Here is a 46499-nt window from a genome sequence, read left to right on the forward strand (position 1 = left end):
GTTCTGGGGTGGATGCTGGGGGGGCCGGAGCGATTCTCGCTCCGGCCCACGGTGGGTTCCTCGGTCAGGCGCCGATGGCGATGACCGGCTTCTTGGTGGGGTCGAGGAGGTTGAAGTACTCCTTCATCATCCAGCGCGGCACGCTGACGCAGCCGCCGGTCGCACCCGAGCCGTTGACGTGCAGGAAGATCCCGGCACCGCGGTAGCGGACGGGGTTGTCGTAGTTGTACTTGATGACGACCGCGTACTCGTACTGCGTCGGATAGGCCGCCAGCCGCTCGGAGCTGTTCACGTCGCTGGCCGGGAGCCAGTAGCGGAAGCCGCCCTGGGACTTGAGGCGGTAGCGGTTGTAGTAGGCCGAGTTGTTGTCCTGGACCCAGTAGGACTCGCTGGTGATCTTGATGTGGCTCAGCTTCTGGGTGCTCGCCTTGGCGTGGGTGCCGAAGGTGGACATCAGGCTGAAGGTGCCCATCGGGGTGGTGCTGGTGCCCTGCTTGCGCTGGTCGCGCGGAACGAGCCCGCCGGAGCCGATACGCCCCTTGGTGGTCATGAACTTCTGGGTCCACTTCCCGTCGACCTTCACCCAGAATCGGACGTTGGCGTACGTCCCGGACGAGCGGTTCACGGTGACGACCTGAGTACCGCCGTAGGGGACGGAGACCGAGACGCCGTCGAGGACCACCGTCGTCGCGGCGCCGGCGTTCGAGGGCAGAAGCGAGAACATGGCAGCGGCGGTCGCAACGACAGCGACGACACCGCCGACCAGACCTGTTCTCCGGTCGATCGAGAGTCTCACGAGACCTCTCCTTCGTGGGGGTTGTGTCCGATCCGAGCGATCGGACCGCGGAAGCCTAGTGGGGTATGAAAGGCTTTACTTGCAAGTAGCGGTAACGAGTCCGAAACAAAGGCGGCTCCGGTCGCCGTCGTGGCTCAGGCGGCCTGCTCGAGGTTGAGCACCTCGTCGGTGGTGGCGAGGATCTGCCGAAACTTCTGGATCCGCTTCTCGCCGGCCCTGGTGAGGGTTCCGCGAGCGCCGCTGGCGAGGAGCTTGACCCCTGTCGCGGACTCGAGGTTGGAGATCCGTTTGCGGAGCCCCTGCCGAGTCATGTTGTGGGCTCGCGCGGCGGCTTCGACGCTGCCGAACTCGACTGCTGCGATGAGTGCCTTGATCCAGCTGGTGTGCATGTGTGGTCCTCCCTGAGTGGACGCCGAGAACCCCGCCGAGTGTGGGGCGGAGGTATCCAAGCCGATCCCCGAAGTATTCGAAAGTTCAATTCGATTGCCCGCCGGTAGGTGGCACGAAGCGGTCGTAAATGGGTCAAAGCGCATCAGTTCGTTGTCGAAGGTGGCGGCGATGTCGCCCCGTTCGTAAAGATCTGCTCCGCGTATGTGCCGTACCCGGGCGGGCATAGGCACCCCCACTTGTTGAGCCTGCAGGAGTGCGTCATGGGCCGTCTCGGTCGCCTTGGTCGTCTGTTCTCGTCGTTCGAATTCGTACGCCACGCCGTTCGGCGAGGTGTGTTGGTCGCGGTCACGGCGGTGGCGCTGGTGCTGGGAGTGCTTGCGCCGATCTCACCGGCCGCGGCGAAGGACAACGTCTCGGAGGCGGATGCTGCGGCAGCCCGTGAAGCCGCGTCCGCGCCTGAGCAAGACGATGACGATGACGGCTGGCTCGGCGGGCTGTTCGGTGGCGATGACGACTCGTCGGGCGAGGGCGCCGACGAGGACGACCTCGATCCGGCACCGGTGGCGAAGGGATCTGCGGTCAAGGACCGCAAGCACAAGTCGACCTTTGGGCATGCGCCGAAGTACGACTCGAAGGCGAAGCGGGTCAAGGAGCTGACGTCGAAGCGCAGCGAGAGCGCTCGCTACTGGCGGTTGAGCGACGGACGCACCCAGGTGGAGTTGTCTCCGGAACCGACCTCGTACCAGTCGGGCTCTGGAAAGGACGCCGCGTGGAAACCCATCGACACGACGGTCGGCACCTCTGTGGACAAGGCTTTCGTGTTCGCGAACACGACCAACAGCGGTCGTTCGTGGTTCTCGGACCGGCCCGAAGAGCTGGTGAAGTTCGCCGCGCCTGCAGGTCAGACCGCAACCCTGGGTCTGGATGGGATCGAGGCGAAGAGCCTGAAGCCGACCGCGAAAGGCTCGAAGGTCGCCTACGCTGACGCGTTCGGCGAGGGCACTGACCTCGAGTACGTCACCGGCCCGGGTCGCGTCCAGGAGTTCATCGTCCTGGACGAGGCTCCGGCGAAGGGCACCGAGCAGCTGGTCTACACCTTCACCCTGGACGTTTCGAAGGACCTCTACCCGGTCGAGCACACCGATGGGTCGATCGGCATCTACGGCGAGCTCGCGCATACCCCGGTGATGGTCATCCCGGCCGCCTACATGACCGATGAGAAGAAGGACGCCTCCTCGCCGTACGGCACCTCCTACTCGGGCAAGGTGAAGCAGCGCCTCCTCGACGAAGACGGCACGTGGAAAGTCGAGCTCAGGCCCGACATGGAGTGGCTGACCTCGGCCGAGCGTGAGGGCGAGATCCGGATCGACCCGACGATCACGATCACCCCGAACGCGTCGGCGTCACAGGACGCGATGGTGATCTCGACGACGCCGGACACGAACTACAACATCACGTGGAAGCTTTCGGTCGGTGTCGGGTCGGGCGGGTTGAAGGCGCGGTCGCTGATCAAGTTCCCGCTGACGGAGATCCCGGCGAACACGCCGATCACGTCGGCGACGATGGAGCTCTACTTCGACCAGGCTCACGAGACGAACAGCAACGCGGTCGACGTCCAGGTGCGTCGGGCGCTGAGCGCCTGGACCGAGTCGACGGCGACCTGGAACAACACCACGGGTCTGGTCTCGACCTTTGTGAACGACACGGTGACCAAGCCGGTCAACCAGTTCAACACCTGGCACAAGTTCAATCTCAAGCAGCCGGTCCAGAACATGCTGAACGGGAGCGTCGAGAATCACGGATTCGTGCTGCGGGCGGCCGATGAGTCGAGCACGGCGCCGTTGGGCGGTCCGCGGTATGAGGCGGGCGATGGCGACTACGGCGGGGAGACCTCGACGCTGCCGCGATTGACGGTGACGTACGGCAAGGTCGGCACCGCGCTCGACTCTCCACAGGTCGTTCACGGCACGGGCCCAGAGCTGACCTGGCCGGCGTATGTGAACAGCACGGGTTCGAGCAGCGACGACATCGTCGAGTACCAGCTCCACCGCTCGACGAAGCAGGCGTTCAACCCGTCCGCGGCGACACTGGTCGCGCCGATCACCGCGTCGGCGACCTCGTTCACGGACACGACCGCGACCCCGACAGCGGACTCATCGAGCAGCGAGATCGGACGCAGCTACTACTACCAGATCGTCGTCAAGACCAAGGCGAACGAGCTGATCGGATCCCCGACGCGTCTGGTCGGTGTGCCGAAGGCGGGCCGGACGATGCGTCTGATCCAAGGCCCGAGCCAGGTCACCGACACCACGTTGTCGTCGGCGAAGCCGACCACGAATCTGGACACGCTCAACATCTACGGCCCCCAAGCGTGGCTCTCGACCGGCAACTCGTCGCCGACCTACGGCGACGCGCGGTCCCTGATGAAGTTCGACACGACACCGATCCCGAGCACGGCGACGGTGTTGGAGTCGCGGCTGTTCCTGTGGGGTGCGGAGACCACCACCGGCACCGACGGTGCGACCTACGAGCTGCGTCGAATGACCGCAGGGGCGTGGACCGAGACCGGTGCGACCTGGAACACGACGAACGGCACGACGGCATGGACGACGCCAGGCGGTGACTTCGGACCGAACACGGCTGACACAGTTGGCTCGGTCTCCGAGGTCGGCCGTCACTGGTGGGACGCCACGCTCATGACCCAGAACTGGGTGACCACCCCGTCCGGCAACCGGGGCGCACTGATCAAGCTCGCCGACGAGACCAGCACCGGCCCGCAGGAACGGACCCAATGGCTCTCCGCGGAGGCCCCGGACTGGCAGCTCGGACCGCTGCTTCGGGTGATCTATGTCGACGCGACACCCGAGGACACCTACTACGCCCCGTCGACCCCCACCCGGGTCGCTGCCGGCACCACCGCCACCGTGCCGGTGACGGTCACGAACACGACCACGACCGACTGGGCCGCCTCGGGCAAGGTGCTCACCTACTCGTGGCAGCTGCCTGACGGCACCGACGCCACCGGTTCGACGAAGCTGAAGACGACCCTGCCCAGCGCACTGACGCCCGGCCAGTCCCAGACGGTCTCGGCGAAGGTCAAGGCTCCGCCGGCCTCGGACACCAACAACGTACGCACCGACTACACCCTGACCTGGAAGGTGGAGGACGCCGCGACCGGGACGGTCGCAGCGCCGGGGTTGAAGCAGGAGGTCGCGGTCGAGGAACCGACCAGCGATCAACTGGGCCTGGAGTCGTTCTACTCCTACGTCGGCAAGAACACCGGCGCGGGCGGCACCTTGATGGGCAACGTCGCCTCCGGCAACGCGGTCTGGTCCTACGACGCCTTCTCGAACCCGGGTCGCGGTCTGTCGACCTTCGGCCGGTTCGCCTACAACTCCCAGGACACCTCCGACACCGTCCTCGGCTTCGGCTGGTCCGGCCAGATCGCCGGGATCACCCGCCTGGGCGCACCGCTCGACTTCCACCCCAACCCGAACCCGACCGAGATCCGTCTCCCGGACGGTGACGGCACGACACATGTCTTCAAGAAGGACTCCACGACGGGGGCATGGATCGCGCCCAAGGGCGTCAACTACCGCCTCACGCCGAAGGCCGGCCTGGACTGCACCCCCGAGAAGGACCCGATCCCGGACGCCTGGACGCTGCTGCGGCCCGACGGGACTCGGTTCATCTTCGGATGTGACGGCTACATGACGTCCGTGGTGGACAAGAACGGGAACACCCAGACGTTCACCTACACCGAGCGGAAGTCCAACAACCAGCCGCGGAAATTCCTGACCTACATCACCGACCCGGCAGGTCGTCGCTCCCTGAACGTCGAGTATTGGGAGAAGGGTCAGTCCGGCTATACCTACGTCGACGCCGCGACCGGCAACCTCGTCACCGACGCGGGCAAACTGTCGAACTCGAAGATCTACGACCACGTCAAGGCGATCACCGACATCTCCGGTCGCCGCGTCGAGTTCTACTACACGACCCAGGGCCTGATGGGCCGGATGATCGACGGCGCCGGCGCGAAGGACGCCTCCGGAGCCTCGATCGCGAAGACGTTCAAGTTCACCTACGACGCCGACCAGGGCAACAAGAACGTCAAGCTCACCAAGGTCACCGACCCGCGTGGCAACTCCACGTCGATGGACTACTACGCCCCCTCGCAGGGCGACGACCCCAAGGACCACTGGTCCCTGCAGACGATCACCGACCGGCTGAGCCACGCCACGACCTTCGACTACGCCACCAACGCGACCACCAACACCTGGGTCGACACCACCGTCACCGACTCCGAATCTCACGCGACGAAGTACGTCTCCGACGACCTCGGCCGCCCGCGTTCGGTGACGAACGCGAAGAGCGAGAAGGTCGAGCTGACCTGGGACGGCGACAACAACACCCGCACCCTGACCGAGGCCAACGGCGCGGTCACGGCCTACTGCTACGACCCGAAGACCGGCTACCCGATCTGGCAGCGCGACCCCGAGCAGAACAAGGCGCACGGTGGTGCCCCGGCCGCGTCCGAGTGTGCGGCGGGTCAGACCGCCGCCACCGCCCCGGCCGGCTCGAGCGTCTACGAGTACGCCACCCGCGCCGACGGCTACGCCGCCGACATCTTCCGCACCACCAGCCCGGCGGGCAGGAAGAACCAGTTCTCCTACGACGCCTACGGCAACCTGCTCACCGTCACCGACGGCAAGGGCCTGGCGACCACCACCGCCGGCGACTACACCACGACCTACACGTACGACTCGTTCGGCCAGCTGCTCACCGCAACCGACGCGAACGACAACGTCACGAAGTACCGCGACTACACCCCGGTCGGCTATCCCAAGACGACCGAGGACGCGATCGGGAAGATCTCGACGACGACCTACGACGACCGCGGCCTGGTCACCAAGGTCCAGGACCCGCTCGACGGTGTTGTCACGCAGGCGTACGACGCGTTCGGTCGTCCGCTCGAGGGCACCACGAAGGTGAGTGCCGAGCGCACGATCACGACCCCGGCGCCGGTCTTCGACGCCAACGACAACGTCACCGTCTCGACTGCGCCCAACGGTGCGATCTCGACGGCGACCTACGACGCTGCCGACCAGGTGAGCGAGTCGACCGCACCCAAGGACACGTCCTCGAGCGCGGCCCGGATCTCGAAGTTCACCTACGACACGGTCGGGAACCTGCTCAAGGCCACCGAGCCGAAGGGGACCGCGACCACTGATGCCGGCGACTTCGTCACCAGCTACTTCTACGACGCCGTCTACCAGCAGACCGCTGTCGAGAACGCCAACGCCGACCGGATCGAGTACGACTACGACAACGTCGGGAACGTCGTCGAGGTCCGTGACCCATCCAAGACCAAGTCGACCGACACGACCGACTACACCTCGAGGACGACCTACGACCTCAACCATCAGCCGCTCACGGTCAAGGACGCTGAGGGGAACACCACCAGCACCGCGTACGACGCCGATGGTCTGACCCTGTCGACGACCAACGCCGCAGGTCACACCGCCTACACGTCCTATGACGAGCGCGGTGCCCAGATCGAGACCAAGACGCCGTGGACAGGGACCGGGGACAGCACGGTCTACCGCACGACCCGGTATGAGTACGACGAGGTCGGCAACACCACCCGGGTCACGACCCCGCGTGGCGCGCAGACCGCGAACGCGGATGACTTCGTGGCCCGTACGACCTATGACGAGCTCAACCGCCCGGTTCGCTCCTATCAGCCCTACGACCCCACCGACGCGCGGTACAACGACCCGAACGTCTACACCGAGACGACCTACGACGCCGCCGGGCGAGCGATCAAGACGAGCCTGCCGCCGTCGGATGGTCAGACGGTCCGTAACGACACGACGGTCGAGTACTACGCCAATGGTTGGATCAAGTCCTCGACCGATGCGTGGGGGATCAAGACTCGCTATGAGTACGACGACCTCGGTGCGCAGACCGCTAGGACGCTGACGTCGGCGGATGGCTCCGCCTCACGCACGATGACGTGGGCTTACTACCCGGACGGGAAGCTCAAGGCGAAGTCCGATGACGGTGTTCCGGTCGGGTCGCACTCGGTGGTCACCGATGACGACACCAACGGTCTGTACACCGCAACGGGCACGTGGACCAAGACGTCCGCGACGGGCCAGCAGGGCACGAGTCACCGCACCCACGCTGCAGCCACGGGGTCGACGGACAAGTTCACCTGGACGCTGGATGTGCCTGCGGACGGCGCCTACACGCTGTCGGCCGCTTGGCCGCAGGTGTCGGGTGCGGCGACGGATGCGAAGTTCACCTTGAACCACGGTGACGGCGCGGGCACGGACGTGAACTTCACGGCCAACCAGACCACGGGCGCCGCTGCTTGGAACACGCTGGGCAAGGTCACGCTCACCAAGGGTGAGAAGGTCACCGTGGCCGTCGCTCCCTCGGGAACGGGCGTCGTGGTTGCCGATGCGGTCCGGCTGGTGCGTGACAACGCCGCGGACACGGATGCTGAGGACAAGGCCTTCGCGTATGCCTATGACGTCAACGGCAACCTGACCGACATCACCGACACGTCGCGCGGCACCGCGAAGAACGCCGATGCCTATGCGATGGCCTATGACGGTTTGAACCAGATCAAGTCCGTCCGCGAAGACCTCGCGGGGTCGCCGGCCGCGACCACGTCGTACACGTACAACAACCTGGGTGCGCCGCTGACGGTCGCACATCCGGATCAGTCCTCCGAGTACGTCTACAACGACCCGCGGAACCTGCTCACGAAGGTCACGGTCGATGACCTGAATGACACCAAGGCTGGCAAGGTCACCAGTTACACCTACGACGCCCTGGGTCGTCAGAAGACGATCACCAAGGGCAACGGGAACGTCACCACCAACGCCTTCCAGTCCGACGGCGCACTGAAGTCGATGCGCGAGGAGACGTCCGCGGGCGCCCTGGTCGCGTCGCACGGCTACACCTATGACGCGAACGGCAATCAGCTCGAGGACGTGGCGTCGAAGAAGAACGCTGATGACGCCTCGGCGACCCTGGACTCGACCACCACGTATGTTTATGACCCGGTCGACCGGCTGAAGGGGAAGACCAAGACCGGTCACGCTGCTTCGAGTGAGACGTATGTTCACGACGCGAACGCGAACGTGATCCAGCAGACGGTGGGTGGTACGTCGACGTCGTTCAACTACGACCGCAACCGCCTCCTGTCGTCCACGGTCGATGGCCAGACCGCCTCGTACCGCTACGACCCCTTCGGTCGCCAGACCAGCGTTGTGGGTGGCGGGAAGACGATCTCGAGGACCACGTATGACGGGTTCGACCACATCAAGGTCGCTGAGAAGGCCAACGACGCTGGGGTTCTCGAGGCCACGACCTACACCTACGACCCGCTCGACCGGACCGCATCCAAGACCACGTCCGGTACGGACGGGAAGACGACCGACTACACCTACCTCGGCCTGTCTCAGGAGGTTCTGGGTGAGGAGGTCGCTGGTGAGCTGACCAAGTCCTACCAGTACTCGCCCTGGGGCCAGCGCCTCTCCCAGATCACCCACCAGGCCGACGCTGAGGCGGGTGTCGTAGCCGGCGAGACGGGCTACTACGGCTACAACGCCCACACCGACGTCGAGACCGTCACCGACGACACTGGCAAGACCGTTGCCACCTACGGGTACACCGCCTACGGCGAGAACGACGAGGCCGAGTTCACCGGAATCGACAAACCCGAAGCAGGCAACCCCGAGCAGCCTTCGGATGAGTCGTTCAACGCCTACCGGTTCAACGGCAAACGTTGGGACGCCGGCTCAGGCACTTACGACATGGGGTTCCGCGACTACAACCCCGGCCTGAACACCTTCACGACCCGCGACATGTACAACGGCGCCCTTGCCGACATGGGTCTCGGGATCGATCCATACTCCGGGAGCCGGTATGCGTTCACGGCTGGCAATCCGATCAGCAGGATCGAGTTGGATGGTCACCAGTTCGACGCGGCGACCGGTGGCGGTGGTAACGAGGCGACCAGTAGCAGTGCCTGTTACCCGGGCAGCGCAGGCTGTGGCGAACCGACCTCGGGGCCGCCCAAGAGGGATCCATATGCTGATGTTCCGGTGAAGTGTGATCACACCGGGGAACGGTGCGGCAACGTTGCTGGGTTTGGGGACGGCTTAACGATCGACGGGCCAACGTACGAAGAGTCGCAGCAGAACGTACTTCTCGCCTACATCCTCGCTGCAGGGGCAGCAGCCTGTGCCGTGGCACCTCAAGGCTGCGCTGCGTTGGCATTGGAATCAGTGCCAGGAGCTGAGGGTGTGGCCGCGGCCAGTGCTGGCGCGGGCGCGCTGGGACTCTGGAGGCTCTTGAGTAGGGAGAGTGGCGGTGCCGCTACTGGTGCGGCCGGCCACGCCGACCACATTGTGCTCGGCTTGGAATCCGGCGATGACCTTGAGAAGTTTGCGTCTGCAGTGGGCGGTCGAACGCTGATGAGCGATCGGAACTGGAAGGGCACGGTGTGGACTGCGTCGGAGGTGATTGCTGAGGATCCGTCCTACGTAAAGATCTCCTTTAGTCTTGACGGGATGGACGGGGTCGAAAACGGCGTAGAATCCGTCGTTGGCAATTCTCTGCTGCGCGACTCTCGCCAGATCGGAGGAGCGACCGACCTGGAAATTGCGTACCTCAAGCAGAACGACGCGCTTCAATACGTCGACTTCTACATTGGCGGCGAGCTGCAGCCAAACCCGTTCTCGTGAAAGGCTTCGGCGATGGCAAACATGCAAATGCCCTTCAACCCAGGTAGGACCTTCCAGGTTTGGTCCTACCATGTGAGTCACAGCGTTCTGTTGCTCCGCAGTAATCGGGACAGCGGCTCGCACACGCGGATGGATATGATGTTCCGCGGGGTCACGGAACTGCAGGTACGAAGCAAGATGAAGGATCTGGTCGTGGGGCTGGCGGGTCCTGAGAGCGCTGCGGATGGAGGCCGGTTCAAGTTCTCACTTGATGTGGGTGACTGGCACGGCTATGTGGTGGCGCGCGGCCTGTATTTTTCGGAGGATGACCTTGCGTACGGCGAGCCGTCAACGATTGACGACCGCGAACTATATGCCCACGTGGTGCGGGCTGGCATGTGGGAGTAGTAGCCAGGTCGGCGAAACCGGATCTTCCGAGTTCAGGTGGGGGTGACGGTGTCGAAGCCCTTCTACAACCCCTGACCTGACGACCTTCACGCGCCCGGACGAACTCGGACTCGTCGCGATCGGTCAGCGACTCGACCCGAATCAGGCGATGTTGCTGTGTCGAGTTGTCAAGCCTGACCAGTGGTGTCGCCGCTGCGGTGCCGAGGGCCCCGCGGGCACGGTGATCCGTCGGCTGGTGCACGAGCCGTTCGGCGGCGTCCTTCACAGAGGATGACGACCTCGGTGCTCAGGCTGCCCGGACCCTGACCTCGGCCGATGGTTCTGCCAGCCGGACGATGACGTGGGCGTACTTCCCCGACGGGAAGCTCAAGGCGAAGTCGGACGATGGTGTCCCGGTCGGGTCCCACTCCGTGGTCACTGACGACGACACCAACGGCCTGTACACCGCAACGGGCACGTGGACGAAGGCGTCGGCGACCGGTCAGCAGGGCACCAGCCACCGCACCCATGCCGCTGCTGCGGGATCGACGGACAAGTTCACCTGGACGCTCGATGTCCCCGCGGATGGTTCCTACACGCTGTCGGCCGCGTGGCCGCAGGTGTCGGGTGCGGCGACCGACGCCAAGTTCACCTTGAACCACGGTGACGGCGCGGGCACGGACGTGAACTTCACGGCCAACCAGACCACCGGCGCGGCCGCCTGGAACACGCTGGGCAAGGTCACCTTGTCGAAGGGTGAGAAAGTCACCGTCGCTCTCGCGCCCTCGGGCACGGGGACTGTGGTTGCTGACGCGGTCCGGCTGGTTCGTGACAACGCCGCGGACACGGATGTTGAGGACAAGGCCTTCGCGTATGCCTATGACCTCAACGGCAACCTGACCGACATCACCGACACCTCGCGCGGCACCGCGAAGAACGCCGATGCCTACGCGATGGCCTATGACGGTTTGAACCAGATCAAGTCCGTCCGCGAAGACCTCGCGGGGTCGCCGGCCGCGACCACGTCGTACACGTACAACAACCTGGGTGCGCCGCTGACGGTCGCACATCCGGATCAGTCCTCCGAGTACGTCTACAACGACCCGCGGAACCTGCTCACGAAGGTCACGGTCGATGACCTGAATGACACCAAGGCTGGCAAGGTCACCAGTTACACCTACGACGCCCTGGGTCGTCAGAAGACGATCACCAAGGGCAACGGGAACGTCACCACCAACGCCTTCCAGTCCGACGGCGCACTGAAGTCGATGCGCGAGGAGACCTCCGCGGGTGCGCTGGTCGCCTCGCACACCTATACCTATGACGCGAACGGCAATCAGCTCGAGGATGTCGCCTCGAAGCGGAACGCAGATAACGCCTCCGCGACGTTGGATTCGACCACCACGTATGTCTATGACCCGGTCGACCGACTGTCGAGGAAGACGAAGACCGGTCACGGCGCGTCAACGGAGAACTATGTTCACGACGCGAATGCGAACGTGATTCAGCAGACGGTGGGCGGCACGTCGACGTCGTTCAACTACGACCGCAACCGACTCCTGTCGTCCACGGTCGATGGTCAGACCGCGTCGTACCGCTACGACTCCTTCGGTCGCCAGACCAGCGTCGTAGGTGGCGGGAAGACGATCTCGCGGACGACGTATGACGGGTTTGACCACATCAAGGTCGCCGAACAGGCCAACGATGCTGGCGTCCTCGAGGCCACCCGATACACCTACGACCCGCTGGACCGGACGGCCTCGAAGACGACTTCAGGGAGCGGCGGGAAGACGACCGACTACACCTACCTCGGCCTGTCCCAGGAGGTCCTGGGGGATGAGGTTGCTGGTGAGCTGACCAAGTCGTACCAGTACTCCCCGTGGGGTCAGCGGCTCTCCCAGGTCTCGTACAAGGCCGATGCCGAGGCCGGCATCGAGGCCGGTGAGACGGGCTACTACGGCCACAACGCCCACTCCGACGTCGAAACCATGACCGACGACGCGGGCAAGACCGTCGCGACCTACGGGTACACCGCCTACGGCGAGAACGACGACGCGGAGTTCACCGGAATCGACAAACCCGATGCAGCGAATCCGGAGCAGCCCTCGGATGAGTCGTTCAACGCCTACAGGTTCAACGGCAAGCGCTGGGACGCCGGGTCGGCGACCTATGACATGGGATTCCGCGACTACGCCCCCGGTCTGAACACGTTCACGACCCGCGACATGTACAACGGTGCCCTGGCCGATATGGGGCTCGGTGCTGATCCGTTTACCGGATCCCGGTACGCGTTCGCGTCAGGAAACCCGATCTCGGGAATCGAACTCGACGGACATGTGGCTATCGACGGTGATGGGAACCCCATCTTCCCAAGCGAGCAGAATTCGAATCCAGGTGCAAGCCGCCCGCGTGCGCACGCTCCAGCCGTTGATAATTCTGACCTGGATAACCTCCTCAAGAAGATCTATGGGCGCGAGTTTGTAGCCGATGAGGATCTATTCGGAGACGGGAAGGTTTCCACTGCGATTATCGACGAGTACAACACTGGAAAGCCACGGGGCAGTTGGCATGTCGAAAAGGGATCGGCTCTTCTTACTGGAATTGCAAAGCTTCTAGCTAAGGACCGGAATGCTCGACAGAAGACTGGTAACGGGATTCTTTCGGACGCGGATCTGAAAATCGCGAAGGCCGAAGCAGGGGAACTCTGGAATGCGCTCAACTCGAACGATGTCACAGGGAATGTGACCGCTCACGTTCGGTCTAGCCCGGAAACGTTGAAGGCGATCACAAGCAATCGTGAATTTGTCTTAAAGTCTGAGCCCTTGTCGTCCGTGACTGGTCAGAAGTTTGCGTCAGGGCCGCACCCGAAGGCGCCAGTTCGCCCGGTAGGCGAACCAGCGAACCTGCGCGGCGGATACAAGGCGTTTGGCATTGCTGCGCCGCTCTTGACCGTAGCTTCGACTCCTGGGTACGTTCGCGACTACGGGCTTTGGGGCGGTATGCAGGAAATGTTCCTTGACTCAATTGACCCGTTCGGCTGGAGGTATGATAATCCGACAGTTCCGAAGCCGATCCCTCCGGCATGATGACTGGATGGGAAGTTCCTCGATGGTTCTGTATGTTTCGTGACTTCTCATGAACGGAAACGCATGGATAGAATCGAATTTGATGAAATCGTGCAAGTATATGCGGAAGTAATTCCGGGTGCCGATGAGGTGTTGGCGCGTATATCCGGCGATGGAACTGACTGGCTCGATGCGTGGCCCGAGGTGGAATCTGACTTGATTTTGTTCTTGCATTCGGCCCTCGCGGTCCCGGTTATGTTGCCGGAATTGCGGTCAGTGTCGGGTGACGCGGGAGTTCTTTCCGCTTGTTTTCAGTATTTGGAGGGACTCCTGAAGAGTGAAGTTGGGTACGTTCTGACGGCGGTCAAGTTCAGTGTGTTTGAGGAATTCCTCGAAAGTCGAGACACTCTTGAGCGTGCGATGCGGATGTGCCTTCCTGTGACGCGCTCGAGTTTGGTTTCATACTTGAAAGAGGATTTTCCGGCGACCTGGAGGTCGTTGGCCGCACCACCAAACGATCCCGACTCCTTTGGGTTGTGACACGGCTCTTCACAGATGGCGGTGTAGTTCGGGTCCAGTGCCGGGGCGGGTCCGGCGTGCATTACCGGCGGCTGGAAGCGATCGATGCTGGCTGGTGTGCCGGGTTGTTACAGCGTACGTCTGTCTTTGATCGCTCTTCACGAGCTACTTCTATGACGCCGTCTACCAGCAGACCGCTGTCGAGAACGCCACCGCGGACCGGATCGAGTACGACTACGACAACGTCGGCAACGTGGTCGAGGTTCGAGACCTGTTCAAGACGAAGTCTGCGGACACGACCGACTACACCTCGAGGACGACCTACGACCTCAACCATCAGCCGCTCACGGTCAAGGATGCGGAGGGGAACACCACCGGCACCGCGTACGACGCCGATGGTCTGACCCTGTCGACGACCAACGCCGCAGGTCACACCGCCTACACGTCCTATGACGAGCGTGGTGCCCAGGTCGAGACCAAGACGCCTTGGACGGGGACCGGGGACAGCACGGTCTACCGCACGACCCGGTATGAGTACGACGAGGTCGGCAACACCACCCGGGTCACGACCCCGCGTGGCGCGCAGACCGCGAACGCGGATGACTTCGTCGCTCGCACGACCTATGACGAGCTCAACCGTCCGGTTCGCTCCTACCAGCCTTACGACCCCTCCGATGCGCGGTACAACGACCCGAACGTCTACACCGAGACGACCTACGACGCTGCCGGCCGGCCGGTGAAGACCAGTCTGCCGCCCTCGGATGGTCAGACGGTCCGCAACGAGTCGACGGTCGACTACTACGCGAATGGTTGGATCAAGGCTTCGACGGATGCGTGGGGGATCAAGACTCGCTACGAGTACGACGATCTCGGAGCGCAGACCGCGCGGACGCTGACGTCGGCGGACGGGTCTGCGTCGCGGACGATGACGTGGGCCTACTACCCGGACGGGAAGCTCAAGGCGAAGTCCGATGACGGTGTTCCGGTCGGGTCGCACTCGGTGGTGACCGACGACGACACGAACGGCCTGTACGCCGCCACCGGGACCTGGACCAAGGCGTCCGCGACGGGCCAGCAGGGCACGAGTCACCGCACCCACGCTGCAGCCACGGGTTCGACGGACAAGTTCACCTGGACGCTCGATGTGCCCGCGGATGGTTCCTACACGCTGTCGGCCGCGTGGCCGCAGGTGTCGGGTGCGGCGACGGACGCCAAGTTCACCCTGAACCACGGCGATGGCGCGGGCACGGACGTGAACTTCACGGCCAACCAGACCACCGGCGCGGCAGCCTGGAACACCCTTGGCAAGGTCACCCTCACGACGGGTGAGAAGGTTACCGTCGCCCTCGCCCCCTCAGGCACAGGGACCGTGGTCGCCGACGCGGTCCGGCTGGTGCGTGACAACGGCGCCGACACCGATGCTGAGGACAAGGCCTTCGCCTACGGCTATGACCTCAACGGCAACCTGATCGACATCACCGACACCTCGCGTGGCACAGCGAAGAACGCCGACGCCTATGCGATGACGTACGACGGGCTCAACCAGATCAAGTCCGTCCGTGAGGACCTGGCCGGGTCGCCGGCCGCGACCACGAGCTACACCTACAACAACCTGGGCAAGCCGCTCACGGTCACGCACCCCGACCAGGCCTCGGACTACGTCTACAACGATCCGCGGAACCTGCTGACGAAGGTCACCGTCGACGACTTGAACGACACCAAGGCCGCAAAGGTCACCAGCTACACCTACGACGTCCTGGGCCGTCAGAAGACGATCACCAAGGGCAACGGCAACGTCACTACCAACGCCTTCCAGGCTGACGGTGCCCTGAAGTCGATGCGTGAGGAGACGTCCGCGGGCGCTCTGGTTGCCTCGCACGCCTATACCTACGACGCGAACGGCAATCAGCTCGAGGATGTGGCGTCCAAGCGGAACGCGGATGACGCGTCGGCGACGCTGGATTCGACCACGACCTATGTCTATGACCCGGTCGACCGGCTCTCGAAGAAGACCAAGACCGGTCACGGTGCCTCGACCGAGACCCATGTTCACGACGCGAACGCGAACGTGATCCAGCAGACCGTGGGCGGCACGAGCACGTCGTTCAACTACGACCGCAACCGACTGCTGTCCTCGACCGTAGATGGTCAGACGGCGTCCTATCGGTATGACCCGTTCGGTCGTCAGACCAGCGCCGTGGGCGGCGGGAAGACGATCTCGCGGACGACGTATGACGGGTTTGACCACATCAAGGTCGCCGAACAGGCCAACGATGCTGGTGTCCTCGAGGCCACCCGGTACACCTACGACCCTCTGGACCGGACCGCGTCGAAGACCACGTCCGGTACGGATGGGAAGACGACCGACTACACCTACCTCGGCCTCTCCCAGGAGGTCCTGGGTGAGGAGGTCGCTGGTGAGCTGACCAAGTCCTACCAGTACTCCCCGTGGGGCCAGCGCCTCTCCCAGGTCACCCACCAGGCGGACACCGAGGCCGGTGTCGAGGCTGGGGAGACGGGCTACTACGGCTACAACGCCCACACCGATGTCGAAACCGTCACCGACGACACTGGCAAGACTGTCGCGACCTACGGCTACACCGCCTACGGCGATAACGATGAGGCCGAGTTCACCGGCATCGACAAACCCGACCCCGTCAATCCCGAGTCTCCGGCCGATGAGTCGTTCAACGCCTACCGATTCAACTACAAGCGCTGGGACGCCGGGTCCGAGACCTACGACATGGGGTTCCGCGACTACGCACCTGGTCTAAACACGTTCACCACGCGCGACATGTACAACGGTGCCCTTGCTGACTTGGGTCTCGGAACGGATCCCTTCACGGGCAGCCGCTACGCGTTCGCATCGGGCAACCCGCTGTCTGGGTATCGAGCTCGATGGCCACATGACCATCGATGGTGGGGGAGGCGGTGGGGCGCCTACACCTGAAACCAAGTCAAGGTGGACTGGAGGAGGCAGTTGGCTTTGTACTTGACCTCGTCGGCCTGATTGCAAAAGGCGCGAATGCCCCGAGAACTGCTGGTGTCCTCGCGTGGCAGATATCGAAGCCAACAGCAACTGCTCGAATGGCTATGGGACGCTTTATGACCTACTCATTCCCGACCATGGCAAGGGTCTGTATGTTACGCCTGACTCAGTTCAGGAGTGGGCGCCCGGCGGATCTGTGTACCCGTTCTCTGAGTCTAACTGCTCGAGTCAGAACAATGGCGTCTATTATTCGCCACTTGACTCGAAGGGGCGCGCGACAGAGATTAGGGCATGTCTATCTGGCGGAAACTATGGACACGTCACCGGCAGTGGAAAGGACCGCGGAAACGCGGACTCAATGATCCAGGGCTCTCCTGTGCCGTGGCGACTCAAACCATACTCTGACCCCGAGAATCCGCCCGGACTCCACGGGGGACTTGATCGGGGACACCTTCTGGCGAATAGGCTCGGTGGGACCGGTCTTGATAGGCGAAACCTCACCCCCCTGGCCAGAGGTGAATCGTGATGAGATGGCAGGGTGGGAACGGACTGTAGCGAGCATGATCGAGTCTGAGAACAAGACGATCTACTACTCGGTAACGGCTCAATACTCCGGAAGCAGTGGGATTCCCGACTCATTGGTCTTGCGATGGATGGATGCTGGGTCAGGTTCATGGGCGGCACCGGTAACGATCTCCAACGCGCGGTAGACTCTCGCTGTGACGATGCTCGTCATGGGGTCGCGATTCTTATTGGCACAAGGCTCCGGAGGGGCGCCAGCAATGCGATATCTTCGAATGGGGGACAGGTATGATCGATGACTTGTTGAGCAAGTTGCGCCGAGAATCTGCTCATTTGGAATTCGATTGGGCGGAAATCGAGGACGGCGCGGGATTCGTGCTTCCGCAAGATTACAAGGACCTAATGCATGCGTTCGGCCCGGGGGTTTTATCAGAATACCTGGTTCTTTGGGCGCCTGAAGTCATCGTCAAGGTGGTTAGGCGTCGATCTGAGCGGACGGATGCTCTTCTTTCTCCGAATAGAGCCTTTCGTCCAGACCGGCTCGGAGGACTCGTGCCCTGGGCATCAAGCGACGCTGGGCCTATGTTCTATTGGCGCGCTGGATCATCGGATTCATCAACTTGGGACATCGCGGTCCACCTTGATGATGACGATGAGTGGATATATCGCGAACTGTCTACAATAGACTTCCTGGATCGATTGCTTTTCGACACTGAGTTTGGAATTGAATTGCAAGGATTCCCTGTCGTTCGTGGCGAGCTGCCTCCGTCTTTCGAGGCTGTTTGACATCCTTTTAAAGGGTGGTTCGTGGACCAGCGGGTTTCTCGTTTGCTTGAGGTGACATTCTGCCGTCCACGCGTAGATCGGCTTGGCGAACCGCAAAGGGGGGCCGTGACTCGCGTCTTAGCCGCCCTTCGTCGTCCCCGGGCGGCACGGGGTCTGTCCCGATTATGGCAAGGGTCGTTATGTTACTCCGACTAAGGACGTCGAGCGGACGCCTGGCGCTGCAATGGCTCCCTTCTCGCAATCGAGCTGTAACGCTGGGGACAGCATGGTCTACTACAAACCGCTCAAGGATGGTCGTGCCCAGGGGATGCAGGCGTGTCTCACGGATGGAGGGTTCGACTACATCGACAAGAACGGAACGTTCCAGACTGGAAACGAGACGCTCATCGTCGGAACGCCGACCTTCCCGAAGACTGCGGAGAACACGCCGCCAGGAGCGGAGGAAAGGAGTGGTATGGACCGAGGCCATCTGTTGGCCCGGATTCTCGGTGGAGACGGCGATGATCGTCGTAACCTCGTGCCGCTCTATCCGAGCGCCAACCGGAATGTAATGAAGAAGTTTGAAGCGATGGTGAATAGCACCAGTCGCTCCGACCAGCACACGGTCTGGTATTCTGTTACTCCCATTTATGATGGTTCGGATATCCCGATTGGGCTCGCGGTGGCATGGGCTGACGTTTCATCCGGGGACGCCGACACTTTCTTCCTTCCGAATTCCCGGAGGTGACTATGAAGTCGCTCGGCGCGGAAGGTCGAGGCGAGCCTGACCTTCATGTCGATCGTGGTTGTATGGCGAAATGAGGAGGTAACTCGTGGACCAGTGGGTTTCTCGTTTGCTTGAGGCAACGGACCGCAGTCCGCGCGGGCTGCGAATCGACTGGGGATCAATTGAAGGCGAGATGGGACTCGTGCTTCCCGATGACTACAAGAACCTGTGCGAGTCGTTCGGGGTGGGTGAGTTCTCTGGTTATGTTACTGTCTTGTCGGCCGCCACCGTTACATATCCGACGATCGCTGAGTGGTGGAAGGATTCAGTAAGCGACGCTGCATCCGGGCTGGATCCATTTCCGGCGTATTTGGATCCATATTCACTTTTTCGTGGCGATGGTAGTGGTTTGATTTATTGGGGCGGATCTGAGGAAGCCCAATTTTATTGGCTTGCTGGTGACGATTGGCCGGCGAACACGTGGAGGATTGTCGCCCGCGAGAGCACGGTCGACCCGTGGCATGAGTTTGATTTTGGTGTCGCGGAGTTCATCTACCTCGTTCTTTGTGACGCGTCTTTCCCGTTGTCGGTTGCTTCTTTGGCCCGCCCGAGCTTCGTGGAATTTGAGCTGTTGGACTCGTGATTTGTGCGAGCGTGATTCGTGCTAGCCCGGAACGACGCCCAAGCGCTGTGAACGATCCCGGTCAGCGGCAGTTACAACCGTCTACGCTTCGGATGGTGAGCGACGATCCGTACTACCTGTTGAAGTTGCCGCTGCGTCCAGACTTGGACAAAGCGACTATGACGGCACTTTGCGCTTTCGCCGAAGGGTGCACGCCGCCAGAGGATGCTCTGGCCGGGCTTGAACCCGTCTGCGGCGGAGTTCTTGCGCGACGCGAGTGTGCTGAACCCGGGCGACCCCCCGACTCCGTTCGGTACGTCGGCAAGGCTGGCTACCGATCTGTACGGCGACTGGGTTCTTACCGCCGAGTTCTGCATGGAGGGGGACTGGTTCCACGGCTACGCCTGCGTGTGGTGGCTGTGGCTGATAAGCCTGGTCCGTAGGAGGCAGGATGACGGCGTTGAGTACCTTGGGATCACGGGCTATGCGCCGTTCCAAGAGGCAGAGTTGGTGACACTGTCGAAGGCGGGCGTCCACGAGGGGGAGACCGTTCACACCCACGAGGAGATCGCTGAGTTGTTGGAGAACTGGACCGGCGCCTTCGACTGATCAAGCTGGGTGATCAGGCTCCGGCGGCGTACGGCCCGAGTTGAATGCCATGTGGAACAGATCCTCGGGTGCCGCGGTTGAGGTTGGACATGACCCAGACCACAGCCACCGAGAAGACCGCCGCCGACTTCTGGTTCGACCCTGCCTGTCCGTTCGCCTGGATCACCTCGCGCTGGATCCTCGAGGTCGAGAAGGTGCGCGACGTCGAGGTGACCTGGCACATCATGAGCCTGGCGTACCTCAACCAGGACAAGGACATCCCGCAGGAGTACCGGGACTTTCTCTCGACCGCGTGGGGTCCGGTGCGGGTGTGCATGGCGGTGCAGAACGAGTACGGGCAGGAGAAGCTCGCCGAGATCTACACCGCGCTCGGCACCCGCCGCCACGTCGAGGGCCGTGACTTCGACCGGGCGCTGATCGAGGAGGCGCTGGCCTCGGTCGGGCTGCCCGTCGAGCTGGCCGACGCCATGGATGACGAAGCCTTCGACGAGGCCATCGCGAAGTCCCACCACGAGGGGATGGACCAGGTCGGCAACGATGTCGGCACCCCGACGATCGCGATGAACGGCTCGGCCTTCTTCGGACCGGTCATCTCCAAGGCGCCGAAGGGCGAGGAGGCCGGCAAGCTCTGGGACGGGTTCCAGCTGATCACCGCCTACCCCTACGTCTACGAGCTCAAGCGCGCCCGGGTCCACGACCTCGACTTCAGCTGAGTGCTGATGCCCTGACCAGCAGGAATTTGACGGTGACGCCGACGTCGACCAGTCGTACGTTGGCAGGGTGACCACTTCAGACGAGGCAGGAATTCTCTCCAGGGCGCTGGACCAGACCGGCGACCTGCTCGACCGGGTGCACGCCGACACCGTCTCGCGGCCGACGCCGTGCAAGGAATGGGACGTCGGCGCGCTGGCTGACCACGTCATCGCGGACGGCCCCAACTTCGTCACGATGCTTCGTGGCGGCCAGCCCGACTGGAGCGCGCCGACCCCGCATGTCAGCGAGAGCTGGGGGCCGGCGTTCAAGGTCGGCGCCGACGACGTGCTGCACGCCTGGGACCAGGGCACCGGCCCTGACGGCTGGGAGGGCGGCGCGTCGGTGCCGGTCGGCGTGATCGTGGCCGAGTACGCCGTGCACTCCTGGGACCTCGCGCAGGCGCTCGGCGTCCCGACCTCCGAGCTCGACCCGGAGCTGGCCGAGGTCGGGCTGGCCTTCATGAAGGCGAGCCTGAAGCCGGAGATGCGCTCGGGCGCGTTCGCCCCCGAGGTGACGGCGCCCGAGGGGGCCGGAGCGTACGAGCGGCTGGCTGCTTTCGCCGGACGGCAGGTCTCCTGAGACCATGGTCATGTGGTCGATCAGATGGGAGTGTTCGCGCTGCAGCGGGCACTGACGCAGGCAGCAGAGCTTCTCGACACCGTCACGGCGGACGACCTGACCCGGCCGACGCCGTGTCCCGAGTGGGATCTGCGCAAGCTGGCCAACCACATGATCGCCCAGCCCCGCGTCTTCGTGACGATGCTCCAGGGCTCTCCGCCGGGATGGGACGGCCGTGAGGACTACGCGGTCAACCTCGGTGAGGAGCTGCGCACCCGGGGCAACGCGCTGATCAACCTGTGGCGCGAGCTCGGCCCCGATGACATGGTCATGGTCGACCCCGACTGGCAGTCGGCAGAGATCGCGGTCCACACCTGGGACCTGGCGGTCTCTCTCGGACGGACGACCGACGGCCTCGACGAGGCGGTCGCCCAGCGAGCGGTCGTCGCGATGGACCGGATCCTCGGCCCGGAGCGCAAGGGACGGGCCTTCGCCAACGCGCTCTCGGCACCGGAGGGGTCGGGTGCCTACGAGCACCTGGCGGCGTACGCCGGACGGCCGGTGCCGTTCGGGGTGGATGGGGTCGCCTAGGTTCTGGGGGTCTCGACAAGCTCGACCACCAGGCGAAACGACACACCGAACACATGCGTTTGCGGCATGTCGGACGCTTGATTCTCCAAAATCAAGGGTATGGCCCGCTTCCCCCGCGTCATCACCGTGACCCTGACCGCTGTCGTTCTCGGCGCGTCGATGCTCGTGCCTGCGATCGGGTCGGCGATCGACCCGGCGGCCGCGCAGGGCGACCAGGACGACCAGCTGATCAAGCTGCCGCGGCTCGAGGACGGCATCGCCACCCGTGACGTGAAGCTGCCGCCGAGGCTGACCGAGCGGTCCGCCGGCGCGGCCTCGACGGAGAAGCTGAACACGACGACGTTCTCGATGGTCGGGGTGTCCTGGACCGGGGCGGAGACGCCGCAGGTCGAGGTACGGGTGAGCAAGTCGGACCGCTGGCGCGAGTGGCAGCCGCTGCCGCTGCAGCAGGACCTGCCCGACGGTGCCGAGAGTGTCGCCGCGCGTGGCAAGGTCGAGCGCCGGGGCACCCAGCCGGTGTGGACCGGCCGGGCCAGCGGCGTACAGGTGCGGGTCGAGGGCGCGCAGCCCAAGGACCTCAAACTGACCCTGATCAACACCGGGCCCCAGGAGGACGTCAAGGCGCCGAAGCGGGAGGCCGACGACCTGGGCTACGGCAGCGCCGGCGGAAGTGCCCCGAACGGCCGGGTCGCGCGATCGCGACCGAAGTGGGCGCCGAAGCCGGTGATCTTCACCCGGTCGCAGTGGGGAGCCAACAACTCCTGGCGCAACGGCCGCCCCGAGTACAACTCCTCGCTGAAGCAGGTCCACATCCACCACACCGCCACGAGCAACAACTACTCCAAGGGCGACGTGCCGGGGATCATTCGCGGCATCTACAGCTATCACACCAGGTCACTGGGGTGGTTCGACATCGCCTACAACTTCCTCATCGACAAGTACGGCCGTTCCTGGGAGGGCCGCTCCGGCGGCATCGACCGGCTCGTCAAGGGCGCGCACACCCGTGGCTTCAACCACCAGTCGATGGGCATCGCCCTGATCGGCAACTTCGAGAACGTACGTCCCTCCGACGACGCCCTCATCAAGACCGAGCGGATGGCGGCCTGGAAGCTCGACATGGCCGGCCGCGACGAGCGCGGCACGCTCGAGACCGTCTCCCAGGGCAGCGACCGGTTCCCCGCCGGCCGGCGGGTCCGGGTCTGGGTCATCGACGGCCACTTCCACACCAACGAGACCTCCTGCCCCGGCGCCCAGCTCGCCAAGTGGCTGCCGTGGATCCGGAAGTACGCCTACCAGCGGGACCAGATGTTCAATCCTTGATGCGACGCTCCGCGTCGCGCGCGCTTCGCTATAACCCTCGTCTTCCCTCCCTCCGCTCGTCGCTGCGCTCCTCGCTGCGGTCAGTCCAGACGAGGGGCGCTCAGCGCGGGCCTTGATGCGACACGGTGGCGCGCCGCGGAATAAAACCTCTGGCGTCTGCTCACTAGGATGCTTCCCATGAGCAATGTTCTGTCCGCAGTCGCCTGGCCGTACGCCAACGGCCCGCGCCACATCGGCCATGTCGCCGGTTTCGGCGTGCCCTCCGACGTCTTCAGTCGGTACATGCGGATGGCGGGCCACGACGTGCTCATGGTCTCCGGGTCGGACGAGCACGGCACCCCGATCCTGATCGCCGCCGACGAGGCGGGCGTGACGCCCCAGGAGCTGGTCGACAAGAACCACCGGATCATCGTCGAGGACCTGACCTCGCTCGGCCTGACGTACGACCTCTACACCCGCACCACCTCGGCCAACCACCACTCGGTGGTGCAGGAGCTGTTCCTCGGGGTCTACAACAACGGCTACTTCGTCGAGCAGACCTCCAAGGGCGCGATCTCGCCGTCGACCGGACGCACGCTGCCGGACCGCTACATCGAGGGCACCTGCCCGATCTGTGGGGCCGACGGGGCCCGCGGTGACCAGTGCGACAACTGCGGCAACCAGCTCGACCCGGACCAGCTGATCAACCCGGTCTCCAAGATCAACGGCGAGACCCCGGAGTTCATCGAGACCCAGCACTTCTTCCTCGACCTCCCCGCCCTGGCCGAGGCGCTGCACGCGTTCCTCGACGACCGTGAGCAGACCGGCCTGTGGCGTCCCAACGTGATCCGGTTCAGCCAGAACATCTTGAAGGAGATCCGCCCGCGCGCGATGACGCGCGACATCGACTGGGGCATCAAGGTGCCGCTCGACGGCTGGCGCGACAACCCGACCAAGCGGATGTACGTCTGGTTCGACGCGGTCATCGGCTACCTGTCCGCCTCGATCGAGTGGGCCCGACGCTCCGGGAACCCGGAGGCCTGGCGGGCCTGGTGGAACGACCCTGAAGCCCTCTCCTACTACTTCATGGGCAAGGACAACATCGTCTTCCACTCCCAGATCTGGCCTGCCGAGCTGATCGCCTACAACGGTCAGGGCTCGAAGGGCGGCCAGCCGGGGGCGTACGACATCCTCAACCTGCCGACCGAGGTCGTCTCCAGCGAGTATCTGACGATGGAGGGCAAGAAGTTCTCCTCCTCGAAGAAGATCGTGATCTACGTGCGCGACCTCCTCTCGCGTTACCAGCCCGACGCGTTCCGCTACTTCGTGGCCGCCGCCGGCCCCGAGTCGAACGACTCCGACTTCACCTGGGCCGAGTTCGTGCGGCGTACGAACGACGAGCTCGTCGCCGGCTGGGGAAACCTGGTCAACCGCACCGCCACCCTGATCGCGAAGAACTTCGGCGAGCTGCCCGCTGCCGGGGCCCTCACGGAGGCGGACCGGGCGATCCTGGACACCGTCGGCGGCGCGTTCGCCACGGTCGGCGAGCTGATCGGCCGCCACCGGCAGAAGCAGGCGATCGGCGAGGCGATGCGTGCCGTCGGCGAGGTCAACAAGTACGTCACCGACCTGGAGCCGTGGAAGCTCGCCAAGGACCCCGAGGACCGCGAGCGTCTCGGCACCGTGCTGCACGTGATGGCGCAGTGTGTGGCCGACCTCAACCTGATCCTGTCCCCGTTCCTGCCGTTCTCCGCCAACGAGATCGACAAGGCCCTCGGCGGCAAGGGTGAGTTGGCCCCGATGCCCCGCATCGAGGAGGTCGAGGACCTCGACACCGGTAAGCCCTACCCGATCATCACCGGCGACTACGCCGGCGCGCCCGCGTGGCAGCGCCACCCGATCGTCGTCGGTACCCCGGTCGCCAAGCCCACCCCGGTCTTCCAGAAGCTGGACCCCGCGGTCATCGACGAGGAGCTCGACCGGCTGGGCATCAAGCCGGAGTAATCGGTTGGATCGAGCCCCGCGTGGATGCGAGGATTCGGCGCATGATCGCACTGCTCGGCGACGACCGGGGACACCGTAGCCATCAGGAGCTCAACGCGCTGAGGCCGCAGCTGGCCGAGCTCGGGGTCGAGACGGAGTGGGTGCCGACCGACTCCGGGTTCGACGTCACGGCCTACGACGGGGTCTGGCTGGTTCCCGGCTCGCCCTACGCCTCCGATGCCGCGGTGCTCGACGCTCTCACCGTGGTGCGGGAGCGCGGGATCCCGTTCCTCGGGGTGTGCGGCGGGATGCAGTACGTGGTGCTGGAGTGGACCCGCAACGTACTCGGCTCCGTGGCGACCCACGCCGAGTCCGACGGTGCCGGAGACGACAATGCCGTCGCCGCTCTCGCCTGCTCGCTCTACGGCGAGGAGCGGCTGGTGACCCCGGTCCCCGGCACCCGCTTCGACGGCTGGCAGCCGGAGCCGTTCGTCGGGATGCACTTCTGCAACTACGCCCCGACCGCCGACGCGGTCGCCGCGCTGGAGAAGATCGGTGTCGTCGTCGGCGCCACAGCCGACGACGCCGGTGCGGAGGTGCTGGAGTTCCCGGACCACCCGTTCTACGTCACCAGCATGTTCCAGCCCCACATCGGCGCCCTCCACGGCGCTCCGGTCCACCCGCTCGTGCGAGCGTTCGTCGAGGCTGCTGGGCGACGGAACGACTGAGTCGGGTCAGCCACCGCCGTCCCCGCCACCGTCGCCCCCGCCACCGCCCCAATCTCCGCCGATGCCGCCGCCCGAGCCGCCGACACCCCAGCGTGTGCGAGATGCCCGGAAGATGCCGCGCACGATGGCTGCGACCCAATCTTCCCTGGAGACGCGGTATGCGCGCTGCATCACGTACGCCGGAGGCACGCCGGGAGAGACGAAGAGCCGGTGCACCTGGCCCACGGCCGCGAGATGGCCGATCAAGGTCGCAGTGCGCCGCGTCGGCTGGGCGCCGCGGTTGCTGTCGAACAGGATGGCTGAGAGGTGGCGGCGAACGTCCTGCTTGTAACTGATGTCACCCGCCGGCCAGCCGGTTCTGGTGATGAGGAATCGCTTCTGCTGCTCCCGGCGAAGCATGCCCTGATGGACGAGGCGTTCGGTGAGATGGTCGAACATCTGGGTCCCGCAGCTGTTGATCAGCGGCACGGGCCGCGGCCTACCGCCGGCGAAGCTGAGGCAGCGCTGGAGGCACGGATCCTGGGGTATCCCGACCCCGGTCGGGTGCACCTCCAACATGCCTGTCCCGGGGTTCCGATGCAGCTGGACGGCGCCGGCGAGCGCGAGCTCCGAGACCAGTGCGCCACCGAGCAGGAGATCGAGCGTGAACGCGTTGACTCCGCGGACGGGGCGACCGCTGACGTCCTCGAGGACCAGCAGCAACAGGTCTTCTGCGATCAGCATCTCGTTGCCACCTCCGGGTCACTCGGGCTGACCGACGGCGGCGGCGTAGCGCTTCGCGAGGATCTCGAGGTGGTCGCGGAGATCCGGGGGTGACTCGACGGTGAAGTCGAGGCCGAGCATGCCGATCCAGACGGCGACGACCTCGAGGCTGTCGCCGCCGGTGACCAGGACGCTCCGGTCGGGGGCGATCGGCTCGACGGTGCCGACGGCGGGGTTGATGCGGGAGATGACCTCGTCGGCAGGGGCGGCGATGACCAGGCGGGCATGGACGGCCCAGCCGGTGCGCGCGACCTCGCGTACGACGAACTCGGTGAGGTCGCTCTGCCCATTGAATGCGGGCGGGTCGCTCGGACGGAACGGGCGGCCGCCGGGGACCTTGAGGCGCAGCCAGTCGACGCGCAGCGGCAGCCAGGCGTCGGCGCGGGGGTCGCGGGCGACGAGATACCAGCGGCGCTGCCAGGAGATCAGCCGGTAGGGCTCGACCTCGATCGGCTCGTCGCGGTAGTCGGCGCGTACGCCCTGACCGTCGCGGATCGCGGTGGCCAGCGCCTGCAGGGTGCCGGCGTCGACGTCGGGGTCGGGGACGTTGCTGTCGGTGTTGACCGGACCGGCTTCCATGGCGTCGACCACCGCGGCCAGCTTGCGACGCAGATGGTCGGGAAGCACCTGGTCGAGCTTGGCGAGCGCCCGGGTGCTGGTCTCGGCCACCCCGGCGATGCCGGTCGCGGCCTTGAGGCCGACCGCGACCGCGACCGCCTCCTCGTCGTCGAGGAGCAGCGGCGGGAGGTTGCCGCCGGTGCCGAGCCGATAGCGCCCGCCCGGTCCACGCACGGACTCCACCGGGTAGCCGAGCTCGCGGAGCTTGGTCATGTCGTTGCGCACGGTGCGCTCGGAGACGTCGAGACGGGTGGCGAGGTCGGTGCCGGTCCAGCCGGCCGAGGACTGCAGCAGACCGAGGAGCGCGAGGAGTCGCGCGGAGGTTTCCAGCACGGACTCAGAGTGCGGCAAAAGAAATTCTCGGGCCAGCGAAATTGCGGAATCAGGCTTGCCGGAACCCTTCCTAACGTGGGTCTCACAAGGTCGGAAACCACCAAGGAGAAGTCATGAACACCCAGGTCAGCAACCAGATCAAGCAGGAGATCAGCACCGTCACCGTCGAGTTCCCGCAGGCCGATCTCGATGACCTCCGCTCCCGTCTGGACCGCACCCGGTTCGCGCCGGCGGTGCCCGGTGACTCCTGGGAGTACGGCACCCCGACGGCCTACCTCGCCGACATGGTCGAGCGCTGGAAGAGCTTCGACTGGCGGGCGGTCGAGGAGCGCATCAACGCGGTCCCCAACCACCTGACCGAGATCGACGGCCAGGTCATCCACTTCGTCCACGTACCCTCGTCGAACCCGGACGCCAAGGCGCTCCTGCTCGCCCACACCTACCCGGGCTCGTTCCTGGAGTTCCTCCCGATGATCGACTCCCTGACCGACGAGTTCCACCTGGTGATCCCGGAGATGCCGGGCTTCGGGCTCTCGACGCCGGTCGTCGAGACCGGCTGGACGATGAAGCGCGTGGCTGAGGCGTACGACGTCCTCATGCGCCGGCTGGGCTACGACTCCTACGGGGTGCACGGCAGCGACGGCGGCGCGATGGTCGGCCGCGAGCTGGCGATCCTCAACCCCGAGGGCTTCCTCGGTGCGCACGTCCTGCAGCTCTTCTCGTTCCCGTCCGGCGACCCGAGCGAGTTCGAGGGCTTCGGGCCGAAGGAGTACGCCGCGCTCGAGCACATGCAGTGGTTCCAGTCGGTCGGCGGCTACAACGCCATGAACGGCTCCCGTCCGCAGACGATCGGCGCGGCGCTGGCCGACTCACCGGTGGGGACGCTGGCCTACAGCGAGCTCTTCGAGTCCTTCGGGAACGGCACCTCGCTGGTCACCCCCGAGCAGGTCATCGAGCAGGCGACCTTCTACTGGCTCACCAACTCCTACGCCTCGGCAGCCCGCTACCACTACGAGGAGGGGCACGCCGAGCGTGAGCCGGAGGTGTCCCAGGGCCGGATCGGGGTCGCCGTCTTCAAGGACGACTTCCAGACCATCAGGTCGCTGGCCGAGCGGGACAACGCCAACATCCAGCACTGGTCGGAGTTCCCCGAGGGTGGCCACTTCGCGGCTCTGGAGCGTCCCGCCGACATCGCCGCCGACCTGAAGGTCTTCTTCGCCTGACAGGCCTGAGCAGAGCTCGAGGATCGCAGTCCCCCCACGGCTGCGATCCTCGAGCACGTTCTCAGGTGGTCGTCGTGGTGACGGTGGTGGCGACCATCACCGCGGTCATGACCGCGGTGACCTCGTCCATCGCGTCCTTGACACCCTTGGCGGCCCAGTCGCCGCGGGCGATCTCCTTGGCCCGCTTCCTGACCGTCCCGGCGCCGACCGTCCGCGTGTCGACCACCTTGTGGGCGAGGTCGATGGAGGAGAGCAGGGCGATGAGCGCCCCGGTCCGGGCGTCCGGGGTGGCACCCTGGACGAGGACGGCGACCAGCTCGCCGCGTACGGCGTTCTCGTGGGTCGAGTCCGCGGCCGGCCAGGTGGTGCGCGGGAAGATGCCGAGGATCTTCTCGTCCCGGCGCTTGAGGATGTTGCGATCGCAGAGCCGAGCGGCGAGGGCCTCGTGGAGGCCCTTGCCGAGGTTGGTGACGGCGTTCTTGGCCGCCAGCGGCTTGCCTGCCAGCGAGTCGTACGCAGCGGCCAGGACCGGCTCGTCCGGCCGGTGCCCGGGCACCGCCACGGCCTTGGCCGGGGTGAGGCCTGACGTGGGCATCACTCGGGCCGAGCCCGTCATCACGAGCTCGGTCAGGATCGCTCCGCCCAGCGCCTGCTGGACCCAGGACGAGGTGAGCGTGCCCTGGGTGTCGTCGAGCACGAGCAGCAGCAGATCTTCGGCGATGAGCATGCCTCAGACGCTACGGCGTCCTCGCCGACCGCACCTCCTACGAAAGGACGATCTTCACCTCGACCATGGTCTGACTAGGAGGGTGCCGACTCCGGGCCGGCGACGTCGAACATCCAGCTCACACCGAACTTGTCGTCGAACTGGCCGAAGTAGTCGCCCCAGGGAGCCAGGTCGAACGGCACCCCGGGCGTGCCGCCCTCGGAGAGCTTGGCGAACTGGTCGGCGTAGATCTCGCGGTCGGCAGGGTCGGAGCTGGTGATCGCGATGGTGACGCCGGCGGTCGGGGCGACGTAGTCCATGCCCGGAGGCGTGTCGGAGGCCATCAGGACCCGGCCGTCGTCGAACGTGAGCGAGCCGTGCATCACCTGGTCGGCGGCCTCGGCGGGCGCGCCCATCTCGGGCATGTCGCCGAACGTCATGACCTCGACCTTGCCGCCGAGCACCGAGCTGTAGAACTCGAGCGCTTCCTTCGCCTGGCCGTTGAAGCTGATGTAGGGGTTGAGCGTTCCCATGCTGATCTCCTTTGATCCGATGTCTGACCCCGCTGCCCACAGTAGGCGCGCGCCATGACGCTGAGAAGGGCAATTCGCACCTGTCCGGATCCGGTTCAGGGATGGGCCACATCGACGCCGAGCCAGGTCGCCAGAGCCTCGATCTCGACGTCCACCGCGTCCCCGATCTGTGGGGTCCAGGGGAAGTCCTCATGGACGGCGAAGACGTTCAGCTTCCCCGCCTTGTGGTCCACCTTCGCGTCGAGCTTTCCGACCAGCCGCTCGCCGTGCAGGATCGGCAGGGCGAAGTAGCCCCAGCGCCGCTTGGCGGCCGGCTTGTACATCTCGAGGACGTACTCGAACCCGAACAGGTCCAACGCCCGGTCGCGGTCGTAGACGAGGCGGTCGAAGGGGGAGAGCAGGGCCGTACGCGGCGCGAACTCGTCCTCGAGGGCGGCCAGCGCCTCGGGGTCGACCCGCCACTCGCCATCGACGCCGGTCACGGTGCACGGGACACCGGCATCACCCGCGCCGAGCATCTCGCCACCGGAGGACTCCTTCCGCCCCGGGCGGGCGATTCCGAGCGAGGCGAGCCTGCGCACGGTCTCGACCGTCAGCGCCTCCTCGGGGGTGGGCAGCCGCAGGTCTGAGGGGTAGACCCGCTCGGCGAGGTCCCAGGTGCGGAGCTTGCCACGGCGTCCCGCGATCGCGACCTCGCCCATCCGGTTGAGCAGCTCGATCATCCGCAGCACGTTCTTGTCGTTGGTCCACCCGGTGGAGGCCCACGGCACCTCGGAGGTGTCCTCGATCTCGCCGGCCACGAGCGGGCCGTCGGCTCGCAGGCGATCCAGGACCTGCGTACGGAATCTCTTGTTGGCCTCCACCCACTCGACCGCGGTGGGGTGGATCCGGCCGGGGGAGAGGGCCAGAACGGTCTCGATCTCGTCCATCGGCATGATGAAGCTGGAGAACTCCACCAGCGATCGCTCCTGCTCGAGCGCGAAGGTGAGGTCCGAATGGTCGTACGCATCCCCCAGCCGCGACCACGCCACCAGATCCGCGCTCGGGGCGATCGCCCTGGTCGGGTCGATCTGCAGCAGCGTCAGCTGGTCGACGGTCTCCACCAGCGACACCGGCCGGCGTGCGTCGAGAAGCTGGGCCCGGACTGCGATCCGGCGCGCCTGTTCCGGAGCCAGGCTGAGCGTCATGGTTGCCACACTAGGGGGAGTTCCGGACGACCTGCTGCCGATTCGAACTGATCTTCCGATTCCGCTTGACCGCGCCGATGTTAACGCTCACACTGAGTCGCATCGTGACGGCGGTCACACTGGCTGCCGCAGCGGAACACTGGAGGACGACAGTGAAGAAAACCCTCACCGCCCTGTGTGCGCTCGCCATCGGCGGGATGTCGCTCAGCGCGTGCGGTAGCAGCGAAAGTGCCGACGACGGCTCGATCACGATGGGCTTCGCCCAGGTCGGGGCCGAGAGCGGCTGGCGCACCGCCAACACCACCTCGATCCAGGAGTCGGCCAAGGAGGCCGGCATCGACCTGAAGTTCTCCGACGCTCAGCAGAAGCAGGAGAACCAGATCAAGTCGATCCGGTCCTACATCCAGCAGAAGGTGGACGTGATCGCGTTCAGCCCGGTCGTCGAGACCGGCTGGGACGCGGTGCTCCAGGAGGCCAAGCGCGCCAAGATCCCCGTGGTGCTCACCGACCGGGCCGTGGACACCGAGGACAGCTCGCTCTACGTGACCTTCATCGGCTCAGACTTCGTCGAGGAGGGCGAGAAGGCAGGCCAGTGGTTGGTCGACAACGCCGACGCCTCCGACGTCGACAAGGACGGCGCGGTCAACGTCGTCGAGCTTCAGGGGACGACCGGATCGGCCCCGGCGATCGACCGCAAGAAGGGGTTCGAGGACGTCATCGCGTCGGACCCCACGATCAAGATCACCTCCTCCCAGACCGGCGACTTCACCCGTGACGGCGGCAAGCAGGTCATGGAAGCCTTCTTGCAGTCCAACCCGAAGATCGACGTCGTCTACGCCCACAACGACGACATGGGTCTAGGTGCGATCGAGGCGATCAAGGCAGCCGGCAAGAAGCCCGGCACCGACATCAAGATCATCACCGTCGACGCGGTCAAGGACGGGATGACCGCGCTGGCCGCAGGCGAGATCAACTTCATCGTCGAGTGCAGCCCGCTGCTCGGCCCGCAGCTGATGGACGTCGCCGAGAAGGTCGTCGCCGGCGAGGAGGTCCCCGAGCGCATCGTCACGGAGGAGACCACCTTCACCCCGGAGCAGGCGGCCGAGGCGCTGCCTGACCGGAAGTACTGACGCCGTTCACCGAGCTACCTCGGTCAGGCGCCGCTTCCTTCGTGGAACTCCGCGAAGGAAGCGCGCGCCCACCGAGATACCTCGGTGAGCATCCGACCCGCCGCAGCAGCCCCGACCCCCCTAGGAGCCAGCACGACATGAGCCAGGCAGAACTGAAACCACCCCGACCGGTGGTGGAGATGCTCGACGTCTCCATCACGTTCGGAGCGGTCCGAGCCCTCGACGGCGTCTCGCTCCGTCTCCTACCGGGGGAGGTGCATGCGCTCATGGGGGAGAACGGGGCGGGCAAGTCGACGCTGATCAAGGCGCTGACCGGGGTCTACACGATCGACTCCGGGAGAGTGGAGATCGCCGGAGTCGAGACCCGGTTCGCCACGCCGGCGGCGGCGCAGCATGCCGGGATCAGCACGGTCTACCAGGAGGTCAACCTGGTGCCCAATCTCACCGTGGCCGAGAACATGCTCCTCGGCCGCGAGCCGCGCCGACTCGGCCGGATCGACCGGCGCGAGATGAACCGGCGGGCGGCGACCTCGCTCCTGGCCCTCGGCATCGACATCGACCCGGGCTCCGAGCTCGGCAGCCATCCGATCGCCGTCCAGCAGCTCGTCGCGATCGCGCGTGCCGTCGACACCGACGCCCGGGTGCTGATCCTCGACGAGCCGACCTCCAGCCTCGACGCCGACGAGGTGGCCAGGCTCTTCGAGGTGATGCGCAGACTGCGTGATCAGGGCACCGCGATCGTCTTCGTCTCCCACTTCCTCGACCAGGTCTTCGAGATCTCCGACCGGATGACGATCCTGCGAAACGGCCGCGTCGTGGGTGAGCGGCTGGTTGCGGAAACCACCCAGCTGGAGCTGGTGCAGCTGATGATCGGCCGCGATCTCCAGGTGCTCGAACGCCTGGACCATGCAGTGCATGAGGCCGCGGAAGAGGCCTCCGGCGAGCAGCGTCTCCCGGTGCTGAGCGCCGTCGGTCTGGGGCGGAAGGGCAACCTGGAGGCCACCGACCTGAACCTGTACGCCGGGGAGGTCGTCGGCATCGCCGGCCTGCTCGGCTCGGGGCGTACCGAGCTCGCCCGGCTGCTCTTCGGTGCGGACACCCCCGACACCGGCGATCTGACGGTCAGGGGGTCGAGCCGCCGGAGGCTGCGGAGCCCGCGTCACGCGATCGACCGCAAGCTCGCCTTCTGCAGCGAGGATCGCAAGGCCGAGGGAGTCTTCGAGGAGCTCTCCGTCGCCGACAACATGCTGCTCGGCCTACAGGCCAGCCGCGGCTGGCTGCGGCCGATCCCGACCTCCACCCGCTCGACGCTGGTCAAGGAGTTCATGACCGCCCTCGACATCCGGCCGGGCGATCCCGGTCTGCCGATGCGAAGCCTGTCCGGCGGCAACCAGCAGAAGGTACTGCTCGCGCGCTGGCTGATCACGGAGCCGGACGTACTCCTGCTCGACGAGCCCACGCGCGGCGTCGACATCGGTGCCAAGACCCAGATCCAGCAGCTCGTCGCCGATCTCGCGGAGAAGGGGATGAGCGTGGTGTTCATCTCCGCCGAGCTCGAGGAGGTGCTGCGGCTGAGCCACCGGCTGGTGGTCCTCAAGGACCGCCGCAAGATCGCCGAGCGGCCCAACCGCGACATCGACGTCAACGACGTACTCGAGATCATCACCGGCGAGCCCGGGGGCTTGGCCGAGAAGGAGCGCGCAGATGCCTGAGACCGTCAGAACGGGCAAGGCGATCGCGGGCCGCGCGATTGCCCACCATCTCTTCTGGCCGCTGGCCGCACTCGCTGCGCTGTTGGTGGTCAACCTGATCGCGACACCGACGTTCTTCAACGTACGCATCCAGGACGGTCACCTCTTCGGCAGTCTCGTCGACATCGTGCGCAACGGCGCCCCGGTGCTGCTGGTCGCGATCGGGATGACCCTGGTCATCGCGACTCGCGGGATCGACCTCTCGGTCGGAGCGGTCGCAGCGATCGCTGGTGCGGTCGCGTGCGTCTACATCGTCAAGGGCCCGGCCGACGGCGCTGCCGGCACGGCGGTCGTGGCGGTCACGATGGCGCTGGCGGTCGCCGTCGCGCTGGGGCTGTGGAACGGCTTCCTGGTCTCGGTGATCGGCATCCAGCCGATCATCGCCACGCTGGTCCTGATGGTCGCTGGCCGCGGGATCGCGATGCTGGTCACCGGTGGCCAGATCACCACCGTCAACAACGACACCTTCGCTGCCCTGGCCTCGGGCCATCTCCTCGCCCTCCCGGTGGCGGCGCTGATCGCCCTCGGGGTCTTCGCCGCCACCCAGATCGTCGTACGTCGCACCGCACTCGGTCTGCTCATCGAGTCGGTCGGGATCAATCCCGAGGCGAGCCGGCTGGCGGGTGTGCGGTCCCGCACGATCATCTGGACGGTCTACGTCTTCGCGGCGCTGTGCGCTGGCACCGCCGGCCTGATCGTCGCCGCCAACACCCACTCGGTGAACGCCAACAGCCTCGGGCTGTGGATCGAGCTGGACGCGATCCTGGCCGTCGTCATCGGCGGTACGTCGCTGGCCGGTGGTCGCTTCTCGCTGACCGGAACCCTGGTTGGGGCGATGCTGATCGCCACCCTCACCCGGACCATCCCCAACATCGGCATCCCGGCCGAGGCCAACTACCTGTTCAAGGCACTGGTCGTCGTGCTCGTGTGCCTGCTGCAGTCGCCGAAGGCGCGAGCGGTGCTACAGCGACGCGGTGACCGCACGCCGACAGGCCCGAGCCGCGAGGAGGCGGTCGCATGAGTGTCCAGGTGTCCGAGATCGAACCCGGGCTCCTCGCCCGGATCGCGCGGTTCAGTCCGCCGCGGCGCTACCTCCCCGTGCTCGGCACGTTCGCCCTGTTCATCGGCATGTTCGGCGTCGGTGGGCTCCGGTACGAGGGGTTCGCCGACCCGCAGGTCTTCCTGACGCTGCTGCTCGACAACGCGTTCCTGATCGTGCTCGCGGTGGGCATGACGTTCGTGATCCTCACCGGCGGGATCGACCTCTCGGTCGGCTCCAACGTCGCCCTCTCGACGCTGATCGCAGCCCGGACGCTCGAGCTCGGCTGGCCGGTGGTCGCAGTGATCGCGATCGTTCTCCTGGCCGGCACCCTGCTCGGCACCGCGATGGGGTTGCTGATCCACTACTTCGACATCCAGCCGTTCATCGCGACCCTGGCGGGCATGTTCCTCGCCCGCGGGCTCTGCTACCTGATCAGCGTCGACTCGATCCCGATCAAGGACGAGACCTTCTCGGCCATCGCGTTCGGCTCGATCACCCTGCCCGGTGGCTACTACCTCGGGTGGACCGCGGTCTTCGCGCTGGTGATCGTCGCGGTCGCTGCGTACGTCCTCTCCTCGACACGCTTCGGCCGCACCGTCTACGCGCTCGGAGGCAGCGAGCCTTCGGCGCTGCTGATGGGGCTGCCGGTCGCGGCGACCAAGGTCGGGGTGTACGCGATCAGCGGGCTGTGCGCCGCCCTCGGCGGGCTGCTGTTCGCTCTCTACACGCTCTCGGGCTACTCGTTGCACGCGGTCGGGATGGAGCTGGACGCCATCGCCGCCGTGGTCATCGGCGGGACGCTGCTCACCGGCGGTCGTGGGTTCGTGATCGGGTCGCTGCTCGGGGTGCTCGTGCTGGGCACGATCCAGACGTTCATCTCGTTCGACGGCACGCTGTCGTCGTGGTGGACGCGGATCACGATCGGGGTGTTGGTGCTGGTGTTTGTGGTGGCGCAGCGGGTGTTGACTCGGCGGTGACGTCGGGTTCCCGCGTCGTCGGGTGCTGTGTATTTGTGGCTGGCGTTTGCCGCCGACCCGTTACAGGAGGGTGTTCTCAGCGGCGTCCGGAGTAAAGGACGGCCTTCGGCCGCCGGCTTCGCCGGTTGCCTGCGGCGATCCTTGACACCGGCCGTCGCTGAGAATTTTGGCTGGCTATCGGGCCGGCGGCAGGGGTCTGGCGCGGAGATGTGGCTCGGTCCGTGAAAGAAAATTCTCTTTCACTTGGAGGAGCTGGGCGGATTGGTGGGGGTGAATGAATTTTCGTTCACCGTGGAGCGTCTGCCTCCCGAGGAGCGACTGTCTCCCGGGCACACTGGGGTCGGCGGCCCAAGACCAGTCCCGCGGAACAGTGCCCACACCAAAAAGGCGTCCCGCGTAACGACCAAATGCCCCTGACCAACCGGGCTACAACCGCCCAAGAGCCGCACGCAGCGGATCGAGCCCGAGCGACCCGAGATCGAGCGCGGCACGATGGAAGGCCTTCATGTCGAACGCCGCCCCGGCCCGCGCACGCGCATCCTCGCGGGCCTGGAGCCAGATCCGCTCGCCGACCTTGTAGGACGGGGCCTGGCCCGGCCAGCCGAGGTAGCGGGCGACCTCGAAGTCGAGGAAGGCGTCCTCCATCAGGCAGTGCTGGCCGATGAACTCGCGGCCGAGCTCGGGGGTCCACACCTCGCCGGGGTGGAAGCCGAAGGGGTTGTCCTCGGGGATCGTCAGCTCCAGGTGCATGCCGATGTCGATGATGACCCGCGCGGCCCGGAAGGACTGGCCGTCGAGCATGCCGAGGCGGTCGCCGGGGTCGTCGAGGTAGCCGAGATCGTCCATGAGGCGCTCGGCGTAGAGTGCCCAGCCCTCGCCGTGGCCGGAGACCCAGCACATCAGCCGCTGCCAGCGGTTGAGCAGCTCGGCCCGGTAGGCGGTCTGGGCGACCTGGAGGTGATGGCCGGGCACGCCCTCGTGGTAGACGGTGGTCAGCTCCCGCCAGGTGCCGAACGAGGTGACCGACTCGGGCACCGACCACCACATCCGGCCGGGACGGGAGAAGTCCTCGGAGGGGCCGGTGTAGTAGATCCCGCCGTCGGAGGTCGGGGCGATCATGCACTCGATCCGCCGCACCGGCTCGGGGATGTCGAAGTGCACGTCGGCCAGCTCCGCGATGGCGCGGTCGGCGGCGCCCTGCATCCACTCCTTGAGTGCGTCCGTCGAGGTCAGCCGCCGCGCTGGGTCTTTGTCGAGATGCGCCGCCGCCTCCACCACGCTCGACCCCGGCAGGATCCGGTCGGCGGTCGTCTCCATGTCGTCGGCGAGCCGCTTGAGCTCCTCCCAGCCCCAGGCGTACGTCTCTTCCAGGTCGATCTCGGCCCCGAGGAAGCGCCGCGAGGCGAGCTGGTAGTGGTCACGCCCGACCGCCTCCTTCGGCAGCCCGTTGGGCGCCAGGTCCTCGGCCATGAACCGCCCGAACTCGGTGAAGGCCTCGTTGGCCTTCGCCGCCGAGGTCTCGAGCTCGGTGCGCAGGGAGGCGGGGGTTCCCTCGGGCGCGCGGCTGATCAGACCGGTGAAGAACCCGTCGGCGCTCTTCTGCCCGGTCCAGAGGAGGATCTGGTCGGCGACCTTGGCGTACTGAGCCGTCGCCGAGACCCGCCCGGCTGCGGCCTCCTCGCGCAGTGTCGCGGTGTAGCCGGCGATCGCGTCGGGCATCCCGGCCAGCCGGGACCCGATCGCGGCCCAGTCGTCCTCGGTGTCGGTCGGCATCAGGTCGAAGACCTCACGCAGGCTGTGGATGCCGCTGGTGATGACAGAGACGAACTTCCGGTCGAGCTGCGCCTCGGCGAACTCGATGTCGAGCCCGACCCGTTCCAGGAACGCCTCCTTGGCGACCTGCTCACGTTCGTCGACCGGCTTGATCGCGGCCACGTCGGCATAGGCGGTCCGGTTGAGCTCCTCCACCGCCCGCATACCGTCGGGAGACAGGTCGGGGAGGTCCGCGTCGTGACCGGCGACACCGACGTAGGTTGCAGTCAGCGGGTCGAGGGCGCAGAACTCCTCGACATAGCGGTCGGTGCGGGCGTCTACTTCACGGGTCACCCGGCCAACCTTAGGACCGGGACGTGCTGGAGCAACTCAATTCCTGGCTACACGCAACGAACTCGACAGACTTCGCGTAGGAGGGGTGTGAACGTGCCAGAGGAGGTGTCTGTGGATGCCGACCATGAGGGGACAGAGCCGGATTTCGGCGCCTGGGTGGCCTCGCGGGGTCCCGCGCTGCAGCGGTTCGCCTACCTGGTGACCGGCAACAACTCCGACGCTCCTGACCTGGTGCAGGACGCCCTCACCCGAGCGCTGCCGCGGTGGGAGTCGCTGGCGGCGTCCGGGACGGCGGAGGCGTACGTGAAGAGGAGCATCGTCAACGGGTCGATCAGCGGGTGGCGCAAGCGGCGCCGTCTGGTGCTGGTCGAGGACGTCGAGCCGATGTCCACCAGGCACGAGCCCGGCCCCGAGGAACGCGACGCGGACGAGGCGTGGGCTCTGGTGCAGACGCTGCCGTCGAACCAACGAGCGGCCGTGGTGCTCCGCTTCTACGAGGATCTGTCGTTCGCACAGATCGCGACGGTGCTCGACTGCGCCGAGGCGACCGCCCGCTCACATGTGCACCGGGCGCTGGCCAAGCTGAGGGAACGTTTGAACGAGGGGGTTGACAATGAGTGACTTCGAGCGCGAGGAGCGGGCCTTCCGGGCCGCCCTGGCCCGTGCCGCCGACGGCTTCGAGCCGCGGAAGCTCGCGATCCCCGGGGACGCTGAGGAGTCCGGACCGGCTGCGGTGTCCGTGGAGACGGAGACGGAGACAGCCGAGGAGAAGGCACCCGTACGCCGCCGATCCACCTGGATCCTGGCGGCGGCAGCCGCGGTGCTGGCCGTCGTCGGCCTGGGCGGCGTCATCGCCAACCTGCAGCCCGACGGGAGCAGCGACGAGAGCACGGCGGCGAGCGACACCGTCGGGGAGCAGGACAGTTCCGGCGACGCGCCCAAGGTGCTGGAGGGAGCGGAGGACGCTGCCCCTGAGGGCACGTACGTCGATCCGCGCCGCACCGACCTGGGCGCCCCCGCGGCTGGGAAGCGCTGGGCCGTCCGCTACGACATCGCCTTCCAGGTGCCCCAGGAGTGGGCCGACGCTAACGCGCCGGCGCTGCCCGAGTGCATCGCGAAGCCGGGCGACCAGTGGGACACCGTGCCGCGGACTCCCTACGTCGCCAACATCACCAACCAGCCGGTGCCGGCGATCGCCTGCAACGAGACGAACGACCGCGACTACCCGGCCGAGTTCGGCAAGGTGCCGTTCGCGCTGTGGCAGCCCTATGCCCTGATCCAGAAGCCGGACAAGGGTGAGACCTTCGAGACCGGCTCCTGGGAGCACGAGGGCTGGCTGCTGACGCGGGTCCAGGTCGGGGATGCGTACGCCTCGATCCTCACCGGTCCCGGCGACGACGACGTGAACGCCGAGATCAAGGCGTCGCTGAGAACGACGCCGGAGGATCCCTACGGCTGTGACACGGCCTCGCCGTTGGCCGCAGGTGACCCGGTTCGGCCGACGACCGAGCCGAAGACCTCACCGCTGGAGGGCGATGCGCCGGATTCGATCGCGATCTGCGAGTACGAGCCGTCCTCGGCCTCGCTGACCGGCTCGCGAGAGATCAGCGGCTCGGAGGCCTCCGGTCTCGTGGAGGCGATCCGGGACGCGCCGGCCCGCTCCGGCCCCAACTCGCCGCAGAACTGTGCCGCGGGGCAGCCGGTCACGGCGTACGTCATCCTGCGGATCTTCCGCGACGGCGAGGCTGGCGACGTCTACGTGAACTACGAGAACTGCACCGAGCACGGGTTCTACGACGGGCTCACCGTGCACGAGCTCAGTCCGGCGGCCTGCCGCCCGGTGTTCGCCGAGGATCCGGTCACGATCTTCTCGGCTCAGGGCGACGTCGCCAAGGTCTGCCTCTCCTGACCCTCGGCTGCTGGCCGCCCCCGCTCGGGGAGGGCGGCCAGCAACCGAGTAGTGCGCCAGGCGGCGTAGAGGAAGAGCAGCACCAGAAGGCCGTTGCGCCAGGCCAGCACCTCGGTGATCCACGGTGAGCCGATGTCGTTGAAGGTGAGCATGTAGCCGTACATCCTCGGGAAGATCTCGTGGGTGAGCAGCGTCACCGCGACCAGCACGAACGACCAGATGCCGAGCTGTCTGCGGGCCCGGCCGCGGAGCAGCACCAGCCCTGCGGAGGCGGCGGGCAGCAGCCAGAGCATGTACTGCGGGCTGAGCACCTTGTTGGTCACCAGGAAGGCGGCCACGGTCGCCAGCACCAGCCAGACGATGGTCTCCTCGGTCCGCTCGCCGTCAGGGAGACGGCGCCAGGCGAGCACCCACCAGACGATGACGAGCGCCCCGACGACCACCGAGGCGATCGTCGCCGCGAGGAGCAGCGCCTCGACCGTCGGGCCGCTGATGTCGTAGGCCTTCCACTCGGTGTAGTCGATCGCGTAGCCGCTCGCCGGGCCGCCGTGGCCCCACCGGAACATCGCCGGGGTCGCGAAGACCGACTCGATCTGGAGACCTCGCTCGCTCTGGTAGCTCAGCGGCGTCCAGAGCCGGTCCCAGCCACCGAGGACGAGGCTCAGGCCGGCCAGCGCGATACCGGTGGCGACGACGGTCAGGATGACCCCTCGGCGGGCGGCGCGGTTCGCCGCGAGCGCGGGGATGACCAGGATCGGCCAGTACTTCGCGCCTGTCGCGAAGGCCGCGAACGCCGCCGCCACTCTCGGCCTCCGGGCCGCGTAGAGCACCGCCAGACCGACCATGATCCCGGGGAAGAGGTCGAAACGGGCGTACGCCGTCGCCCCCAGCGCCGGGACGGCGGCCAGCCACAGCGCCTCGGCGCCCGAGACCCCGAACCTCGGGTGCTCCCCGCGGCGGTTGCGCACGATGAGCAGCATGAAGAGCAGATCGGTCAGCGCGGCCATCACCAGCACCGCCACGATGTAGGCATCGCCGCCGAGGCGGAGCAGGTCGATCGCCGCGTACGGGATCCAGAGCAGCAGCAACGCCGGCACCGGATACTCGACCAGCGTCCCCGCCACCCCGTCCGCAGCCATGGCGTCCAGACTGTCGCGGTAGTAGTTGACGTCGCCCACGACGCCCCACTCCAGGCCCCACCAGCCGAACCAGCCCTCGGCTGCGGCCGGGAAGCCGTAGAGGACCACCACCCATCCCCGGGTCACCAGCCATGCCAGGGTGACCAGGAGATATCGCCGAGAGAACGTGATCACCCCGGGATCATAGGCAGGTTATGGCAAGGTGAGCGCCGTGTAGGCGGCCTCCGCGAGCCGATTCCCGGGGGTCCCGGCCGGTGCGTTGCGCAGGTAGTCATGAGTCGCCCCGTCGTATCGGATATGGCCCCCGCTCATGACGGTCACGTGGGTAGCGTCCTCAGCGAGGTCTGCGACATCGTGGGTCGACATGAGCACGTTGACACCGCGGTCAGCGATCTTGGTGAGGATGTCGCGGAACGTACGCCGCTGGGTCGGGTCCATCCCGGCAGTCGGCTCGTCGAGCAGCAGCACGCGGCTCCGATGGATCGTTGCGGACGCGACCCCGAGCCGGCGAAGCTGTCCGCCGGAAAGCGACTTCGCCTTCTTGTCGGCCTCGTTTGTCAGGTTAACCGTGGCGAGTGCGTCGATCGAGGCCGCCCATGCTTCATGCCGGCTCATACCCTTGAGCCAGCCCGTGTAAGAGACCTGTTCGCGCGCGGTCAGACCGGTCATCGCGGTGACATTCTGCGGCATCCATGACACGTGACGTCGGAAGTCCCTTGACTTCGACGGGATGTCGTCGACTGAGACGAGCCCTCGCCTTGGGTAGGTCACCGAGGCGCCGAGGCGAAGCAATGTCGACTTTCCGGCACCGTTCGGTCCCAGCAGGATCGTGAGACCGTCGGGAAGGTCATAGCTGAGGCCGTAGAGTACGTCGGAGGCCCACGGTCGGTAGCGGTAACTGATTGTTTCGAAGTGCAGGGTCATGGCAGTTTCCTTGCAGTGAGAAAGGTCAGGAGTACACCGAGTGTGATCGCGCCCACGGCAGTGATCGTCGCGTGTGGCGCGTCGATCGGGAGACCAGTGATTGCCCATGGGAAGTACTCGACGGGAGTGCGACGGCCGACCAGGATCACAACGAACACCCAACCAGTGGCGACAACGATCCCCCCTCGCGCGATAAACGACCTTGCGATGAGCATTAGGCCGGTGAGGAAGAGCGTGTTTCGGGCGAGGACCAACGCTTCCCCAATATGGGTGGCTGCGTACGCTGTGCCGGCGATGATGAGGGCCGCAGCAACCGCGGACGTGATCAAGAATGTATCCATCGCCGAGACGGGGCGGATCGCGGTGATCTCGGCCTCCGGGAGCCGGGAGTCAAGGCAGAACGCGAGGGCCGAGGCCAGGACGAGTGGTGCAAACGTCAGCACCGGGACTGTCTGGTGACTCACTGTCCATGAGACGAGCGATGCGCTGACATCGGTGAAGAGCCAGGCGGCGAGGGCGATGACGATCAGGCCGAGTCCCAGGACCTGCACGACCTGACGTGCCTTGATCCACCACGTCATGCGGCGTCCTCGCAGGCAGTCTTCTTGATCTTCTGGTACCACGCCCGCTGCACCCGGTCGGGCTTCGTGGAGACTGTCTTCACCGTCTTCATCAGGTCGCTGTGCTGCTTGCGGGTGTAATAGGGATCCTCGCCTGCGTAGGACTCGAAGGTGCGGGTGATGCCGAGCTTCTCGCCCAGCCACAGTTGGGCGACCCGGTAGGCAAGGTGATCGTCCGCGTCGCACCCGAATCGAACCTCCTCGATGAGCAGGGGTCCAGCAGCCGAACCGCTTTTCTGTCCCTGAAGCAGGAAGGCGTACCGCGTTCCGCCGATCGCTGGGGGATCGAAGCGACCGTAAATGCTTCGCTCGATGACGGTGTCAGGCATGGTGGTCGTCACGCCGTACGCGGTGAGCACATCGTAGGCCGAGTCCACTGTTCGACGGATCTCATCGAGGTCTCCGCTCGCCTGCTTGGGAATACATACTTTCGGCCGGTCGCCCGCGCACTTGAGCGGGACGTTACCCGCGTTCAGGGTCGGGTTGTAGCTCCAATCGTTGACGATCGAATAGCTGGTGTAGGTCGAAGCCAGGATCAGTGTTCCGCCAGTGACGAGCGTGACGAGCTTCGGAAGCCGACTCCAGAGCAAGGCAACTGCTGTGACCAGTCCCACGGTGGGGAGGCCCTGCGCAACCATTGACTCGACGGTGGCTGACTCGCCGAATCCAGGTCCGTCCAGGTAGTAGCCGCTCATGTGGCGCACGAACATGGGATCGACGGCAATTGTCACTGCGACCACATAGAACACGGTGCACGCCAGAACAGGTGCCGCGATGATCGGATTGACTCTCTGCCCGAGCGTAAAGCCGATTATGGCCCACGCTGCGGACAGCACAAGACCGAGGAACAGGGGCGGCAGACTGTCCCAGGTTGGCATCGTCGGTCGCTCCACGAAGGCGGCGACGACTGGCACCAGGAACATGAGCCATGCTGTCGCGACGACGGGGAGCAGAGTGGTCGCGATGACGGTCGCGGGCTGCCGAAGTGGAGCGATCAGCCAGACTCCGTCGTGCCTAAGACGGGAACCTTGCCACGCTCCGGTCGCGGCAGCGAGGCCGTAGGCGACGGGATACACCGTCGCGATCGGGGCCGCGACGAGCAACGGCGCTGATGCAATTGGAACGTAGAGAACTTGATCTCGACCATTGACGATGTAATAGAACGCCGCCGCGGCTATGGCGATCGGGAGGATCGGCAGAGCAGCAGAGGAACGAAGTAGCGCGCGGAAACGCATGCGGATCTTTCATGTTCGCGCGGGACGTCGGCCGAGCACGGCAAGTCGGGCTAGACCGACGTCCCGGGTTGTCCGAGAGTGGTGTGGGCTAGTCGGCGAGGGAAGTGTCCACGCCAACCCAACTGACGTGCAGGAGACCGTCATTGTCGGTGCCGGACGTGCCTACCCGCGGAGTCTTGAAATAGTAGGAGTAAGTCCCACTCGTTAGGTTGGTCCACTCGCCGATGCTTCGAGTCGTATTGTCCCTGAAGCACGCGACGTACGTCTTCGTGCCGTAATGCACGTCGGGTGCGGCAGTAATGTCGCGCCACACCCGGACGTCAGCTTCCTGCTGCTGACCGTAACCCTGGACCTCGCAGTCCTGCCATTTGATCTGGGTGTACGGACCGGTGTCGCTCCAGCGCCGAGACTCACCGACGCCATCCGACCAGCCCGAGATGTAGCCGGTCCAGTTCGCCATGGCGGCGGGAGCCGTCACAGCGATGATCGCTGCACCAGCGGCGACAGCGCAGGCACCCTTCCTGATGCCGCGGCGAGGAAGAACACTTCGCATCGAGTCACTCACTTTCGTTAGGTGGGTATTGCCCGGACGGACCCTAGTGCTTTACCTATGCGTCGGATCGTGTTCCAAAGAAAGTGGCTCGGCTTTAACCAAACCGATACCCTCATGGGGATAGTTGCCGTGGCATGCAGGAGGTCGAACAGCAGGAAATCTTGGCTGAGCCGGGCGGTCCGGGACGTGCCGACGCGCCGTCGCTGGATGACGGAGGAGTCGGTCGCAACTATCGCGCGCCATCGATCAGATGAAGCTGAGAACCGAGGCCGCGGTACGGGTCTCGACGGCCAGCCTCAAGTTCGGCGGCGATGCAGTCGGCGATCGTTGCCGGGTCGGGCATCTCGCCTGCTGCCGCGCAGTCGGTCAGCAAGCGGACGCTGTACAAGCACTCGATCTCGAGATCCGGGTCCTCGCACCAAGCGGTGACGTCGTCCGAGTGTGCGCCTTTGCGTCGGCGTCCAGCCCGTTGACGTAGGTCGTCGCGTCGAACGCGGCGAGCGTCTGTTTCCACTGCCGAAGGAGGCCAGGCCGGTAGGCGAGCGTCTCCCCGTTGCGGAAGATGATCGACAGGATGCCGCCTCTGGCGCCCTCGCTCGCCAGTCTCGCGCCGGCGGCTGTCGCGTCGTCGTCCAGATACGTCAACAGGCCGTGTGCTGTCATCAGGTCGTGTGCTGTCATCAGGTCGTAGGTTCGCTCGCGGAAGAGCCGGTCAAGATCGTCAAGGGTGCCCTGAAGGGTCCGGACCGCCACGCCGTGCTCGTTCGCCGCGACAGTATGGGTATCGAGGAGTGGTCGCGACGGGTCTCCTCCCCAGGTGACGGCGGCTCCGCGCGGCCGCCAGATGGATGGCCTGGTTGCTCTGGCCGCCTCCCACCTCCAGCACATTTCTTACCGCCGCGGTGTGATCCAGCAGCTGGTGATGGATGGCCTGCTGCCGTACGACGTTTGCGCAGGTTGCCCAACCGATCGACCACGGGCCTCGATGTCGCTGAGCGAGGTCATGCCGCGGAGCCGGTCAGCGGGGCAGGCCGCTGGCGCGCCAGGCGTTCGGGCCAGGGTGGAGCGGCGTACGCAGCTGGGGGGTGGCCCAGAGGGAGCGCTCCTTCTTCTTCGGGGACTCGCCCGTCGACCCCATCGCCGCGAAGACGGCCACGATCGCGGCTACGTCCTCGGGGGTGGCGTTCTGGTCGATGACCTTGAGCAGGGGCTTCTGCTCTTCGTTGTCGGTCATATCCGTGACCACCTTTCGGTTCTTTGATTGCCTTACGTCGGGTTTTCGCCGAGTTGGCGCAATCCGGTCCTCGCTCGCTCGCTTCGCTTCGCTGCGGTCCGTTTGCGCCGACTCGGCGCTATCCGCTCTTCGCCGACCCCTCGCTTCGCTTCGGGGTCGACTCAGAGCGGGATGTTCCCGTGCTTCTTCGCGGGCAGCGTCTCGCGCTTGGTGCGCAGGAGCCGGAGCGCGCGGGTGACCTCGGCGCGGGTCTCGTGCGGCGGGATGACCGCGTCGACGTAGCCACGCTCGGCGGCGATGTAGGGGTTGGCGAGAGTGGTCTCGTACTCGTCGATGAGCTCGGCGCGCTTGGCCTCGACGTCGCCACCGGCGGCCTCCACCTCGGCCAGGGTGCGGCGGTGGACGATGTTGGCCGCGCCCTGGGCACCCATGACCGCGATCTGGGCGGTGGGCCAGGCGAGGTTGATGTCGGC

39 protein-coding genes and 1 pseudogene are annotated in these 46499 nt (G+C 65.7%); 23 read left to right on the plus strand and 17 right to left on the minus strand.

Annotation, left to right across the window (positions count from 1 at the left end; translation table 11 throughout):
- Window positions 1–64: 64 nt before the first annotated feature.
- Entirely contained in the window at window positions 65–796 is a 732-nt protein-coding gene (locus ACFVDI_RS21075; protein ID WP_378909628.1) for a L,D-transpeptidase family protein, read from the minus strand.
- A gap of 134 nt (window positions 797–930) precedes the next feature.
- A complete protein-coding gene (locus ACFVDI_RS21080; protein WP_378909631.1) occupies window positions 931–1185 on the minus strand; it encodes a LysR family transcriptional regulator in 255 nt (84 codons plus the stop codon).
- Between the two features lie 336 nt (window positions 1186–1521).
- On the opposite strand from ACFVDI_RS21080, the gene ACFVDI_RS21085 reads away from it, so the two are divergent.
- The 3 genes and pseudogenes from ACFVDI_RS21085 to ACFVDI_RS21095 form a co-directional block, all read left to right on the plus strand.
- Complete coding sequence (locus tag ACFVDI_RS21085) at window positions 1522–9948, plus strand: DNRLRE domain-containing protein (protein WP_378909634.1); 8427 nt, start codon at window positions 1522–1524, stop codon at window positions 9946–9948.
- A gap of 12 nt (window positions 9949–9960) precedes the next feature.
- Entirely contained in the window at window positions 9961–10335 is a 375-nt protein-coding gene (locus ACFVDI_RS21090) for a hypothetical protein (protein WP_378909637.1), read from the plus strand.
- A 76-nt stretch (window positions 10336–10411) separates the two neighbouring features.
- Window positions 10412–10588: pseudogene (locus tag ACFVDI_RS21095) on the plus strand (ISL3 family transposase); the annotation flags it as partial.
- 33 nt (window positions 10589–10621) lie between these two features.
- Here ACFVDI_RS21095 and ACFVDI_RS21100 read toward each other — a convergent pair.
- Entirely contained in the window at window positions 10622–10753 is a 132-nt protein-coding gene (locus ACFVDI_RS21100) for a hypothetical protein (protein ID WP_378909640.1), read from the minus strand.
- Between ACFVDI_RS21100 and ACFVDI_RS21105 the strand changes: the two genes are divergently transcribed.
- From ACFVDI_RS21105 to ACFVDI_RS21165, 13 genes are all read left to right on the plus strand, one after another.
- The gene (locus ACFVDI_RS21105; protein ID WP_378909642.1) at window positions 10746–13400 is read left to right on the plus strand and encodes an RHS repeat-associated core domain-containing protein; all 2655 of its coding nucleotides are present in this window, start codon (window positions 10746–10748) and stop codon (window positions 13398–13400) included. The genes ACFVDI_RS21100 and ACFVDI_RS21105 overlap by 8 nt on opposite strands.
- Before the next feature lie 39 nt (window positions 13401–13439).
- A complete protein-coding gene (locus ACFVDI_RS21110) occupies window positions 13440–13919 on the plus strand; it encodes a hypothetical protein (RefSeq protein ID WP_378909645.1) in 480 nt (159 codons plus the stop codon).
- A gap of 232 nt (window positions 13920–14151) precedes the next feature.
- The gene (locus ACFVDI_RS21115) at window positions 14152–16848 is read left to right on the plus strand and encodes a hypothetical protein (RefSeq protein ID WP_378909647.1); all 2697 of its coding nucleotides are present in this window, start codon (window positions 14152–14154) and stop codon (window positions 16846–16848) included.
- Window positions 16849–17697: 849 nt separating this feature from the next.
- Window positions 17698–18195 (plus strand): hypothetical protein, encoded by a 498-nt coding sequence (locus tag ACFVDI_RS21120; protein ID WP_378909649.1) that lies wholly within the window; start codon window positions 17698–17700, stop codon window positions 18193–18195.
- Window positions 18196–18460: 265 nt separating this feature from the next.
- Window positions 18461–18922 (plus strand): DNA/RNA non-specific endonuclease, encoded by a 462-nt coding sequence (locus ACFVDI_RS21125; RefSeq protein WP_378909652.1) that lies wholly within the window; start codon window positions 18461–18463, stop codon window positions 18920–18922.
- Window positions 18923–19007: 85 nt separating this feature from the next.
- Window positions 19008–19544, plus strand: coding sequence for a hypothetical protein (locus ACFVDI_RS21130; protein ID WP_378909655.1), 537 nt, complete (start codon window positions 19008–19010; stop codon window positions 19542–19544).
- 219 nt (window positions 19545–19763) lie between these two features.
- Window positions 19764–20132, plus strand: coding sequence for a hypothetical protein (locus tag ACFVDI_RS21135; RefSeq protein WP_378909656.1), 369 nt, complete (start codon window positions 19764–19766; stop codon window positions 20130–20132).
- Window positions 20133–20221: 89 nt separating this feature from the next.
- A complete protein-coding gene (locus ACFVDI_RS21140; protein ID WP_378909660.1) occupies window positions 20222–20845 on the plus strand; it encodes a DsbA family protein in 624 nt (207 codons plus the stop codon).
- A gap of 67 nt (window positions 20846–20912) precedes the next feature.
- The gene (locus ACFVDI_RS21145; protein ID WP_378909665.1) at window positions 20913–21464 is read left to right on the plus strand and encodes a TIGR03086 family metal-binding protein; all 552 of its coding nucleotides are present in this window, start codon (window positions 20913–20915) and stop codon (window positions 21462–21464) included.
- Between the two features lie 12 nt (window positions 21465–21476).
- Complete coding sequence (locus ACFVDI_RS21150) at window positions 21477–22034, plus strand: maleylpyruvate isomerase family mycothiol-dependent enzyme (protein ID WP_378909669.1); 558 nt, start codon at window positions 21477–21479, stop codon at window positions 22032–22034.
- A gap of 99 nt (window positions 22035–22133) precedes the next feature.
- Window positions 22134–23354, plus strand: a complete 1221-nt coding sequence (locus ACFVDI_RS21155; RefSeq protein WP_378909671.1) for a peptidoglycan recognition protein — start codon at window positions 22134–22136, stop codon at window positions 23352–23354.
- A 177-nt stretch (window positions 23355–23531) separates the two neighbouring features.
- Window positions 23532–25337, plus strand: a complete 1806-nt coding sequence (gene metG / locus ACFVDI_RS21160) for a methionine--tRNA ligase (protein ID WP_378909674.1) — start codon at window positions 23532–23534, stop codon at window positions 25335–25337.
- Between the two features lie 41 nt (window positions 25338–25378).
- The gene (locus tag ACFVDI_RS21165) at window positions 25379–26044 is read left to right on the plus strand and encodes a CTP synthase (RefSeq protein WP_378909677.1); all 666 of its coding nucleotides are present in this window, start codon (window positions 25379–25381) and stop codon (window positions 26042–26044) included.
- Between the two features lie 6 nt (window positions 26045–26050).
- Here ACFVDI_RS21165 and ACFVDI_RS21170 read toward each other — a convergent pair whose 3' ends face one another.
- On the minus strand, window positions 26051–26767 hold the full coding sequence (locus tag ACFVDI_RS21170; RefSeq protein WP_378909679.1) for a GPP34 family phosphoprotein: 717 nt from the start codon (window positions 26765–26767) through the stop codon (window positions 26051–26053).
- An 18-nt stretch (window positions 26768–26785) separates the two neighbouring features.
- The gene (locus tag ACFVDI_RS21175) at window positions 26786–27757 is read right to left on the minus strand and encodes a helix-turn-helix transcriptional regulator (RefSeq protein WP_378909681.1); all 972 of its coding nucleotides are present in this window, start codon (window positions 27755–27757) and stop codon (window positions 26786–26788) included.
- Between the two features lie 113 nt (window positions 27758–27870).
- Here ACFVDI_RS21175 and ACFVDI_RS21180 point away from each other — a divergent pair, with 113 nt between their 5' ends.
- The gene (locus tag ACFVDI_RS21180) at window positions 27871–28980 is read left to right on the plus strand and encodes an epoxide hydrolase family protein (RefSeq protein WP_378909684.1); all 1110 of its coding nucleotides are present in this window, start codon (window positions 27871–27873) and stop codon (window positions 28978–28980) included.
- A 61-nt stretch (window positions 28981–29041) separates the two neighbouring features.
- Here ACFVDI_RS21180 and ACFVDI_RS21185 read toward each other — a convergent pair whose 3' ends face one another.
- From ACFVDI_RS21185 to ACFVDI_RS21195, 3 genes are all read right to left on the minus strand, one after another.
- Window positions 29042–29707 carry a GPP34 family phosphoprotein gene (locus tag ACFVDI_RS21185; RefSeq protein WP_378909689.1) on the minus strand — a complete coding sequence of 222 codons (666 nt, stop codon included), beginning with the start codon at window positions 29705–29707 and terminating at the stop codon, window positions 29042–29044.
- Window positions 29708–29781: 74 nt separating this feature from the next.
- On the minus strand, window positions 29782–30219 hold the full coding sequence (locus tag ACFVDI_RS21190; RefSeq protein WP_378909692.1) for a VOC family protein: 438 nt from the start codon (window positions 30217–30219) through the stop codon (window positions 29782–29784).
- Window positions 30220–30314: 95 nt separating this feature from the next.
- A complete protein-coding gene (locus ACFVDI_RS21195; RefSeq protein WP_378909695.1) occupies window positions 30315–31406 on the minus strand; it encodes a DNA glycosylase AlkZ-like family protein in 1092 nt (363 codons plus the stop codon).
- Between the two features lie 152 nt (window positions 31407–31558).
- Between ACFVDI_RS21195 and ACFVDI_RS21200 the strand changes: the two genes are divergently transcribed.
- The 4 genes from ACFVDI_RS21200 to yjfF all read left to right on the plus strand — a co-directional run bounded on the left by ACFVDI_RS21200 (window position 31559) and on the right by yjfF (window position 36306).
- The gene (locus ACFVDI_RS21200) at window positions 31559–32536 is read left to right on the plus strand and encodes an ABC transporter substrate-binding protein (RefSeq protein ID WP_378909698.1); all 978 of its coding nucleotides are present in this window, start codon (window positions 31559–31561) and stop codon (window positions 32534–32536) included.
- A gap of 137 nt (window positions 32537–32673) precedes the next feature.
- Window positions 32674–34248, plus strand: a complete 1575-nt coding sequence (locus tag ACFVDI_RS21205) for a sugar ABC transporter ATP-binding protein (RefSeq protein WP_378909701.1) — start codon at window positions 32674–32676, stop codon at window positions 34246–34248.
- Complete coding sequence (locus ACFVDI_RS21210; RefSeq protein ID WP_378909704.1) at window positions 34241–35308, plus strand: ABC transporter permease; 1068 nt, start codon at window positions 34241–34243, stop codon at window positions 35306–35308. The genes ACFVDI_RS21205 and ACFVDI_RS21210 overlap by 8 nt, the downstream gene beginning before the upstream one ends.
- Window positions 35305–36306 carry a galactofuranose ABC transporter, permease protein YjfF gene (gene yjfF / locus ACFVDI_RS21215; RefSeq protein WP_378909707.1) on the plus strand — a complete coding sequence of 334 codons (1002 nt, stop codon included), beginning with the start codon at window positions 35305–35307 and terminating at the stop codon, window positions 36304–36306. The genes ACFVDI_RS21210 and yjfF overlap by 4 nt, the downstream gene beginning before the upstream one ends.
- A 426-nt stretch (window positions 36307–36732) precedes the next feature.
- Here yjfF and ACFVDI_RS21220 read toward each other — a convergent pair whose 3' ends face one another.
- On the minus strand, window positions 36733–38412 hold the full coding sequence (locus tag ACFVDI_RS21220; protein ID WP_378909710.1) for a DUF885 domain-containing protein: 1680 nt from the start codon (window positions 38410–38412) through the stop codon (window positions 36733–36735).
- A gap of 111 nt (window positions 38413–38523) precedes the next feature.
- On the opposite strand from ACFVDI_RS21220, the gene ACFVDI_RS21225 reads away from it, so the two are divergent.
- Window positions 38524–39033, plus strand: coding sequence for a SigE family RNA polymerase sigma factor (locus ACFVDI_RS21225; RefSeq protein ID WP_378909715.1), 510 nt, complete (start codon window positions 38524–38526; stop codon window positions 39031–39033).
- Window positions 39026–40321 (plus strand): hypothetical protein, encoded by a 1296-nt coding sequence (locus ACFVDI_RS21230; RefSeq protein WP_378909718.1) that lies wholly within the window; start codon window positions 39026–39028, stop codon window positions 40319–40321. Before ACFVDI_RS21225 ends, ACFVDI_RS21230 begins: the two co-directional genes overlap by 8 nt.
- On the opposite strand, the gene ACFVDI_RS21235 is transcribed toward ACFVDI_RS21230, so the two are convergent.
- The 8 genes from ACFVDI_RS21235 to ACFVDI_RS21270 form a co-directional block, all read right to left on the minus strand.
- Complete coding sequence (locus ACFVDI_RS21235; RefSeq protein ID WP_378909721.1) at window positions 40288–41634, minus strand: glycosyltransferase 87 family protein; 1347 nt, start codon at window positions 41632–41634, stop codon at window positions 40288–40290. The two genes, ACFVDI_RS21230 and ACFVDI_RS21235, sit on opposite strands and share 34 nt — an antisense overlap.
- Window positions 41635–41652: 18 nt before the next feature.
- Entirely contained in the window at window positions 41653–42384 is a 732-nt protein-coding gene (locus ACFVDI_RS21240) for an ATP-binding cassette domain-containing protein (RefSeq protein WP_378909724.1), read from the minus strand.
- Window positions 42381–42965, minus strand: a complete 585-nt coding sequence (locus ACFVDI_RS21245) for a hypothetical protein (protein WP_378909727.1) — start codon at window positions 42963–42965, stop codon at window positions 42381–42383. The genes ACFVDI_RS21240 and ACFVDI_RS21245 overlap by 4 nt, the downstream gene beginning before the upstream one ends.
- Window positions 42962–44239 (minus strand): hypothetical protein, encoded by a 1278-nt coding sequence (locus ACFVDI_RS21250; RefSeq protein ID WP_378909729.1) that lies wholly within the window; start codon window positions 44237–44239, stop codon window positions 42962–42964. Before ACFVDI_RS21250 ends, ACFVDI_RS21245 begins: the two co-directional genes overlap by 4 nt.
- A gap of 88 nt (window positions 44240–44327) precedes the next feature.
- The gene (locus tag ACFVDI_RS21255; protein ID WP_378909731.1) at window positions 44328–44804 is read right to left on the minus strand and encodes a hypothetical protein; all 477 of its coding nucleotides are present in this window, start codon (window positions 44802–44804) and stop codon (window positions 44328–44330) included.
- 354 nt (window positions 44805–45158) lie between these two features.
- Window positions 45159–45545, minus strand: coding sequence for a hypothetical protein (locus ACFVDI_RS21260; RefSeq protein ID WP_378909733.1), 387 nt, complete (start codon window positions 45543–45545; stop codon window positions 45159–45161).
- A 265-nt stretch (window positions 45546–45810) separates the two neighbouring features.
- Window positions 45811–46026 carry an acyl-CoA carboxylase epsilon subunit gene (locus ACFVDI_RS21265; protein ID WP_378909736.1) on the minus strand — a complete coding sequence of 72 codons (216 nt, stop codon included), beginning with the start codon at window positions 46024–46026 and terminating at the stop codon, window positions 45811–45813.
- A gap of 161 nt (window positions 46027–46187) precedes the next feature.
- Window positions 46188–46499, minus strand: a 312-nt coding sequence (locus ACFVDI_RS21270) for a carboxyl transferase domain-containing protein (protein ID WP_378909738.1), incomplete at its 5' end; no start/stop codon positions are given.

The sequence above is a fragment of the Nocardioides sp. NPDC057767 genome (genome assembly GCF_042798275.1).
Classification (GTDB): domain Bacteria; phylum Actinomycetota; class Actinomycetes; order Propionibacteriales; family Nocardioidaceae; genus Nocardioides.

What these genes read in the sequence shown, in the direction of transcription:
- ACFVDI_RS21240 (WP_378909724.1), bottom strand. Translation starts at nt 42,384, where the DNA reads ATGACCCTGCACTTCGAAACAATCAGTTACCGCTACCGACCGTGGGCC.
- ACFVDI_RS21165 (WP_378909677.1), top strand. Translation starts at nt 25,379, where the DNA reads ATGATCGCACTGCTCGGCGACGACCGGGGACACCGTAGCCATCAGGAG.
- ACFVDI_RS21195 (WP_378909695.1), bottom strand. Translation starts at nt 31,406, where the DNA reads ATGACGCTCAGCCTGGCTCCGGAACAGGCGCGCCGGATCGCAGTCCGG.
- ACFVDI_RS21210 (WP_378909704.1), top strand. Translation starts at nt 34,241, where the DNA reads ATGCCTGAGACCGTCAGAACGGGCAAGGCGATCGCGGGCCGCGCGATT.
- ACFVDI_RS21080 (WP_378909631.1), bottom strand. Translation starts at nt 1,185, where the DNA reads ATGCACACCAGCTGGATCAAGGCACTCATCGCAGCAGTCGAGTTCGGC.
- ACFVDI_RS21170 (WP_378909679.1), bottom strand. Translation starts at nt 26,767, where the DNA reads ATGCTGATCGCAGAAGACCTGTTGCTGCTGGTCCTCGAGGACGTCAGC.
- ACFVDI_RS21265 (WP_378909736.1), bottom strand. Translation starts at nt 46,026, where the DNA reads ATGACCGACAACGAAGAGCAGAAGCCCCTGCTCAAGGTCATCGACCAG.
- ACFVDI_RS21180 (WP_378909684.1), top strand. Translation starts at nt 27,871, where the DNA reads ATGAACACCCAGGTCAGCAACCAGATCAAGCAGGAGATCAGCACCGTC.
- ACFVDI_RS21155 (WP_378909671.1), top strand. Translation starts at nt 22,134, where the DNA reads ATGGCCCGCTTCCCCCGCGTCATCACCGTGACCCTGACCGCTGTCGTT.
- metG (WP_378909674.1), top strand. Translation starts at nt 23,532, where the DNA reads ATGAGCAATGTTCTGTCCGCAGTCGCCTGGCCGTACGCCAACGGCCCG.
- ACFVDI_RS21250 (WP_378909729.1), bottom strand. Translation starts at nt 44,239, where the DNA reads ATGCGTTTCCGCGCGCTACTTCGTTCCTCTGCTGCTCTGCCGATCCTC.
- ACFVDI_RS21190 (WP_378909692.1), bottom strand. Translation starts at nt 30,219, where the DNA reads ATGGGAACGCTCAACCCCTACATCAGCTTCAACGGCCAGGCGAAGGAA.
- ACFVDI_RS21140 (WP_378909660.1), top strand. Translation starts at nt 20,222, where the DNA reads ATGACCCAGACCACAGCCACCGAGAAGACCGCCGCCGACTTCTGGTTC.
- ACFVDI_RS21245 (WP_378909727.1), bottom strand. Translation starts at nt 42,965, where the DNA reads ATGACGTGGTGGATCAAGGCACGTCAGGTCGTGCAGGTCCTGGGACTC.
- ACFVDI_RS21185 (WP_378909689.1), bottom strand. Translation starts at nt 29,707, where the DNA reads ATGCTCATCGCCGAAGATCTGCTGCTGCTCGTGCTCGACGACACCCAG.
- ACFVDI_RS21125 (WP_378909652.1), top strand. Translation starts at nt 18,461, where the DNA reads ATGGTCTACTACAAACCGCTCAAGGATGGTCGTGCCCAGGGGATGCAG.
- ACFVDI_RS21205 (WP_378909701.1), top strand. Translation starts at nt 32,674, where the DNA reads ATGAGCCAGGCAGAACTGAAACCACCCCGACCGGTGGTGGAGATGCTC.
- ACFVDI_RS21230 (WP_378909718.1), top strand. Translation starts at nt 39,026, where the DNA reads ATGAGTGACTTCGAGCGCGAGGAGCGGGCCTTCCGGGCCGCCCTGGCC.
- ACFVDI_RS21120 (WP_378909649.1), top strand. Translation starts at nt 17,698, where the DNA reads ATGATCGATGACTTGTTGAGCAAGTTGCGCCGAGAATCTGCTCATTTG.
- yjfF (WP_378909707.1), top strand. Translation starts at nt 35,305, where the DNA reads ATGAGTGTCCAGGTGTCCGAGATCGAACCCGGGCTCCTCGCCCGGATC.
- ACFVDI_RS21090 (WP_378909637.1), top strand. Translation starts at nt 9,961, where the DNA reads ATGGCAAACATGCAAATGCCCTTCAACCCAGGTAGGACCTTCCAGGTT.